Source organism: Streptomyces caniscabiei (genome assembly GCF_014930365.1).
Lineage (GTDB): Bacteria > Actinomycetota > Actinomycetes > Streptomycetales > Streptomycetaceae > Streptomyces > Streptomyces caniscabiei.
Window position 1 is genome coordinate 1 of sequence record NZ_JABXWI010000017.1, and the last position, 57671, is coordinate 57671.

The following is a 57671-nucleotide window of genomic DNA, read 5'->3' on the forward strand; positions in this document are numbered from 1 at the left end:
GCGAACGCGGGCCTACTCGGTGACCATCACAGGATCATTCGGGAAGGTACGCCTTCCGCGTTCCGCCCGGGGCTGATCCACAGGTCTTGAGCATTGCTCGTCCTACAGCGCCGAGGCCGACTGAGCAGCCTCACTGAGACGGGTATGTACGTCTGTTGGCGCAAGTCCCGAAGTCTCGAACGTGAGCAGCTGATGGCTGCATGCATTGCTCTATCACCGCAGGACAGCCACACCAAATCGCTCATTCTCCGGATGCTGATCCTGCTCGCCAGCATTTGTCCGCGCGGCTTCGCCGCGCGGTAGGCGAGAGGACGGAACGTCCGCTGCTTCTGCAGCGCTTACCCCGGAGACACGCGATGCGTAACCAGTCCAAGTCTGGCGTTGAGGCTGCGTTCCTGAATGTTCAGGACGCTGCGAAGTACATGGGCATCTCGGTGAACACCCTCTATGTCTGGCGGCACCGCCGGCAAGGGCCGCCCAGCTTCCGGATGGGGCCCGGCGGGAGGGTCATGTACCGCCGGGACCTCCTCGACGCGTGGCTCAGCGAGCAGCAGCAGGCGGACTCACGGTCGAATCCGGCTCTCAACCCGCTGAACAAAGCGCCGCAGCAGCGCGAACGACGTCCGGCTGATTGACCTGGGAGAACGGTTCCGAGGAGTTCAGTAGCACTCGGAATTTCATGCGCACGGAGATCGTCTGTGTGTCTGATCGCGACGCAAGTCGCGCCGAGGGAACCATGACCAGGCCGAGGAGAAGGCGCGAATGGCGGGTTACATCGAGGACCGGTGGCTCAAGAAGCGGCCGAACAAGGAAACGGGCAAGCGCGAGCGCACCACGCTGTGGGGCAAGTGCACGCGCTACCGCGTCAAGGGGATACCGGGGGTCCGTGACCGGTCCTTCGGTACGGTCGCGGATGCCAAGGCGTGGCTGGCCGAGACGCAGACCGACTCGCGTCGAGGGGACTTCGTCGACGCCCGCGATGGTGCGATCAGCCTTCGTGAGTACGTCGAGAAGCACTGGTGGCCATCCCAGGTGCATCCCGCCCAGACGCTGGAGAGCATGAGGCACCGGATCTGGGGGCAGGTGCTGCCGCAGCTCGGGGAGCTGGCGCTCAAGGACATCGGCGTCGCGGAGTTGCGCAAGTGGTCGGCCGATGTGCAGCGGGCGGTGGCTTCGAGCACTGCCTATGTCGCCTGGGTGTACCTCAAAGCGATCATGCAAGCCGCGGTCGAGGACAGGCGGCTGTACCGCAACCCGTGCAAGGGCAGCAGCTCGATCAAGCCGCCGAAGAAGCCGGAGCGCAAGGCTCGGGCCTGGCAACAGGATCGTGTGGACGCGGTACGGGAGGCGCTGGCCGACCGCTACCAGATCGCGCTCGACCTCGGGGTCGGGTGTGGACTCCGGCAGGGTGAGGTGTTCGGCTTCAGCCCCGGCGACATCCGCGGCGACTCCGTGCACGTAGAGCGGCAGATCCTCATGTACAAGTCGCAGCTGTACTTCGGCCCGCCCAAGGGTGGCAAGGAGCGCGACGCGCCCTTGCCGAAGGTGCTCGCGAAGCGGCTCCTCGCGCACCAGGAGCACTTCGAGCCGATCGACGTGACCCTGCCGTGGCTGGATCCCGAGGAGCCCGACCTCGCACGCGAGGACCGGCGTAAGGTGACCGTTCCGCTGCTGGTCTACACCGGGCGGCGCGGCGCGATCAACCGCACCACCTGGAACACCAAGGCGTGGAAGCCCGCGCTCGCGGGTGCGGGAGTCATCCCGCCGCTGCCCAAGCGGCAGCCGGGCGAGAAGCCGTCGCGCGTGTGGGAGCCGAGCCGCGAGCACGGCTTCCACGTCTTGCGCCATACGTACGCCTCGGTGATGCTCGAAGCCGGTGAGTCGATCGTCTCGCTCGCGAAGTGGATGGGGCACTCCGACCCAGCGTTCACGCTCCGGACGTACACGCACTTCATGCCGCAGGCCGGCGCCCGGGGACTGTCCGCCATCGAGGCGTGGTTTACGGACTCGGCCGAAAGTCCCTGAGAAGTCCCAGAGGGCTGGATCAGCCGCCGGATCCCCGCAAACATGCAGGTCAGAGCGTGATCGCTCCCTGAGTGGAACAGAACCCGGCGTACAGCCCGACTCGTCTGCCGCTCAATACGCCGCCCCGTGTGTACGTTGTCAACGTGCGCGGCTGCTTGATGGTGTGCTAGGGCCCGTGTACGGTGACCTGCATGGCAGACCACCCCGCCCCGTCAGCCGGCGGATCACTTGTCACCGGCTCCGAGATCGCCCGCCTCGCAGGCGTCACGCGGGCTGCCGTCTCCAACTGGAGGAGGCGGTACGAGGATTTCCCAGCCCCCGCGGGTGGCGGTACGAGCAGTCCCCTGTTCGACTTGACCGCAGTACAGGCATGGCTGGACAGGCAGCACAAGGGCCAAGACATCTCTGCCGAAGTGCAACTGTGGCAGGCCCTGCGAGCGGCCTACGGTGACGACATGATCGGTGGACTCACCGATGTCGCCCAACTGCTGGCCGACAGCGGAGGTCGGGCCCCCGATGCTCTGCCGACGGATGCCGTTCGGCTGGCGCTGCAGCTCAAAGACAGTGCCTCACCGGGTGACGTGGTGAGCGCGCTCACCGGACGCTTCACCGACTCCGTGCGCCGGGCCGGGTCTGACCAGGTCACGTCACCGCGCATCGTCCACGCGGTGCGGCATTTCGCCGGAGAGGTACCCGCTGCCGCGACCCTGTTCGACCCCGCGTGCGGTATCGGAACACTCCTGTTGACAGTGGGCCCGAAGAGCGGGGTGACTCGGCGCGGTCAGGAAGTCGATGCCCGCAGTGCTCGATTCACGCAGCTGAGAGCTGATCTCATGGGATTCCCAGGAGTCGACATCGGCTCCGGGGATTCTCTGCGCGACGATCACTGGCCGAACCTGAAAGCCGATCTCGTCGTCTGCGATCCCCCTGTCGGTTCCACCGACTGGGGGCGCGAGGAGCTGCTTCTCGACCCCCGGTGGGAGTTCGGCACGCCCTCGCGCGCCGAAGCAGAACTCGCCTGGCTGCAACACGCCTACGCGCACACCGCGCCAGGCGGCCGCGTCCTGATGGTCATGCCCGCCTCAGTCGCGTACCGCAAGGCCGGCCGTCGTATCCGGGCCGAGCTCGTGCGACGTGGCATCCTCACCCGCATCATCGCGCTCCCGGCCGGAAGCGCTGCCTCGCACGCGCTCCCCGTACACCTCTGGCACCTGCGTCGCCCTCGGTTCGGGGATGATGTCGGCGCCAAGGTGCGCATGGTCAACCTGACGGCGAACGATCCGGACAGCCCGCTGGAGCCGAGCCCCGATCAGATTGCGGATGTGCCTTTGGTCGACCTCCTGGACGACGCTGTGGATCTCACTCCCGGCCGTCATGTCCAGGAGTCTCGCCGCGACTACGCGACCGAGTACCGGGTCCTGCGGCAAGAACTGGCCGAGCAGTTGGAGCAGCTGGTTGCTCTTCTGCCGGCCCTGATGGCGAGCGCCGGTCCGAGTGCCTTGGACGGACCATCCGTCAGTGTCGCCGACCTCGCACGTGCCGGGCTCGTCGAATACGGCGATCCCGAGCCGATCTCGGTGAGCGATCAGCTCGACACCGACTACCTCCAGGGATTTCTGCGCAGCGCGGCGAACACCCGGCGGTCCACGAGTGCCAGCGGTACTTACCGGCTCGACGGCAAAGGTGCCCGCATCCCGCAGATGGACATCGCCGAGCAGCGCCGCTACGGGGCTGCGTTCCGTGCGCTACAGGAGTTCGAGGAACGGGTGCGACGGGTGGCTGAACTCAGTAGGGAAGCGACTGCACTTGCAAGGGACGGCCTCGGAAACGGGGCGCTCGCACCTGAAGGGTGACATCTGGGCAGCTTGCCGGACGGTGCGTCACTTCGTCTGAGGAACGAATGGACTGGCTACCCCGCTCCACGACACCGTCAACGCCTCTCGTGCCCGGGTGCAGGCCACGAACAGCAGACACCGCTCCCGGAGCAAGTCTGAGTCGTGCTGCAGTGCGTCCACCGATGCCGACGTCACTTCGCGGGCGAAGGGAAACGCGCTCGCGGATGCACCGAGCACCGCCACGCAGCGGAACTCCAGGCCTTTCATGGCGTGCATGGTGGCCAGTCGTACGCCGTCCGTGTCCGGCGCGGGATCGTCTCTGATCCGGGCTACCGGCACCCGGGCCGCGGCCAGCTTGTCGTATGCCTTGTCGAGGAGCACGTTGAAGCGAGCGCACACGCCGATCTCGGACGGTCGGATCCCTTGCGCGATCCACTCCTCGACGCGCTCGACAAGCGCCGCTGTCTCCGCCTGCTCCGAGGTGTATCCGTCCACGTGCGGTCTGCGGCCGTGCAGGAGGGATCGGTAACCGGCCAGGGTGTCGCTGCCCTCGCCGCCGAGGTCGTCGACCGACACCGGAGTGAGGATGCCGGTCGACCAGGCGAGGATCTCTTCCGTGCTGCGGTAGTTGATGCGCAGACGGTGCGTGCGCCCGACCACCGGGATGCCGAGTGAACCGAGTGAGACCTTGGTGTCGTAGATGCGCTGGTGCGGATCGCCGGTGATGAACAGGTCGTCGTTGCCGGCCGCCACCGCGCCGCGCAGGACGCGCCACTGCGCGGGGTGCAGATCCTGCGCCTCGTCGACGACGACGTGGTCGTGCGTGGGGGAGGAAGCGGCCAGCAGTTCTGCCGCTCGGGCGCACACCTTGAGGTGGGTGGTGGTCTTCTGCTCGCGCAGCATGGACTCGAACAACTCGACGGCCGGCCACAACTGCTCCCGCCTGGTGGGCGACAGTGCGCTGCCGCGACCGCGCCGTGAGGCCGCGCGGTAGTCGTTCAGGGTGCGCAGATTCTGGGCGAGGACGACATGGCGGTACTCCTGGGCCAGGAACTGCTCCGGCCACGGCAGGTCGAGCTTCTTGACGACCCGCTGCCACACCTGCCGCTCCTCCCGGTCGCTGATCGGGGAGGGCGCGCGGCCGTCGAGACGGGTCACAAGGCCGTGCGCGTAGGCGTTGACCGTCGTGACCTCGACACGGGTGAGCTGCGACTCGTCGTTCAGGAGAATGGAGAGGTTCTCCCGCAACGACGCGGCCAGGGCGTTGGTGAAGGTGGTGAGCAGGACGCGGGAGTCGGGGGAGCGCGTGAGCAGGTGCTTGACCCTGTGCAGCGCCGCGACCGTCTTGCCGGTCCCTGGGCCGCCGGTCACCTGAACCGGGCCGCCGTACGAAACCCGGTAGGCGGCTCGGCGTTGCGAGGGGTGCAGGAACACCCGCCAGGCCGCGAACGGCTTTTCCAGGATGTCGGCCAGTTCCTCAGGGCCTGTGACCAGAGTGATGCGGCTCGTGGTGTTGGCGATGACGACGGCCAGGCTCTCATCCGGGTCCGGCCCCGCGTCGACGGGCCGCCGGAGGGCGACGACGTCTCGGTACACCTCTTCGGGACTGAACCCCTCGGCCAGATACTGCAGTACCTCGCACTGGTCCTCCGGCAGCAGCGTCTCGAAGGCTCGCAGCTGCGCTTCGTCGACGATGGTCCGTACCGCCCGAAGTATCTGTTCATCGATGCCGAGTTCCCGCAGCACCGTGTCGGAGTACTTCACGAAGAGCAGCGAATCGGCGGCGGCCGCCGCCGATTCCAGTGCGGGAGTCAGTTGCTCGATCGCCGCGACGTTGCGGACCTCCAGCGCCCGCGTGGCCGAGTTCGTCGTGTACAGCCGCTTCGCGGCCCAGGTGTAGGCATCGTCGTGGGGGACGACGTTGACGAGCAGGAAGACATCACTGCCGTCATCCGGTGCGAGGACGACACCCCGCCAGAAGTCGTTGATGCGGATGGTCCGCATGCGTGGATCGCGGGCGTTCTCGACGGACTCCAGGTGCAGTCCCTTGTCCGCCTGCAGTTCGGGAACGGTGAGCTGCTGAAACTTCTGCATCGCCTTGCGTACGCCCGCTTTGACGGGCCTCTGAAGGACGTCGTAGCTCTCCCAGAAGCTGTTGGCGAACGCGAGCTGTGGCACGAGGCGCACTCCCCACCCTGAACGGACACTCCGCAGTCGATCATACGCGCGGAGTGTTCACCAGCAGTGCGGCCATCTTCTCCACGTCCGCGAGCAATCCGGAGGGTTGCTGATCGAGGTCGAGGGCGTGCTGGTGGATGACGATGCCCGCGTGCCGCACCGTGTGGGCGGCGTGTGGCGCGTTGCCCTTGGCGTACACGAGGTGGCCTTCGCGCAGGCCCAGGGCGGTGCAGTAGGCGAGCATCTGGTAGAGGTCGGCGTCCGGGAATCCGTCCCGCTTCTCGGCCTTGTACTTGGCGTCCACCACGGCACACGGGGCACCGCCGGGCTCGTACAGCACGAAATCGGGCTTCATGCGGATCGCGGCCGCCTCGTCGAGGTGATGCGGATCCTGCAGTCGCGCCGAGTGCCCGAGGGCACGGCAGGCCTCCCGAAGAGCCACCGTCACGAAGTCCTCGAACAGCTTGTTCATGTCGAACAGGAAACTGTCGACGTGCAGCCCGCCGGGCGCGTGTTCGACGGAGGCGTTCTCCAGCACCGTACGGGCGAGACGGAGGGCATGTTGGTAGCGCGAGTTGAGCCGGCTCGGCTGCCAGGCGGGCAACGGCCTGCCACGCACGATCACCGTGACATCGGCCAGGCGGGCACGCTGGTGGAGCAGCCCGCGACGCACATCGTGGGGGACGCCGGGCAGCCGCAGGAGGCGCTCGACGGCTGTACGCAGCAGGCGGTTCTCCGCGATGTCCGTGGTGAACTCGTCGTACTCCACCTCCACCGGCAGCGTCGCTCCGAACCGTCGCCGTATCTGCTCGGCCTCGCGGACGCGGCCCCGGACGACCAGGGACGTCTCCTCGGTCACCCGGTATCCCTGAAGGAGCCCCTGCCGCAGGGCCCGGTCGACCTGCCGTTCCACGGCGTGGGCGAGCGCGGGCAGCAGCTCACGGTGCCCGGTGACATCGACCTCGCCGTCCCGCCGTCCGCCCTTCGGGTCGAGGCTGTACCCGAGGAGGAAGAACAAACGGGCGATGGAAACCTTGGGAGTCACGCGTACCGTGATCGGCCCGCCGCCGTCCGGCACAGCGACCGCCACGGCACCGACCTTGCTGCCTGCTCGCAGAGACCAGTGCCCCGGTACGTACGGATCAGGAGCCGCCTCCACGATGTCCCCGGCCGCGAGTGCTCGTCCGACGGCGTCCGGCAGCGCGACACCGATAACCGATGTGTGCTCGCCGAGTTCGATGACCCGCGTCACCCCGACGACTCCCGAAGAGCCGCCAGACCGTACCGCTTCTCGATGTCCACGCCCTCCCCGTAGTGGTACTCCTCCAGCAGCGGAAGAATCTTGGTCCGCCACGTCCGTTCGAGACCGCCGTCCCGGTGGACACCCCGCTTCATCAGATACGAGGGTCCGACCCGGAAGTCGGCGTCGTCGATACGGGAGTTGAGCGCGTCGAGCAGGTCGGCCGGCTCGGTGTCGCGCCCCTCGCGCGTGAGCCAGCGGCGCAGGAGCCCGCTCGTCGGCTCGGTGCGCGGGGACAGCTCGACGAAGGCGAAGCGGCGGCGCATCGCCGCGTCGACGAGGGCGATCGACCGGTCGGCGGTGTTCATGGTGCCGATGACGAAGAGGTTGGGCGGCAGCGCGAAGTCGTCGCCGGAGTACGTCAGCCGGACGGACTTGTTGCGGTACTCCAGCAGGAAATACAGCTCTCCGAAGACCTTTGCCAGGTTCGCGCGGTTGATCTCGTCGATGATCAGGAAGTGCGGGATGTGCCGGTTGCCCTCGCGGGAGGCCAGATCGGCGAGTTCACGCAGGGGCCCCGCGGTGAGCCGGAAGGCGACCTCCCGGGTCTGCGGATCCTCCTGCGGCCGGAAACCCTCGAAGAAGTCCTCGTACGCGTACGAGGGATGGAACTGCACGAGCTTGACCTGCTCGGGCCCGCCGCCGAGAAACTCGGCGAGCTTGAGAGCGAGATAGGTCTTGCCGGTCCCGGGCGGCCCGTACAGCACCAACTGCCGTTCGTCCCAGAGCAGATCACGCACTTCGCGCAGCCAGTCGGTGTCGTGCACGAGCAGCTCGCCGGCCAACTCGTCCGTGGGCTCGGGCAGCTCCAGCTCCCGCCGTGCGGTGAGCGCGGGGATCTCCACGCTCGGGTCCCGATCGGCTGCCTCGGCCTCCTCGATCAGGTCCTCGTCGCTTATCCCCAGGCCCTCGATGAGATCCTTCACCGCGGTCAGGTCGACGACGTCATGTTGTGCGGAGAGCTTCTGCTGCAACGCCTCGGGCAGGTCCTCGTACGCGTGCCCGTCATCCGCCCAGTCCACCGGGCGGCGCAGATCCGACCTGCCGTCCTCGGAGGCGAGCTGCCCGGCATCTCCCGTGATCTTGCCGACGTACAGTCGACCGCCGGAGATGGTGCACATGGTGTCGCCTGGCCTCATCCGGGAGAGGAACATGTGCAGTTCCTCGACCAGCTGCACCTTCTGGTTGTACGTCGCGGTGGAGGCGTAGTCCTCCTCGACGGCGGTGCGCAACCGGTCCTTGCTGATGCCCTGCTCGACACCCTGGCGCAGGTGACGTGCGCGCAGGGTCACCAGCCGCTCAGGCAGCCACAGACGCGGAACGAGGTCGAGGCCGGAGACGTTGGAGCCACGCACCAGCCAGGCCCGGTTGGGCCCCCACCACACCTGGTCGAGGAAGTCGGAGAGCGGATGTCCGTCGGCGGTCTTCCATTCCAGCCATCCGTTGGCACTCCGCCCGACCAGGATCTCGGCTGCTGCCGACGGCGAATTGCACTCGACGTCCTCGACGAGCTCCATCCAGCCGGGCCATGTCTCCGACTCCACGAAGATGTCGTCCTCGATCAGCCGCTGCCTGAGCCGGTAGGACGATGGCATGCGGATGGGAAAGGACGGCACGACCTCCGGTCGTCCCGGCGACCCGGCCAGGACGACGAACTTCTGGCTGCCGTTCGTCCCCTTCTCGGTCAGCAGCCGGCCTCTCGCCTCGGGGCCGCCGCCCGGCAGCTTCAGCCGGAACTCCGGGTACGGAGTGCCGTCGTCGGTCATGGTCACCATGTCCCCCATTCCATGCACCGTGCGATTTCTCCAGAACGATAGGGGGCGCCGCTGACAACGGGCGCCCCGAGCGGGGCGTGCCGGGACGCAGTCCGTGTTATCCGGCGTCTTCCGCCGACGGGACAGAGGCCGGGTCCGGTCTGTCGCGCAGGGCGGCGAGCAGGGCGGTGACCTCCAGCAAGCGGGTGCGGATCTCCGCCGGGGCCGGGGGCAGCTCGTACGCGCGGTAGTGACATGCCGCGCTGAGCGCCGACCAAGTGGTGCGGCACCGGCGGGCGGTGTCGTGGCCCGCATACCACTCCAGGCACAGCATCCGGTGCCTGCCGATCCGTGTCATCGACGGAGTGATCCGCTGCCAGTAGGCGTCCAGAGCCTGGTCGAGCGCCATACGGAGCAGGACCGCGGCGGCACGGGCCCGCAGAGCGGGGCTCAGAGGAGTCGCAGCGCCGGGTGCGGGCAGCAGGAGGCGTCCGGCGGCGGTCACGAGGGTCTCGGGGGACACGTTCATCGGGCGCCCCCGGCGTTCTGCGCCCCGGTGCTGCTCCGGATCGCGGTCGCCAGCGCCTTGGTCCGGCGGACGAGATCCTTGCGGTCCTCGACGGTCGGCAGAGGGGTGTGGGCGCCCGAGTTGAAGACCTCGATCAGAGTCCAGCCCCCGGGACGGAGTCGCTCGACGGCCGCACGTGCGTGCTGCTGTTCGTCGCCGAGCAGCGCGAGGGACACGTACGACTTGGTGCGGTCAAGGGACTCCACACGCTTCTCGATCGCCCGCAGCCCGAGGCCCTGCTCGTCGCGGAGCCTGCGCCGCGCGGTCTCCAGACAGGCGGCTTCGACTGCCACCCTGCACATGGCGGGCAGCACGTGATCGGCCACGTCCTGCGGCAGATTGGGGTCCAGGGAGACGGCCCGCGCCTCCGCGAGAGCCTGTTCCACCGGGTCGGTGAGCGATTCCACGCCCACCACCGAGTCGGTCTGGCGGCTCACGCGAAGGACGGTCGCCTTGATGCCGAGGTGCGCGACGGCCTGCTGGAGCCGGGTGTCGTGGGTGAAGACGATCACCTGCCTGTCCCGGGCGCACGCGTCGAGGACCCGGGCCAGTCCCTCGACCTTCTCGGGATCCATGGACTGCACAGGGTCGTCGATGACGAGGAAGCCGAACGGGCTGTCGGCGTGCGTGGCGCGCGGCAGGAACAGGGAGAGCGCGAGGGAGTGCAGCTCGCCCTGGCTCATCACGCTGTAGGCGGGAGCGGACATGTCGTCCACGGAAACGTCGAGGACGACCCGGCCCCGGCCGGGTGTGCCGCCGAGGGTGACGGATCCGAGGGTGACGCTGCTGTGTTCGCACAGCCGCTGCCACACCTCCTGCGACCGCTGGGCGAAGGGCCGCAGCCGTTCGTCCCGCAGCTCGTCGATGATCGGCCGCAGCCAGGTCCGCGCCTTGCGGGCGTGCCTGCCCCGGTCGGCTGCGACCTCCTTCGCCTCCGCCGCGCCGAGCCACTCGGAGAGCCGTACGGCGAACGGCTGCCAGGCCCCGTCGTGCTCGGCGAGCTGCCGGGTGGCCTCCTCCCGCACCTGCCTGCACGCGTCGTCCAGTGCGGCAGCCGCACGCTCGACGCGGTCCGCCAGTTCCCTGGGATGGGTGATGTCCCGGCACAGGGCCCAGTCCTGCCACACGGTCGCGAGCGGGGAGGTTTCGCCCCGCAGCCACACCGGAACCGGCTGTACGAGGCCGTGTCCGGCCCTCACCGAGACCAGGACCTCCTGGCGGGCGGCCTCGGCCTCCGTGGCCGCCGCCTGGAGCTGCTCCACCTCCGCCCGCGCCTGCTCGGCCCATGTCCGGTCGAGCCGGTTCTCCGCTCCGCAGACCGGGCAGTCCGTGTTCCGGGAGCGCCGCTGGTGCTCGATCGCCGTCTCCAGCAGCCGGGCCATGCGGCGGGCCTCCTCGGCACCGCCGTGCCGGGCCTCCTCGGCACCCGCTGCGGCCTCCCGCAGCCGGGAGACAGCCCCGCCGACCTCTGCCAGATCCGGCCCGGCCAAAGTCGCGTGCCGCCGCAGTCGGGCCAGCTCGGCCTCGGCGGCCGGGGCACGGTTCGCCAGCAGGGCACGCACCCGGTCGAGGTCGGGCTTGGCCCCCGACAGCGCCTGCGTCGCCTCGCGGGCCCTGGGGTCGTCGAGCCCGCCCAGATCGTCGAGGAGCCGTGCGGTGAGCGCGTCCGCGTGATCGACCGTCTGCTTGCACGCACTGACGGCGTCCTTGACCCGGCCGTCGAGCTCTGCGAGCAGTTCGAGCCCGAGCAGCTTGAAGAAGGCGTCGTGCAGCCCGCCGAGCGTGCCGTTGATCATCGAACCGAGTTCGCTGTACGGCAGGAAGGGCCGGGCGAAGTCCAGCGCCTCGGCGTCGACGACCTCCTCCAGCTTCCGCTCCGCGCCGTCCGGTCCCTCGACCCTGGTGCGCGCGTCGTCGACCTTGAGCCCGTGCCAGGTCCGCCGCAAGGTGACGGCTTCTCCCTGCTCGCCGACGGACAGGACGACGGAGACCTCGGGGGTGACATCGGGACTGTGCAGGTTCCGCCAGCCCTTCTGCCAGTCGGTGGCCCGCTTCCCGTCCCACCGCGAGTTGCGTCCCGTCAGGGCGGTCTCGGCGGCTTCGGCGAAGCTCGACTTGCCGGAACCGTTGGGCCCCGCGACGACGACGAGGCCGGGCCCCGGCGGCAGTTCCAGGGTGGTCCGCAGCCCGATGCCGCGCCAGCCGGCCGCGGTGATGGACCGCAGCTGCACGGGTCCGGCCCGCCCTCCGCTGCTCCTGGACGACTCGTCGGGGACCAGCTCGCGCAGCAGGTCCTGTACCTGAGGTGCGAGGTCGGAGCGGTGGAGGCGGTCGAGGAGGAGGTCACGCAGGGGCGTGGCGGGCTGATCGCTCATGGTCGGATCCCGTTGTGCGGGCGCGGCGGATGGGGCCACGCGGGCTGCTGATGCACCTTGTTGGCACTATGAGCATGATGAGAGCACGTTAGCGATGTCAACAGACTTGCGGGATTTTGAGGATTCGAACATGTGTACACGAGGGGGAGGGGTAGTGCCGGGGAGCGGGACGCCAAGGTGACCGCATGCCACCCGCGCACCCGCTGATCATCGGAGACCGCGCCGCGCTGAGCTGGGTGATCACCGAGCAGCGGATGGCCTTCCCGGCGGGTCGGGCCAACGCGGCGCGCGTTGGGGGAGGGCGATGAGGTCCTCCTCTACACCACACGCGGTTGCTTCCGGAACCCGACTCGTGACTCGGGCGCGTCATCGGCCGGGCGACGATCGCCAGTGCCGTACGGGCTCTGGACGAGCCGGTCGTCTTCAACGAGCGCTCTGTCATGCGACGGGCGTCACTGACTCTGCCGTCGGCGGACGCCGAACTCGTGCGCAGGGAGTTGGACCCGCTGCTGCGTCCGTACGGCGAAACGCGCGAGGGGTACCGCTGGGAACCGGCGGCGGCCTGATCCGCAGCCCGGAGCACGGTCTTTCTCCGCGACGTGGCCCCCTCATCCGCTGGAGACCAGGCGTGTTCGGCCCATGTCCATGGGTTGATCCGGCCGTCGAGGTGGCGAGGTGCGAGGGCCTCCCAACGGCCCGGGTGCGAACACGGTGGTGCCCCCCCACCAGGAATCGAGGCAGGTGGGCTGCCTCAGTGACGCACGTGGCGGCGATGCCCAGGGCAGCGACCGCCGCGGACACACCGAAGACGATGTCCGGGCCCGGGCCCTTGCCGAAGAGGTTGATCAATGCCACCTCGGCGATGGCGACTTGGCCCAGCGCGGCGGCTCCCAGCCATCCCGCGCACGGCCCGCGGGGTATCGCGCGGAGCTCACCCAGTCCGAGGAGCGTGGCTGAGCCCACCAAGCGACCACAGAAGGATGGGCGCCACGCGCCGAGGGAGTCAGCAAGGGCCTTGTCGTCGGGTCTGCGGCCGATCTACTGCCTCGGTGCCCGCAGGTTGATCGGCGTCCGGTCGCGCAACCCGTCGAGGACCGTGTGGTCGATGGCGGGCCTGGCCCTGGGCGATGCCGCGGTGAGGGTGATCGTGCCCCGGTCGCTCAGCGCCGTCTGCCACTCACTGGGACGAGGCCGGGTTCCGCGCTCGCCCGCGGCCTGGGCGAAGAGCTTTCCCGCCGCGGCGAGCTGACGCTCGTTGAGGCAGCCGGCGACGGGCCGCAGCTGCTGGTCCGGTCTGGCGTACGGATCCTGCGCGAGGATGCGCCCCGCGGTGAGGGCGGTCTTGTAGGCGTCCGTGTCGACGCTCGCCTCGGTGGACGGGGCGAGCGGATCGTTCCAGTCGGGAGTGGCGGCCTGGGCCTGAACAGCGTCTCGCCCCACCCGGCGGAAGCCGTCACAGTCCAGGAAGTGGACGGCGGGTTCGGGTTTGAGGCACCACAGGACATTGGCCTGCGAGATGTCACCGATCACCAGACTGGCGTCGTGGAACCAGCCGATGGCCTCGACGCAGGCCAGGGCGAGAGTCCTGCGCTGGTCGGGCGTCGGCTGCGACACCTCCTGCCAGGCCACTTTCGGAGGCCTGATCAGGTACTGCAACTCCAGGAGTTTCGTCGTCCCGGTCGCGGTGCGCCACGTCATGGAGGACGGGGCCCGCCGCATGAGGAAACCGAGCGTCCGGCCCCCGTCGACCACCCGGCACAGCGGCCAAGCGGCCAGCGCGTCGAAGCGGCCCTGATCGGCCTGGCCGAGCCCCTGCCGGAACGAGACCAGGTCCGCGAGAGCATGGCCGTTGACCTTGGACGGGTCCTTGTACTCCTTGTAGAGCAGTGATCCATCACCGATGGCGTGCACCTCGCCCTGGCCACCGCTGCCGACCCGGTTCCCCAGCGTGAGCGACGAGCGGGCGACGTCGGCACCGTCCTGCGCGCTCATCCCTGCTCCTCCCACACGCAGATGACGGTCCGGTCGTCGTCGTAGGACTTGGCCCGGGTCTGCGCCTGCCACAGGAAGTCGGACATGGAGGGGACCTCGGGCCCTCCCCAGGCATCGGCGAGGCGCCGCGCGAACTCCGGGTCCTTCTGGGTGAGGGGGTTGGTGATGCCGTCGGTGCCCAGCAGAAGAACCTCGCCGGGCGCGGTACGCAGGACCGTGACCTTGACACTGCGATAGGCGTGCGGGAGAGCCTCGGTGCGGGTGTCGAGGAGATCCTCGCCTCCCTCCGGATCCCCCTGCTCCCAGCGGCCCTCACGCAGGACGAACAGGCCGCCGTCGCCCACGCTGAACAGCACACGGTCACGGATGCGCGCGTCGGTGGGGATCAGGAGGACGTGCAGCGTGGTGGCGTAGTCCTGGTCGGCATAGGGCCGGGGCTGGTGCTGGGCGGCTCGTGCCCACCCGGAGCGCAGTTCGGCGGCCGCGCCGGCGACGGCCTTGGTCGCCAGGACGCGCAGCTCTTCCCCATCGCCGGCGCACAGGGCCGCGTGGATGTTCTCGGCCTCCCGGTCCAGGTAGACGGCGGTGAGGCGCGAGAACTGGTAGGAGCCCACATGTGAGTACAGGGCGGAGCCCACCCCGTCGGCGACGGCCAGCAGGAGCAGCTCCGCCTCCGGTGGGCCGATCCGCGTCACCGCCATGGCGTCCTGGCGGCAACTGCCCTCCCAGTTGTGGGAGTCGCCCCGCACGGAGGCGGCACGCACGGTCAGCCTCCCGATCTGGGCCCCGTCCAGCAGGACTACGGGGGAGAAGGGTGCGAAAAGGTCCGAGTCCCGCACGGAGGGGCGTCCCAGTGGATGAGGCGGATAGCTGGGCGGGCGATTGCCGACGTGCGCCGGCACTCCTCGCAGGGGTTCCGTCTCGGTTTCCGTCTCCGTCTCCGTGAACGGCACGGCAACCTCATGTGCCTGGAGGGCCGTCGGTGCCGTTGGCACTGCGGCCTCGGGCACCCGGGGAAGGATCTCGGGTGCCATGACGCCGTACGGCAAGCCCGCGATGTGCGCGTCGAGGCCGTCGGAATCAGCGGTTCCGCCCGTGCGGCGGGGGTCATGACCCGGATCGCCGTACACGCCGTGGGATGCGTCGTGGTTCACCGCGCCGCTCACAGCTTGTCGAGGGAGAGGCTGGTGAAACCGGGCACCTGCTCGTCGACCTGCAGCTGGAACCCGTCCCCACCCTGTGCGGACATACTGGTCGCCGAACTCACGATGGACCGGGTGAGACTGGAGGCGAACTCCCGGAGCGCAACGGCCGGGGTGATGGACGCGTCCTGCTGGATGAACGCCTTGAAGTTGGCCACCTCCGTGATGATGGCGGCGTCGGCGGCGCTGATCCCGAAGGCAATGATCTTCGGGGCGTAGCGGAACGCCTCCAGCTCCTTGAGCGCCGTACGCCAGCCGTTGTCCGTCGGGTTGCCGTCGGACAGGAAGAAGACCACGGGCCGGTAGACGTCGTGGCCGTCCGCCTTCAGTGCCGCGACATCCTTCTCGATGGTGTCCTTGAGCAGCGTGAAGGCGGCTCCGAAGGAGGTCACGCCGCCAGCCGAGAGAGAAGGCAGCTGCGTCAGCTCGCTCAGGTCCGCGAGCGGCTGCAGCACGGAGGCCTGGGTGGAGAACCCGATCAGCGCGAAGCGGGTCTTGTCCGCGACGCTCGGATTGGTGCTGATCTCGTGGTGCAGGTCGGGAAGGGCCGAGTTGATGGCGTCGACCCCGGTTCCCGCCATGGAACCGGACTCGTCGCACACCATGTAGAAGGGCAGGATCTGCATGGACTCTCCTGAGCGTAGGCGTGGGTGACGGCGCAGCCGTCAACGGGTGGGGAACGTCAACGGGTGTAGAAGTAGATCTCCAGGTCGGCCGCGCCCGCGGTACCGCCGTTCCAGAAGTCCCGCGTCGTCGCGTCGGTGAACATGTCCGGTCGCGCCTTGCGCAGAGCCTTGTTGATCTCGCGCGCGTACGCCTGACCGTCACTGGGCTCGACGGCGTGGCCGAAGGTCATCACGAAGGCGGCGGCCCGCCCCTCGTAGCGGGCGGTGGCCGACCGGAGTTGCTTCACCATCCGTGTCCTGTCCCCGACCGCAGCCGTCACGTGGACTTTCACCGGCTTGCGCTCCACCGACCGGGGGCCCTGCGGAGTCGGACTCGGTGTGGGCGACGACTCGGCGTCGCCCGACGAGGCGGACGGAGAAGGACGGGTGGCGGCCTGTGCGGCCAGCGGATCGCCCCGGTCGCCCATGGACACGAGGGCGAGCACGAGCAGCATGTCGGCGAAGAGCCATCCGGCGAGATGCAGCGGGGTGAAGCGGAACCCTCTTCTCACCGGGCTCACCGTGCGGATCCGATTCCGGCCCGCAGCTCCCTCGCCTGCCGCAGCTCGTCCTCGGCCCGCTTCTGGGCGGCCTCGGCCCCGGCCCGCGCCGCCTCTGCCTCGCTCCGCGCCGCCTCGGTTTCGGCGCGGGCCGTCTCGGTCTCGCGCAGCGCCCGTACCAGGGCGTCGGTGACGCCGGTGAAGCGGTCAGCTGCTTCGTGAAGGGCCTGGCTGCGGGCCTCGATGCCGAGCAGGGCCTCGCGGGAGACCTCCGCGGCCTCACCGGTGCGCTCGGCCACCGCGCCGAGGTCGTTGAGCAGTCGGCCGTTGACATCCGCGACCACCTCGACGCCGGTGGTGAACCCGCGCTGCGACGCCGCCAGTACGGTCAGGGAGTCCTCGACCTGCTGCGCCGCGTCCGACAATGCCTGGTGGACGCTGCTGCCGTTGGCGCCGACCGCCGCCTCCAGCCGATCCGCGGTCCGGGCGAGGAGATCGCGCATACCGTCCCCGGCCACCCGCACTTCCTCCAGCGCCTTGTCGAGCACGCCGGTCTGTCCGCTGACGGCGTCGGCCAGTCGCCGGCCGGCCTGCGTCACCGGGTCGTCCAGGCCCTGTACGGCGGTCTGGATGGCCGTGCCGCTGTCCCGCACGGTCTCCTCCATGCGCAGCACGACCTGCTCGATCGGCCGCACATAGGACTCCGCCTGGGCGAGGCGCTGCTCCGCCTTGTCCATGGCCTCGCCCACCACCTGGGCGGCCCGGGTGAGTTCTTCCTGTGTGGCGATGGCCTTGGTCTGCATGCGCTGAAGTCGGCCCGCCGCCGAATTGAGCTCCGCGGCGAAGCGTTGCGGGGATGCGAATCGATGGGCGTTCAGTGCGAGTTGGGCCCGGGTGAGGACCGGCGCCAGGCGGGCGAGGGTCGCTCGGGTGCGTACGCGCGCTTGCTCCTCGTCGCGTTCGGCAGCGGTGCGCCGGTAGCCGTGGACGGCGGTGAGGACGAAGAGCATCGCGAGGCTCAGGCAACCGAAGACAGCGACGTGCCCGAACCGGAAGGCCTCACCCAGGTGCCCGTCGAACCCGGACTGCCACAGCTGGAGGAAGGGCCGACCGGCGGCCTTGGGATCGTCTCCCGTGAGCGCCCCGTACGCGCTGGACGCCTGCCACAGGCCGAACCAGGTGAAGAGCAGGGGCAGGAAGACCAAGGCTCCCAGGATCCAGTCCAGTGCCGAGTTGAACCGTGCGCCTCGGCTGTCGACCACCGGCTCGGCGATGCTCTCGGGCCGGGCGAAGTGTGTCATCAGGTCCAGGTCGGCCCATGCGTCGAGGGCCTGCGTGTCGGTTGAGCCGAGCGCCTGTGCCAGTGCGCGCAGTTCCTCGGCGCGCGGTGCGAGCGCAGGGTCCTGCGCCATGTCTTCGAGGTGACGTGCCGTCACCCCTTGATCCAGTTGTGTCCCCGCGAACATTCCCACCCCTGCCCGGTGCACGCCGGGACGTACTCGCCGATCAAGCGCGGCACGGTCGGGCTCGGCCCAGTGGCGCTTGCCCCCCGCAGCGCAGAACGAACTGGTGGAGACTTTTACATCTTCTTCACCAGGCGCGCCATACTAGACGACGATCGCATCAGCGGATGGGTTGTCACGAAGCGGTATCAAGCGATGTGCTGAACCTGGGGGCTTCCTTGAGTGGTGACGGTAGACGACGCGGTGTCATCCACCTGGGCGGTGGCGCGCCTCCCGCCGAGACCGAGAGGCACACACCCCGAGAGACGGCGAGGTCGCCGCGTCCGGTTGCGATGGAACTCACGCGCCGGACGCCACGTGCCGAGATCGCTGGCCGGGGAGTCCTCCAGGTGAACCTCAACTGGTCGGTCACCTCCGAGGCCGACCTCGATCTGGGCTGCCTGGTTCTCACCCGCGACGGCATCGGAGCCGCCGTGCAGCCCCTCGGGGAGACGTTCGGCGATCTGGACGCCTGGCCCTACGTCAGCATCGACCAGGACGACCGGACCGGCGAGACCTCGGACGGGGAGACGCTGCGGATCAGCCTGGAGCATCGGCGCCAGTTCACCAAGCTCCTCGTCTATGTGTACATCTACGAGGGAGCAGTCGACTTCCGGACACTGGGCGGCGTCGTCACCATCAGCGCGCCGAGCGGCACTTGGCGGATCCACCTCGACGACTCCCCGGCCGGGGCCACGTCGTGCGCCATCGCGCTGCTGACCCCAGGACGTGACACCCTCGACCTGCGGCGCGAGGTGCGCTGGTTCACGGCCGATGCCTGGTCGTCGAACCAGGAACTCATCGACCGTGCCTACGGATTCGGCTTCGAGTGGGTGCCCGGGTCCAAGCCTTCTCTGTAGCGGGCCGCCCCGGAAGGCAGTCTCTTCGGCTTCCGCTTTGCGCTGGTCCGGCTGGCGGGCAGGGGCCGTGCCGCCGTGTGCCATGCTGGGCGGTTTCCGGAAGGGGAGGGTGAGATGACCGAGAAGGCGCTGACGCACAAGCAGTCGCTCGCCGCGGTGATCCAGGCGTTGGCCGGCACCTGGGACACCGAACGCGCTGTCCTGGCCTTGCGCGTCGCCGGGTACGAACCGCCGAGCAGCGAAGCAGCTGGCAAGGAGGCCCGCCGCATCCTGCGGGAACTGGCCGATGAGGGCCTCATCGTGAGGCCGGACCCCGGCCAGGCGGTGTATCGGCCGGCGTAGTCCTCTCCGGGGTTTCGGTGTTGCCCAGTCACGGGATGACGGGCTCCTGGAAGCCGTTCGCGGTGATGTGGGCGATGGCTGACGGATGACTGGTCAGCCACTCGCCGCACACCCGCCAGCGAGGGGAGGTGCCGTCTCTGAACTCGGGGCGTACCTCCGCGACGAGCTTGTGCTGGCACTCGTCCCGCGACGCCATCGAGCAGATCACATCGCCCTGTTGCTCAACCGCGGGTACGTACGGGTGGATCGACCGGATCGGAGAGCGCATCTCCCGCGCTGCTGCATGCGACATGGCGCGGAGAGTAACAACGTGGCTGCGCCTGGGTGAACAGGCCCGTGAGCGCCCGGGGCGGCCGACGGCTGGGAAGACACGAAGACGCCACCTGGGGCGAGATGTTCGCCACGCAGGTGACCGTCATGGCGCCGAGCGAACTCGACATGTACTTACGGGCGTTCGCCTGGCTCGCAGAACTGGCCGTGTACGGGGCCGATGCGCAGGCTCTGGTCGTGAAGGCCATCGACGCCCTCAGCTGACCCCGGGCAGCACGCGGCCCGCATAGTCACGCTCTGGGTCCGCAGCGCGTGTGTAGCGGCATGGGGCCATCCGGCGACAGCCAAGAGCCCACGCTCCGCATTCCCGGTCACGCCGTGGTGAGTACATGTCTCAAATTGCCTTGATTGGCACGCGTGTTCGATGGGAGTGTGGAGTTCCCAGGGCGGCCTGAGCCCCTTGGGGCTGTCGTCATCCTTTGCTGCGCGCCAGATGAGCCTCCGTGCCGACTGTTCTGCGGGGCGTGGTGGTGTGCAGCCTCATCAGGCAAACGGGGACTATGAAGTGACGTTTCGTCGAACCTTTTCCATCACTGCGGCGACCGGTGTCCTGGTAGCTGCTTCTGCTCTGCCGGTGGCGTCACCGGCCGCGGCCACACCGCCAAGCGGAGAAATGCACACCAGTGTCCTGCCGGTAGGGACGCGACTTCCCTCGCTGTCCGATCTTCAGCGGGCGGGAGGTAAAGACCTGCTCGTCAAGGAGCGTGAAGCGTTCACCGGTTCCGTGCATGCTCCCGAGGTCGTCGGTCCGGCGTCCACATACGGGCGCGTCAGCAGCCAGCGCTCCGCGGTGGCGGACCCGCCGGTGACCTATCCCGAGCCCGCCCGCACGATGACGCCCCAGGAGTGCATCAAGGGCTTGGGCACGGACAAGAAGTTCTTCTTCAAGTCGCGCTTCGCTTCCTGCTCCGGTGCGGTGTTCTTCACCGTGTGGTCGCAGAACGGCCGGCCCGTAGGCGAGACTCAGTTCGTCTATCTATCGGTCGGCACGATAGCGAAGGACAGCCGCGACGTACGTGTGACTCAGTACTTCACCAAGATGCAGAAGACTGGTGTGTTGCCCACATCGGCCATGATGATCAAGCCGTCGGTGAAAATACCCAAGGTGTGGCCGAGCACCGCGAAGGTCACCCAGACCGGCGCGGTGCCTGGGGCGCGGAGCTTCGATGTCATCGCCGCTCAGCAGCCCGCGGGATTCACTCGTGTCCTGAAGGCCGCCGCAGGACAGGGATCCAAGCCTGCTGACGCTGTCGCCTCCGTCTTCGAAGCGTCTGCTGTGATCACTCCGCCTCCCGGCTACACGGCAAGAGGGGAGCTGAGCGGGACGCTGTTCTTCCTACCGCCGCGGTGGGACAAGGCTTCGTATCTCCCCAAGAAAGCCCAGGGCGGAGCAGTTTTCACCTATCTCGTCCCGCTGGTCTACAGCACCAAGGCAGGCTCTCCGGAGAAGGCAGTCGCCAACCACATCAAGACCGCGTTCACCAAGCCGGGCAGCACCAAGCCGGCCAACGCCGGCAAGAAGGTCCCAGGGGCGAGCCCGCAGTCGCCGCTGCGTCGGCTCTACCACGACAACGCACGCCGCAAGAAGAATCGATCCACCGCGGTGAGCGCGTGCAAGAAGGCGTTCGGCAACGACTACGCCAAGGGCGGGAAGGAGTGCGACGAGTACCCCTTCGCGACCACCTACGAGGGCTGCGCTCAGAAGACGTACGAGCCCTCCGCCCCGAAGAACAACTTCTCCGTCCTGCCGCTGGCGAAGAAGGACAACGGCAACGCCGGCAATCTTCTCGGACAGTTCATGACCCTCAATCGCATTCTCGACGGCGACGACGACGGCTTCTACGTCACCATCAAATAGCGGAGTGAATGGCAGGTAGCCCTGGGGGGCGCACGCCCCCAGGGCCCGACTCTCATGCCCGCTGGGGCCAAAACTGCACGAGGTAGCGCTCGACGCCCTCGGCGATCCCTTCCTCCTCGATGACGCGAGCCACCTCATCTCGGCCGGAGCAGTAGACCCGCACGTGCCAGTCCCGGTCGGAAGCCCCCAGTTCGATCACATCCTCGATCGGGCCGTACGCCACCGCCCACACCTCCATGGTGCCCGTCGCGGACCGCACGGTGGTGTCAGCTCTCAGGTCCCACACGCGACTGCTGTCCAAGGGCGGTTCACCGTCCCACACCTGAGCGGTCATCGTCGCCGTGTGAGTATGACCAGCACTCTCGATATCGACCCGCCCAGGGTGGGCAGTTACGAACACGCCCTCGTCCATGACGCGGCCACCTGGATACGCGACCTGAGCGGACTCCGCATCCTGTAGGCACATCCCGTAGAAATCCACCTCGGGTTCGAGTTCCTGCTCCCGTACCATCCGGGGCTCAGACATGGCACTCCTACTCCTCGATCGCCGCCTCCACGCTAACCCGGGTAAGAGCGGGCCTCGAACGGGCGTCCGTTGCGGTGCGTCGGCTTTGCCCTGCGGGCTGCTGGACCCGGGGTCGCACTCGCGGAAGGAGCCGATTGGTGGACCATCGCGTTGCCCCGGTTGGCCATGGAGTATGTCGACCGCGACCGTGACGCGCTATCAGGTGCGGGCCTGGACGATGAGCGTGCCGATGTGTCCGGCTTCCGGGGCCTCCACCACCGTCGCCTCGGCGGACGTGAAACCGGCCCGGAGCAGGTGCCGCTCCCACACCCCGGGCCGGTAGCTGTACCGGTACGTGAACATGGCCTTCCCCGCGAACCCGCCCTTGTACATGCCCTGCGGCCCGTAGGCGCCCGGGATGGCCGGCGGCTGGGAGAACACGAAGACGCCACCCGGTACGAGGTGCTCGCGGACGAGGGGGAAGAGGCGGGACGGGTCGGTGAACCACGCCGCGCCGAAGACGGAGTACACGGCGTCGTAACGGCTCTCGTCGGCGGCGAGCCAGTCGAGGATCTCCCCCCGCTCGATCCGCACTCCGAGTGGCGCCCACTTCTCGCCCGCGAGCGCCACCATGCGCGGCGACAGGTCCACCCCGGTGGCCTTGACGCCTTGTCCCGCGAGGTGGGCGAGGGCGCGGCCGGTGCCGCATCCGATCTCCAACACGGTCTGCGGGCTGCCGAGGAGTTCGGGACCCGGGCCGTGGCCGGCGTACTGGGTCCAGCAGAACGACGGTTCGGCGTCGTCCTTGAACGCGGACTCCGCGTAGGCGTCCCACAGTTCGGTCTCGGCGACGATGTCGTGCGGTACGGGCACAGCTGTTCCTCCGGTCGTCGGGATGCGGGAGCCCCCGCCCTCGGGGAGCCGTGAGGGCGGGGGCGACTGTAGCCGGGTCAGTGGCTGTCGGGGACCTTGTCGTCGCACGGTGAGCAGTCCGTGCCGTCCATGGCCCACAGCTCCTCGTCGATGGCCCAGCCCTGGGAGCGCAGGAAGTCGCCGGTACGCAGGCACAGGCCGTCGCGGCGGCGTTCGATGAACGGGGCGTGATGCTTGAACCGGCCACCGTTGTAGAGGCGGCAGATGCCCCACCAGACGGGTGTGTCGAGGATGAGCTGGTGGACGCCGATGTCGACGAGCTTGCCCACGCCCATGTGGACGCCGGGGTTCTCGATGGAGCCCATGACGTACATGACGGCGTTGCCGAGGATCCGTTCGGCCATGTCGCGGACCATGGTGTGGTCGCGCAGGAGCAGGGAGACCTCGCGGTCCCACAGGCTCATTCCGGAGTCGAACACATTGACGGTCAGCTCGGTGATGTGCGGAGCGACCGCGTTCAGGAGATCCTTCGGGTCCCGCGTGAGCGTCCTGGCGGGCGATTCGAGTGTGACGGTCATTGACCTGCCCTTCTGGGGTGTCGTCGCCGTGCTGTGTGGTGCAACCCGCCTCGGCTGCCGGACCTGTCCAGGGTTGGGGGCCGGGGCGGGAGTTCAGGCGTGTCACGAAGCTGGGAAGATCACCGGCCACCGAGGTTCTCGTAGTGGTCGCACAGGGCGACCACGGAGCGGGCCACCTTCATCGATACGGACATGCGCGCGGGGCTGCCGCCGTCGGCACCCAGCCGGAGCCGCATGCTTGCTTCACGCGCACCGGCCAGAGCGCACTCACGCGGGATGTCCCCTTTCGGGAACCCGGCGGCCAAGCCTTGGACTACGGGGACGAGTAGTTCGATCTGGCCGCGCATGGCGATCACCAGCGTCTCCAGGTCCTTGGGGCTGACGGGCTTCGCGTCGGAGGCGAGGATCCGGTCGGCGGTGGAGCGCATCGTCGCGAGGTCCGGCGGGTCGTCGCGGTCTGCCGCGGCGGGTTGGTGGGCGATGTGCTTCGGCACGTCGACTCCTTCACAGTCGGCCATGCCCGGGGGCCGTCACCAGGCCGCCGGATTCCGTCGTCTGCCTCGACCGTAGGAGTTCCTCCACGGACCAGGCCACGAAGTTGCACCGAATTACATGACAGTTCGAAGGTGCTGTTCACAAGCGACACGTGCTCTTGACCCTGCTCCACACGCGCACGATGGTGGTGTAAATCGCTGCAACCGACCAGTGCGGGAGACCAGCACCATGAACATCAGGTTCGTCGGGATCGACCCCGAGACAGACGAGGACGGATGCCCCACAGTCTGGGTGGACACCGGCACGGACGATCTGCTGATCCAGAGCTACCAGGCCGACGACGAGACGACCGCGACCTGCGACGCGTTGTCCCCGGCGAGGGCACCGATCCCGTCCGGCGAGACCGTCATCAGGATCCCGGCCCGTATGATCCCGATCATCAGGAAGGCGTGCGATGAGCTCGATCCCGGAGTTCGCTGAACTCCTCGCCGACACCATGCAGTCGGCCGCCCATCTGGAGATGAGGGACGCCTACTTCACCAATCCCCGCTTCGAAGCCTGGCAGGACGGCCGGCGGGTGGACTGGGACGACCGCGATTCCTGGTGGCGCCCCTACCACCAGAACATCGCGGACGCTGTCGCCCGCGGCGTGCGTGTACGGCGCGTCAGGATCGTGTCCGAGCCGGTCACCGACTACATCGCCTGGGAGCACTACCAGACCCGCGCCAACGTGGAAGCCGGCGAGGAGGTGCGCTGGCTCCCCCGGCACCGCGCGTGGGATCTGCTCGTCCCGGGCGCGGACCTGTGGATCTTCGACGGGCGGCTGATGCGCGTCCACCATTTCTCCGGCGACGGCGAATGGGTCGGCAAGGAACTCTGCGACGAGCACGGCACGGTCTCCCGACACGCGACCGCATACGAACGGATCTGGGAACGGGCCACCCCCCACGACCAGTACGAGGTCAAGGTCAAGTAACCGTCCATGTCCACGTTCCCCACGCCCAGCGTGCAGGAAGCACGCGCGGCTCTCGCGGCCCGGCTGCGGGAGCTGCGCCTGGACGCGGGCATCACCGGCAAGGAACTCGCCCGTCTCGCGGGCTGGTCCGTCGCCAAGTCGTCGAGGATCGAGAACGCTGTCACCGCGCCGGCCGACGCCGACATCCGCGTCTGGTGTGCGGCCTGCGGCGCGCACGACCAGGCGGACGACCTCATCGCGGCCAACCGGCAAGCCGACTCCATGTACGTGCAGTGGAAACGGCTCCAGCGGACCGGCATGAAGCAGTTGGCGGAGACCTCGGCCAAGCTGTACGAGCGCACCCGCCAGGTCCGCGTGTACGCCTCCCACGTCGTGCCCGGCTACCTGCAGACACCCGGTTACGCAACGGCGCTGATGCGCACGATCGCGGACTTCCGCGGCACCCCGGACGACGTGGCCGCCGCGGTCGAGGTCCGCATGCGCCGCGCACGCGTCATCCACGAGGGAGACCACCGCTTCGCGACGCTGGTCGAGGAGAACGTCCTCCATCACCGGATCGGCGATCAGGACGTGATGGCCGGCCAGCTCGGCAACCTGCTGGCCGCGATGTCCCTGCCGTCCATGTCCCTCGGCATCATCCCGGCCACAGCCGCGCGGGAGACGGTCATGTGGCCGCTGGAGCAGTTCACGGTGTTCGACGACTCGCGGATCCATGTGGAGTTGCTCGCCGCGAAGGTGACCGTGACGGCGCCGAGTGAACTCGACATGTACTTGCGGGCGTTCGCCCGGCTTACGGAACTGGCCGTGTACGGGGCTGATGCGCGGGCCCTGATCGTGAAGGCCATCGACGCCCTGAGCTGACCCCGGGCAGCACGCGGCCCCCAGAACCATGCTCTGGGGGCCGCGGCCGTACCGGGCGCGATCGCGCGGCGTGCCTCGCGGGTAGGCGCCGTTCACGAGTCGTCTACGGGCCGTCTCGGGTGCCGCTACCGCCCGCGTGGACCGTGGCCGGTCCGGCAGCGCGGGCAGCGGCACGGGGGCCATCCGAGGGACACCGGCGGCGGCGTGGCCGCACCGGGGGCGTACGCGGTCGGCTGCGCCATGCCGACCTGGTGCCCGTCTCCGTCGAGGCGGTAGACGCTCAGGGTCAGGCGCGAAGCGCCCGGCTCGGGGGGCGTTCCGGCGTTCACCGCTCATCCCTCGGCGTGCATGTGGGGGAGGGGCACGGGCAGCGCCGCACTTGCAGGAACCCGACCGTCCCCGGCAGGGGCGCGTCGTGGGGCCGACGGCACGCCTCGCGGACCGGTTCGTACCTCGGGGCGAGGTCGAGGGGCGGCACCCCGACCGTGTACCCGCCGCTCATCTCTCGCCCTCCCCCTCGCCACGGCCGGCCTCCGGGGCCAGCGACAGCACATCCGGCACGCGCGGGAAGCGTGAAGCGCAGTCCCGGCACGCGTACACCGTGAAACCGGGACCGGAACCCTGGTGCACCACCGATACGACGACCGGCGTATCGGTGATCGCACAGCAGCGGACACACATGCGCACCGGCACACGTGCCCCACCCGCCATGGCCCCGGGGCACTCGCCCCGTTCACCCTGCCCAGTCATCCGGCCACCGCCTCGGCGCCCACCACGTGCAGGTCGAGGTCGACACCGAAGTCCGCCGCGAGAACCATCGCGACCCGGCGCCGCCGCTGCCGCGCCCGCTCACACTCCAGCGCCCGCTCCCGCTCGGCGAGGACCACATACGGCCGGACCACCGCCGTCGCCTCACCGGGCAACGGCTCCTCCAGCCCGTACGGCGACCGCCGCAACGGAGGCCAGGGCGCAGCCGCGCCGGGCGCCTCCGAGGTACGGGGGAGGGTCTGCATGGCGGGGCGCGTGCCCGCCCTGCGCCTACCGGTACCGGGGGCGAGCACGCCCAGGGCCCAGCGCACAAGCGCGTGGATAATGCTCACTGTCATCAGCTCCAGAGGCTGGTGGCCATGCCCCCGGACGTTCGCCGCGTCGCGGGGGTGCTTACGTCATGAGGACGGTACTCGCATCTTGTATACCTCGTCTAGGACGTCTGTAACGTTGCCAATATGCGCAGCGTATGGAACATATCTAACGTCCTGGTCATGGAAATTGATCGCTTCGATCCGACGCCCATCTACAAACAGGTGGCACGAGTGATCCGCACCAAGATCGAGTCCGGCGAACTCCAACCAAGGGACCCGATCCCGTCCGAGTCCAAGATGGTCTCTGACTACGGTGTTGCCAGAGACACCGCGCGCCAGGCCGTTGCGCTACTGCGCTCCGAAGGCTGGGTGATCACCCTTCCCCAGCGAGGCACATTCGTTGCCGAGCAGCCGCCTGCCAGCACGCCTGAGAGTGGCGAATCCGCCGACTGACTTACGGTGCCCGGCCCGATGTGCCATGGCGCTCGGCACTCGCTATATGACGAACACCGCGAGGTCGGGGCACGGGAAGAATTGAGGAGGGGCACAGGCATGGCACGTGAGGGACGGCATGCACCATCAGCGACGCCGGAACTCGCCTGGTTCAAGGCCAGCTGCAGCGGCAGCCAGGATGACAGTTGCGTCGAGGTCGCCCTCGCCGAACAGGCCCTCTGCGTGAGGGATTCCAAGGACGTGACGCGTCCGCACTTCACGGTCGGGCGTGCGGAGTGGTCGCGGTTCGTGGGGTTCGTGGCGGAGGTCTGAGGGGAGCCGCGTGCGCGATGGCGCTCAGAAGATCTTGCAGAGCGTCATCGCGCGCATATCGACGTCGCCCGGTGACCCGAGGACGGAGTTGCGGCCCACGTAGATGGTGTCCCACCGCGAGGTTCCCACCGGGCACGCGCCGGAGCTGATGAGCAGGCCGCCGGAGAGATCGGGGCCCGTTGTACCGGTGTCAGGTATGCCAAGGGCGGCTGGTTCAGCGGACGCGCCGGGCTCTCCCTCGTCTCCCTTGGCCCCGCGTTCACCTTGTAGCCCCTGCACGCCCTTAGGTCCCTGCGGTCCGCGTGCTCCTTCAGGTCCCGCCGGGCCCCGGGCGCCGGTCGGGCCGGTCGCGACGAAATAGGCGCCAACTGCTGCTCCCGCCGCGCCGGACAGGGCGATGACGGCTGAGGTGGCGGCTATGCCGATCGCGACGCGACGACGGTTCGTTCTCATGTTCTTTCCTTCGGGCCATTGGAGGTGTCGGCGGCAGCACTGTATGCCGCGAACGCTCGGGCCTGTTCCGTCTTGCGGAGCTGGCCCAGTTCGATGGGGCGCAGGCCGTGGGGTCGTCCAAGGCGCTTGAGGATGGCGTCGAAATACGGGACAGGCGTGTGCTCGGAGGCGACCACGAGGGAGGAGAGCAACACCCCGTAGGTGGGTGGACTGTCGACCGATACGAGGATCGCTTCCCGCGCCCGGTCGGTAAGGTCCGTCGGCTTGAGCCCGGCAGCAGCGGCGAGCGTGTGCCAGCCCACGCAGACCTGACGCCGGGCGGCGTCGATCAGTGCTCGCCGAACGGCTACGACCACGGCTCCCTTGGTGGTCCCGAGCTTGGACCAGCGCACGCGGTCCTCCTCAGCGGGAGCAGTTCGGGCCACGGGTACAGCTTGTGTACCCCTCGCGTAGGCATGGTCCACGGCGGTCCGCCATGCCGCCTCTACGGTTGGGGTGGCGGCGTTGGGCTGCCACCCCAACGCCGCCAGCAGGTCGCCGAAGAACGGGGCCGGGCCTGGGGTCTGTCCGTCTGCCTTCACCAAAGCGGACAACATCCGACGCCCGGGAACGTAGGACCTGTCGACTGCGGCCAACAGCCGAATGCGGTCCTCATCGGACAACGTGGAAGGTGAGATGTGCTGCTTCTTGAGCAGGGTCGACCACTTGATGATGCCGCGGCCTTTGGCGACGACTTCCAGATGCTCTCGGAGCCGGGCCACGAGCCGCGCCTCGGTCAGCACGTGGTCGGTCCCGGCCTTCGCTTCTGACCGTCCAGCCGAGGGCTGCTGCTGTGCGGGGGACGATTCGGCGAGAGCGTAGGCGGTTCTTCGCTCGCGCTCCCAGATTTCCCGCACCTTCGCCTCGCTCAGGTCGGCTCTCCAGCCGAGGCCGGCGAGGACCTCAGCGAGGTACGGGGCGGGCGCGGCCGGGACGAGGGCGGGGTTGACGAGCGCCGAGAGGACGGGCTTGCCGTCGGCTCGCGGGTGGTCCACGGCGACGAGGAGGCGCACGCGTTCCTCCGGGGTGATGTCGCCGGGTGCCGCTCCCGCGTGACTGATGAGCGTCTCCCAGTTGATGAGGCCCCGGGTGCGGGCGACGTCGCCGAGCCTTGAGCGGAAGACGCGGATCGTCTCGGCTTCGCCCAGGGGGAGCGGGTGGGGTGCTGGGACGGCTGGTTCGGTCGTCGTGGGCGCTGGCGGGGGCGGCTCGTACGGCGGAGACGCGGGGCGCAGGTCCGGCCAGCGGGAGTCGGTCTGCTGGGGTAGGGGCGAGGCTCCGTCTGCGTGTATGAGCCAGGCGGTATCGGAGGGGGCCGCTTCGGTGAGCGGAAGCAGGCGGGCTGACGAGTAGATGACGTGCAGTTGGTGAGGAGGAGGGGCGGGGTGGTCGTCCGGCAGGGCGATCCTGGCCCGGACGACGGCCGAGCCGAGCGGTTGGAGGTCGGCTTCGTAGAGGCGTACGGCGGGACCGTCCAGCTCGGTTTGCGACGCAGGGAGTTCGATGGCTGCGGTGAAGGCGATGGTGCCTGGAGCCAGTGGGAAAGCGACGGGCATCGGGGTGGGATCGGGCGTGCTGCTCGCGGGCGCTTCGGCGTCGAGGCGGGGCGTGATGATCCCCGCGTCCGATAGGCGACACTCGGTGAGGGTGGACCACGCGAGGCTGTTGTCCGGGTACTGCGTGCCGACGTACACCTCGCGGGTCTCGCCCTCGGTACGGCAGGAGATACGGATGGCATGCCCGGCGGCGTCCACCTCGTTGTGCGAGAGTCCGCAGTAGGGCCCGTACGCCCAGTGAACGTGAGTGTGTCGGCCGGAGAGGCGTTCGCGGGTCTCCTGCCACTCTCGGAGGGAGAGGCGGGCCATCTGGACCCGGATGACTCTGGACCTGCCCTGACCGAACTGGACCTCCACGGCTCCACCATGGACCGCCCCAGGGTCCAGGTACGTCACCTCGGCGTCCTGGTATCCATGGCGTACTAGCCAGCGCCGTAGTGCCTGCCCGATGTACAAGTGGTCGGCACTGGCCTCACCCGTCTCCGTGCGGCGGCAGTGTACGGGCGGGCGGTGCGCGAAATGGCACTTCTTCTCCGTGTACCGCTTCGGAGTCAGCTTCTTGCCGCAGCCGCCGAGTAGGACGCCGCAGTAGAAGTCGTCGCGGGTCCGCCCGCGCATGAACCGGTCGAAGTCGTCGTGGTCATACGGCAGGAACACCGGCCAGTCCGACTCGGCCTGACCGATGACTGCCGTCTGAACCTTGCGGGTGTCTTCTTCGGATGTGGGCGAGACCATCCTGGCTCCTGGCTCGGGCAGCGGGGCGGTGGGGTCAGGCGGCGTGGCGGGGGCTGTGGCCTTGGGGGCCGGGTGAGGGCGAGGGTCAAGCCTCCAGGCCGTCTTCAGGACTGTCTTTGCTCTCCGCCATTACCCTGCCGCCGACAAAGGCCACGCCCAAGGCGAGTGCGGCGCCACCGAGCACCGCAACTTTCTTGAGCGCCCCATCCAAGAAGCGTTTGTTCTCGCTGTCCTTCAGGGACTGCTCCCTTACCGCTTCCTGCATTTTCTCGATGAGTCGTATCCTTTGTTCCCCTGTCAAATCACCCTTGTCGAGTTCATTCTTGATGGTATCTCTGAGATCCTGGAAGGCTCGATGTACGTATTCTTGGCTCTGCTGATTAGCCGAGAGCGTGGACTCATGCGAGCTCTTTATTGCATCTATAACCTTCGAGGCGAAATCCTTGAACGTAGGAAACTGCTCAACGATTTTCAGGGCCACCTCGGTGCTCATGTCGGGCATCATGGCCACGAACCTGATCATCTTGTCCTTGGAGAGGTGTCTCCAGGAGTCGATTCCAAGTGCCTGCTTGATCGAGTCTTCGTCTTTGTATTTCATGCGGTGCGTCCGTCCGGAGTTTTTGCCGGGTGGCGGGGGCCGTGGCCCGGGGGCGGGGTGAGGGTGGAGGTGTAGTTCCCGCCTTCGACGAGTGGGTTCTCCAGGGTGAGGCCGGCAGCGGCCATGCGGTCGTACTCGGCGAGGATCAGTTCCTTGGTGCGGTACGTGCCGTACTTGGCCTCGTCCTTGCGGCGGACGATTGGGAAGGTGTCGAGGATGTAGTCGACGTCTTCACGGGACACTCCGTAGAGATGAAAGAAAAGGGCGTCGAGCTCAATTCGGATGACCTCACGGCGCGCTTCGTCCCACAGGAAGGGCGTGCTTGAGTCCCCCAATTCATGAGCAAGCGACGCCATGTCGTCAGCCGTGTAGCAAAGCTCCAGGAATCGCTGCTTAATGAAGGAGCCATGGCACGCTAGCGACTGAGGTGGAAGCACCGGGAGTTGATTGCAAATAAAGAAATTTAGATGCAGCCCGCCCACCTTCAATCGCGCCGCGAAATCTAGAACGAAGGAGCTCAGGCAGGAAATGAAGGAACCTGCCTGACGGGCGTGCTCCTCTGACAATAGAGATACGGGTAGGCTATTTGCCGCCGCAGCCATTGGGATCGCACTGACAATTACTGTCCTCTCATTGGTTGGGCTGGTCACATCTCTCCAGCCGATAAACCAGTCCTTTTTCCAGGATCGAGATTCGACCTTCCGTGCGACGTCACGGCTGGATACCCAATTGCTGGGCATGACTACGCGCGACCTTACCTGCAGGTCCTCTGAGGTCAGGTAGCGCGGTTGATTCTGCCGCTGCTTGGCTGTGCCACTTTGCACTACATCTGCAGCTCGATGGTTGAAGAAATCGACCATCTTAGCCTCATACAGAGGAAGCATGATCGACGATTCCTGTGTAAACGCGTTACCGCGGCCAGTCCATCCGTCGCTCTCAAGTTCTGTTCGACTACGAAAGAGCGCGGATTCGTGCGACATGTCAAACATGCGCAAGAATGACAGGCCCCACGGGTTTCCCTTCGGTGCGCCCTCCTTGATGAGAACTGGGACGCGGCGATAAATCCGGATCGCAATATTGGCATCGCGACGAGACCTGAACACTGGAAGTGTCCCGGTGTTAGGGTTTAGAAGTTCGATCTCTTCCGGCGTCAGCGGGAATACCTTATCCGTGTCGTCCAGTTCGGCAGGGTCCTGCAAGAAGAACGCAAATCGAGCCGCCGGTACGTGAAGGGAACGGCCGACCAGCGACAGGATGCTGAACTTGAACGAACGGTGCACGCCGGGGAAGAGGGGCAATGCGTTCTCGAAGTCGTACAGCGCCGCAATCGCCCCACGCCGCACCAGATCCCCGGAGAAATGCTGCGTCCGCGCGTCCGTGGCGATACCAGTCGGGACGATCACCCCGGCCCGCCCCTTCGGTCCGAGCAGTATCCGGTCCGTCTCCGTGAAAACGGCATACGTGTTGAGGTTCCCCTGCCCCGTGAGCGGCACTCGGCCCGACCGCCGCAGGAAGTGACTCTCGGCGTAAACCTTCCGCTTACCTGCCTCGAACTCCTCGTACAGCGACTCTGTATCCGGTGAGTCCTTGAGTGCCTCGATCATCTTCTTGCGTACAGCCGTACGGGATGCTTCCGCGATCTCTGGTACACGCTGCGCAAAGAACTCCTGCTCCTTGAACTCCACGCTGTCCCACGGCGGATTGCCCACGACACAGTCGAAGCCCCCCGCCCAACCGGTGTCCGGCGATACACCCCGCCCGTCCTCCGGCACGGAGAACACCTCAGGGAACTCCAAGTGCCAGTGGAAGAAGGAGAACTGCTTACGCAGCCGAATGATCTCGGTCTTGGTCTCCTCAGCCACCCCCTGGCCACTCGGATCCTCCAGCGCCTTGAACACCGCGTACGTCACCGGCCGTGGCGCCTCCGGCGTCTTGAGCCACACGAACGCCGCGCACCAGGCGTCAGCCACGCGCAGCGCACGCTGGTAGTCCGACGAGCCCGTCCACTTCTCGTACGCGTCCTCCTGCCGGCGTACGTCGGTCAGTTCTTCCGCCTGGGTCAGCGTGATGGAGCGCAACCCGCTGGCGAACGCGGTGTTGGCGACGTTCACCGCCTCCCCGCCCAGGTCGAACAGGCTTCCCTGGCCCACCCGCTCCTGCTGGTTGATCTTCTCCAGGGCCTTCGCGTGCTTCTTGTCGTCGCCCTCGGTCGCGATGAACGCCTCGTCGGGGATGCCGTCGCGGAGCAGTTTGGGCGTGGCGCCGATCAGGCCGTTGCCGTGCTTGACGTGCGCGTCGAGGAAGCTCAGCGGCTTGCCCGGCTCAAGGGCCTCCAGCCACAGGGACACCTTGGCCAGGTCCACCGCCATGGGGTTGAGGTCGACGCCGTAGATGCAGCGGGCGACGACCTCGTGCAGGGCGTGGCGTACCGCGTCCAGTGTGGGCTCCGGGTTGCGTTCCCGGACAGCCGCGACCTGCTTGGCGATGCGGCGGGCCGCCGCGACCAGGAAGTGTCCGGAGCCGCAGGCCGGGTCGCAGACCGTCAAGGAGAGCAGCTCATTGACGATCGCATCCGCCGGATCGGCCGCGCCCGTTCGCGCCGCCTCCTCCTCACCACGTTGGACGGCATCCTTTATCACCGGGTCCAGCGTGGAGTTCAGCAGGCATTCGATCAGCGACGACGGCGTGTAGTAACTACCCGTCGTCTTACGGGTGTTGCCCGCCACCTCGACAAGCGCGAACGTGCGGTCGGCCGCGCTGTACTTCGGCTCCAGCTCCAGCAGGGACTCGTAGACCGAGCCCAGTTCCTCCGCGTCCAGATGCCGGTAGTCCACCGCCCGCCAGCGGCCCGAGCTGCCGTCCCGGACTTGCGACAGATGCCGTACGGCCGTCAGCAGAGCCTCGTTCGAGAGCTTCAGGTCGCGCAGCGGGGCGTCCGCCTCCGTGTCGTTGAACAGGCCACCGAGGCCGGGCAGGCCCAGTTCGGGGCGGCCCTTCTCGTCGCCGAGTGCCGTCAGGACGATGCGCAGCGCCTCGTACAGGTCGCTGTGGGCCGTGCCCCGGCGCTTCCTCGCATGCGCCCGCAGCCTCGCCGACGAGAAGTACGTCTCGTAGCGCTCGCGCGCGATGCCGTCCGCGCCCGGCGACAGCAGTGCGTCGCGGTCCTCGGCGACGAAGACGAAGAGCAGGCGGTACACCATGCGCAGCAGCGCGGCCTGGAGGGCCTTCGGGCGGACGTCCTCCCGCAGTGCCCCGTTCTCCGGGTGCCGCAGGAAGCCCGTGCCCAGCGCGGTGATCGCCGCCTGCACGCCCTTGCGGAGCTGGTCCAGGGCGCGCGTGCCCGACGCGATGGCCTCGGTGCGCCACTTCTCCAGCCAGCAGCCCGAGGGCGCCCCGCCCTCCGCCACCTCGAAGCGCGACGCGTGCAGCAGCCGGTACAGCAGCACGAACTCGCTGAACAGTTCGCCGTCGAAGATCGCTTCGAGGTCGAACTCCACGTACGACGCTGTGGCGAGAGCGCTGGAGTCGCGGAGGAGGCGGACCTGACGGCCGTTGGTCAGGACGCCCCACAGGTGGGACTCCGTGCGGTTCAGGCACTCCTGGAGCATCGACTGCGGCGGGACCGTGCCTGCCCCGCCGGGGCGGCGGTCCAGCTCGGCGTTCCATGCCGTCTGGTGGATGAGGGCGTGGTGCCAGCGGTGGGAGACGGGGAACTTCTTCTCCGCGTCGGAGTCGGCGGTGATGCCCGCCGCGCCGATGTGCGTCAGGCGGCCGAAGCCCAGTTCCCGCCAGAGGGGGGTCAGCCAGTCGTTCTCCGCGAGCCCGGTGGGGTCGCTCGCCGGTACACCCGTGTCCCGGTCTTCCGGCAGGCGCTTGCGCAGCTCACGCCACAGCGGCTTGAGGTACTCCCAACTTCGCTCGGCCTCGTCGCGCACCGAACGGGACGACGGCAGGCCGTAGTCGGCGGGCTTGGAACCGGGGACGTCCTTGCCCTCGGAGATCCGTACCAGCATGTCGGCCGGCAGCAGCCCTCCGACCGTGTGGACGGCGGTGAACACCTGGTTGCGGGTGGTGGCGGACATCAGGCGGACACTCCAACCGAGACAGAGGCGGCAGTCGTAGCGGCAGTAGCTGCGGTGGTTGCGGGCAGGTAGACGTACGCGCCGAGGATGTCCGCCGGCTTCTGGGCCGTGACCGACAGGCCTCGGACGATCTCGCCCGAAGCGGCCCGCACGCGGCGGTGGGCCGCGTCCAGTTCGGCAGCCAGCTCGTCGCCGTACGACTCCAAGTACCCGTTCACGTCGGACAGTTGGCCGAGGATGCGGGTCATCGTGCGCTCGCCGAAGTGTGGGTCGGTGTTCTCCGACGCCGTCGCGTCCAGGAGGGCCGTCGCCTGGTCCGGTGTCAGCCACGCACCGTTCTTCGGGGCGCCCTCGAAGGCCAGCAGTCGCGCGTCCTCTGCCACCAGTTGGCGTTCGCCACTGCGCGACGGCAGCGTCAGGTGGAAGCGGTAGCGGACCAGCAGCAGTGTCGTCCTCGTGCTGACCGCGTCCGTGGTGATCACCCCACAGCGGCGGGCCGGGCGGGCGCCCTCCGCCTGGGTGTCCAAGGCGGCGTTGAGGACGTGGGACGCGAGGGCGCCGACCACCGGGTCCGTGCGGACCAAGGCCGCCTCGCCGCGTGCCACCGCCGGGTCGCCGCGGAAGGGGATCTCGCGGTCCTTCTCCACGACCTCCGCGCCCACCACCGGCGCGAGCGCGTCCCGCAGGCCCGCCGGGGTACCGCCTACCTGGGCGGTGAAGTCCCCGGACCCGGACCCGGACTCGCGGCCACCGCCGTCGGCGCCCCGCAGCACCGCACCCAGCGCGCCCAACGCCTCCCGTGCGAACGTACGGATCTCGCCCGCCCCGCCCAGCGCCTCCCGGATCGAGGCGACCTCGCGGGCCACCTCCTCCGGGTGGATGGACCGCTGGGCGAACCGGGAGCGGGACTGCCGTTCGCGTTCCGCCGCCGAGTTCCAGTCGCTGTCGAGCTTCGCCGTGCTCACCTTGAACGCGTCCGCGCTGAACAAGGCGTCCTCGTTCTCCCGGCCGCGCATCAGCAGCCACTCCACGATCGCGTCCGTCACGCCCGTCGACAGCTCGTCGGGGACGGAGACCGAGATGCCGAGGTCCTTCTTGATCTGGCGGTGCTTCTTGATGAGCACCTCCAGGACCTTGCCGTCGATGCCGTTGTCGTCGCCGTAGAGAGTGATGACGCGGACCTCGTCGCGGCGCTGGCCGTAGCGGTCGACGCGGCCCTCACGCTGGTCGTGGCGGGTGGGGTTCCAGGCCAGGTCGTAGTGGACGACGGCGTCGAAGTAGTGCTGGAGGTTCACGCCCTCCGACAAACAGTCCGTCGCGATCAGCACCCTGCGGGCTGCCGCGTCCTCGCCGGCCTCCGCCGCCAGCGCCTCGATCCGCTCGATGCGCTGTTGTGGCGACAGCTCGCCGGTGACCGCCTTGACGACCGTCTTCGCACCCAGCGGGCCGCGCTTCTTGGTCTCCGGGTCGTTCGCGAGCTGCTCCGCCAGGTATTTGGCCGTCGGGATGTAGCGGCAGAAGACGATCGGGTTGTAGCCGTCGGCCAGCAACGCCTTGAGGTGCTTGATGAGCGCCTTCAGCTTGAGGTCCTTCTCCGGGCCCTTCAACTGCGCTGCCAGCTCGGCCAGTTCAGCCAGCTGCGACTTCACGGGGCCCCCGGCCGTCCCCGAGCCCGGCCCCTCGTCCGTCTCCGCGCCGGGCGCCACGTCCATGCCCTCCAGCGCGTCGCTGTCCGCCGCGTCGCTGTTCAGCGGGGCGCCCAGCTTGTCGGCCTCCTCCGCCGACGCCGCGATCGCCGCCGCCGAACGGGTCGTGAGGGTCTGCGCGGCGGCCGCCGGGGAGGACACCAGCGAGCGCAGCAGCGCGATCGCGGACCACCAGGCGATACGGGCCTCGCGCTTGCCCTGCCCGCCGGCCGCTTCGACCCGCTCGCTCGCGTAGTCGATCGCGTCGTCCAGCAGGGCCCGGTACTCGGGGGACAGCTTGTACGTCTCGTCCTTGAAGTAGCGGTCCGAGGGGAAGGCGGTGCGTTCGGCGAGGGAGTCGTCCGCGAGGCCGTCCTCCTTGGTGAGGTACTGGCGTACGTCCGCGCGCTTGCGGGCCACGAAATGCTGGGCGAGCAGCTTCCGGCCCGCCTCCGACTCCAGGTTCACGTGCGCCAGCTCCGGCTTGACCAGGCCGAGCAGGTTCCGGAACGCCGACTCCTTGCCGCTGTGCGGGGTCGCCGTCACGAGCAGCAGATGCCGCTCGGCGTCCTCCGCCACCCGGCGCAGCAGCTCGTAGCGGAGCTGGCTCTGGGCGCTCGCGGAAGTGTCGTCGGCCGCCACGCACGTGTGTGCCTCGTCGACGATCACCAGGTCGGGGCAGTGGCGTACGAAGTCGTCGCGGTGGCGGGTGGACTTGATGAAGTCCGTCGACACGATCACGTTCGGGTAGCGGTCGAAGAGGGACTGGCCCAGGTCCAGGCCCCGCTCCAGGCGCGACACCGTCGAGGACAGGACCAGCTCCGCGTCGATGCCGAACTTGCTCCGCAGCTCCTGCTGCCACTGCTCGGCCAGAGCGGGGGAGCAGAGCACCGCCAGGCCGCTCGCCTCGCCCTGCGCCAGCATCTCGCTCGCGATCAGGCCCGCCTCGATCGTCTTGCCGATACCGACGTCGTCGGAGATCAGCATGCGGACCGTCTTCTGGCGCAGCGCCATCAGCAGCGGCACCAACTGGTACGCGCGCGGCTCCACCGCGATGCCCGCCAGCGAGCGGAACGGGCCCGCGCCCGAGCGGAAGCCCACCCGCAGGGCCGTACGCAGCAGTCCCGCCGCCCGCTGGTCGCCGAGGTCGGACGGCTCCGGCGGGGCGAAGCGGGCCTCCTCGACGGGCTCGAAGGGGAACACCGCCGCGATGTCATCGTCCGAACCGCCGAGCGGGCGCAGGACGAGAAGGTCGGGCTCGCTCTCGGGGAGTACCACCCACTCGCGGCCACGGGCCTTCACCAGAGATCCGGCTGAGAACGTGAATGCCATAACGATCGTCAAGTCCTTCTTGCCAGAGGCTAGTTGGCGGCCGGTGAGCCGAAGTAGCGGGGGTGGGCGGCGGCGATGACGTCCCAGTCACCGCCGTGCGGAAAGCGGACCACGTCCCAGGTGGCGTCGAACAGCCGCTCCTCGGCGTCGGCGTCGCGCAGCGCGGTCGTCTCGGTGTCGGGGCCGTCCACGAACACCGCGACGCTGGCGCCCGGCAGCCGGTACACGAAGTCCGGTGCCGCGTTCGCCTCCGTCAGGAACACGTCCTTCTCGTCCGGCAGGCGCAGACCGCGCGCCTTGGCCCAGCCCAGGAAGTCGCCCTGTGCCGCCAGTTCGGCGGCCGCCGCCTCGACGGCCGTGGGAGCGGCCGGGGACCGGTCGGGGGATGGGGCCGGGGATTCGGCCAGCAGCCGCCGGTACTGCTCCGACCGGGACTCGCCGCGCGACTCCCGCCGCGCCGTCGCCGAAGCGAACCGCACCAGCAGCGCGGCCACGGTGTGCCGGTTGATCTGGGCGTGGTCGAGCTGGTTGCCGTAGGTGAGGAGGCACTCGTAGCAGCCGAGCGCGCAGGCCCGTCCCGGGCGGTGCTCCTCGTCGCCCTCGTCCTTGCCGTCCGCCGAGAAGTGGCAGATCTCCAGGGCGCGGCGGGCCGCCTTGGCGAGGGCGTCGTCCTCGGCCTGGAGGCGGCGCAGTACGCCGGCGCCGCCCTCCGCCGCCTCCATGAAGAGAATGCGGCGCCTCGGGCCGTCGTCCGGCGGCAGCAGCTCGCTGGACAGCTCGGCGTCCTCCAGTTCGAACGCGGCCTCGATGCCCCGCTCCAGGGCGTACATCAGGGTGAGCGCGATCGGTTCGGGCAGCGCCTCGTCGAGGGTGACGACGACAATGTTGCGGCGGTCCTCGACGAACGGGATGACCCGCTTCTTGCGGCGCCGCTCGTTGCCGTCGGCGTCCACCAGCGGCAGCTCGCTGGAGTCGCCGGACGCCTCGGAGGCGTCCTTGTCGTTCATCCAGCGGCCGTCGGCCAGGTCCAGCCAGTAGCCCGGCGGCTCGTCCGTGCGGGCGCGTACCCGGCCGGTGTTGGTGATGCGGACCGTCGCGGAGTCGCCGTAGGTGATCCGCGCCAGCTGCCCGTCCGGGTCGGCGATCGTCGCGTTGAGGCGGCCCTTGCGGATGCCGTGGTCGTGGAAGCGGTACGAGGTCTCCAGCCGGAAGCCGGCCCGGCGCCGCTCCTCCTCGTCCGAGGAGATCCGCTCGCGGCGGGTGGTGTACACGGTGTGCAGGTGCAGCAGGCCGTACGTCGCCGCGCCCAGTGTCTCGTCACAGAAGCCGCAGCGGTCCTCGCGTTCCTTGGGCTCGTGGTGATAGCCGCAGTGCGCGCAGCGGCGGGCCTCGCCCGTGGTCAGCTCGCCGGAGGAGTCCGGGGGCAGCTGGATGCGGGTGACCTGGTAGCGGGCGCCCTCGTGGTAGATGAGCGCGCCGGGCCCGAACTCGCGGATGGCGAGGAAGCGGGGGCGCTGGAGGTAGTCGCCGTCGCCGCGGCGGCGGCCGATCGTCGGGATGTACGCGGCGAGCGGCAGGCGCGGGAAGCTGTAGCCGGGCAGGAAGCCCTCGGAGGCCAGGTAGCGGTAGGGGTTGAAGTCGGAGAGGACCGACTTGCTGTCGACGCTCTCGTTCATCAGCAGGTTCAGCTGGGTCTCGGCCTCGCGGCGGCGGGCGTTGGCGCGGTTGCGGTCGCCCTCGGTGAGGCTGTAGTCGAGGCGGCGCCGGTTCTGGACGTACTGGTCGTCCAGGGCGGCCCGGAACAGGCTGCGCCAGCGGTCGAAGGCCCGGTCGAAGCGCTCGGCGACCGTCCGCACCTTGTCGTCGATCCAGTCGTCGTGCCACCACGTGGTGTCCGCGAAGTCCCTGAACAGGGGGCCGAGGACGCGCAGCGCCGCGTTCACCGTGCGTCGTTGTGCGCCGTCGTCGAGCGCCGCGTCGCGGATGTCCGGCAGGAGGTGGAGGGCCGGGTCCGGGCGGTCGCCGGAGTCCGGGTACGACACGTCGAGCACCTCGGGGATGGAGCGGCCGAGGCGCAGGCCGGCCTCGGCGATCCAGATGCCCTGGAGGTGGGAGAGGACCAGGTCCTCGTTGGCGAGGTCCAGGCGGGGCGGGGCCACCGCGCCCGCCACCATGCGCCAGGGCTGGCGGAAGTAGTACTGGTCGTGGCTGTTGCCCGTCGCGCAGTACGTCGTGACCAGCGCGGGCTGGCCGCTGCGGCCCGCGCGGCCGGAACGCTGGGCGTAGTTGGCCGGGGTGGGCGGCACGTTGCGCATCATCACCGCGTTGAGCTCGGAGATGTCGACGCCCAGCTCCATCGTCGGGGAGCAGTACAGGAGCTTCAACTCCGCCTTGCGGAAGGCCTCTTCGCGTGCCTCACGGTCCTCCGGCGACACCTGGGCGGTGTGCTCGCGGGCGTACAGGCCGGACAGGGCGTCGGCGGTCTCCCGGTACAGCTTGAGGAAGAAGGTGTTGATGCGCGGGCCGTCACCGCTCTGGTAGGTGCGGGTCAGCGGGTCGTGCGCGCCCGACTCGCCCTTGCCGGCGTGCCACACCAGCGACTGGGCGGCCACGCGGTAGCCGGTCGTGGTCGTCGACGACGCCCTGCGGAAGCGGCCGACGCGCTGCGGGGCGGCCTCCACCTCCTTCACCAGGCCCGCCTTGGTGAGGACCTTCAACAGATCAGTGATGATCAGCTGCAGGTCGTCCTGGTCCAGATCGCGGAAGGTACGGTCCGTGCGCCGCAGGTACTTGCCGAACTTGCCGCGTGCCGACAGGAAGAGGCTCGAACGGTCCGTGCCGGGCCGGGACGGGTGCGGGAAGGCGGTGCCGACCCGCGGCTTGTCGGCGGCGGACAGCACCCACGGGTCGACCAGCCGCTCCTCGCTCGCGCGCTGGAGGGAGTCGAAGGCGTCGTCACGGAAGTACGACACGTCGATGGCGAGGGAGCGGCGCATCTCGTCCAGGAGCGCCTTCATGATCTCGGCACGCAGCGCCGGGTCGGCGTCCCGCAGCGCCTGGTGCGTGCCCTCCCAGCGGTCCTGCCTGGCGGCGACCCAGTCCCTGTCCTCGTAGTCGATCTCCAGCAGGCCCGTCTGCTCCAGGTTGGGCATGGTGATGCGCCAGCCACGCTCCAGGTCGAGATAGAGCCGGAAGGCGACCACGTCCCGCAGCGTGCGGGCCGCGTTGCGGGCCAGCGACGGCGGCAGGTCGCTCTCGCCGGTGTAGTCGGCGGGGGAGATGGCCAGAGCGTTGGTCACCGCCGAGGCCAGCTCCTCGTGGTGGAGGCCGTCGTCTCCGGCGTCCAGGGCCGCCCGGTACAGCGCCCCGCGCAGCTGGGTGATCTGCACGAAGTCGTTGAAGTGGCCGGCCTGGAGGGAGGCGTCCTGCCTGTTGTCGACGAACGTGAGGAGTTTGCGAGCCTTCTTGTCGAGGGCCTCCGCGGGCACCGACTTCAGCGAGCGGACGATCGACGCCGAGACCAGCGAGGTCGCGGAGGAGCGCCCCTCCTGGTCCAGCGTCGCCAGCTTGGCGAAGTCCCGGCCGCGCGTCTGCTCGTACGCCACACCGCAGTGCAGGCAGAACAGGAAGGGCGAGGGGATGAACGCGGCCTTCAGCTCGCCCCGGCCCTCGCGGCCGCACGCGTCTACGGTGACGGACTTCGGCACCCGGTCGCGGTAGGCGCGCTTGACTACCTCCTGGCCCTTGTCGTCCAACTCCAGCCAGGACTCGGGCAGTCGGCGGTCGTCCACCGCGTACTGCGTGTTGGACGGCCACTCGCGCTCGTGATCGACGTAGAGGTAGCCGTCGCCCTGCCGGCCGCCGGTCGCCGAGGTGTCGCGGCGGGCCTCGTAGCGGACTTCGCCGTCCTTCTCCGTACGCCACACCGTCAGGTACTCCTGGCCGCACTCCCGGCAGAACGCCAGCGGGATCAGCGACTTGCCGCCGCTGCCAGGCTGTTCGAGCTGGTAGGAGCGGGTCAGGTGGCGGGAGGACTTCTTCTCCAGGGTGACGTAGACGGTATCGCCCTTGGAGAGGAACTGGTGCAGGCGGAACGCGAACAGCGGCCGCTCGTTGCGGGGGTTGAGTGCCTGGGAGCCAGCCTCCAGGGTGGCGCGGATCGCTTCCGCGCAACTCTCCTCGTCGACGCCCGACGTCTCGTGCAACTCCCGTGCCGCGACCTCGATCTGGGTCGGCGGCCGACGTACGAGGCGGCCCGTGGTCTCGTCCTCGACGAGGCCGAAGCGGTCCTCGATCCAGCGGGCCAACGGGTCGCGCGCCAGGTCGTCGTAGGCGCGCGGGGCGGCAGAGGTGAGGCGTTCGGCCGGTACGGTGGCGGGTGCCTCGCCGGTCGCGCGGACCAGGGTCTCGCCGATGACGTGCTCGGGGCGGACCCTAGTGCCGAACAGTGTGCTCGCCACACCGGCGACCACCTGCCGCTGGTCCGCCAGCGTGCCCTCCGTCGACATGGTGGCCGACGTGCCGATGCACTGCAGGTTCTCCGCCTGGCAGGCCTCGCGGACCCGGCGGATCAGCAGGGCGACGTCGGCGCCCTGGCGGCCGCGGTAGGTGTGCAGTTCGTCGAAGACGAGGAACTCAAGGCCCCGCGCCATGGTGATGAGGCTCGCCCGGTCGGCCGGACGGGTCAGCATCAGCTCCAGCATCACGTAGTTGGTGAGCAGGATGTCCGGCGGGTTGTCCCGGATCTCCTTGCGCTTGGCGTCGTCCTCCTGGCCCGTGTAGCGGGCGAAGGTGACCGGCTCGCGGCCCGCGCCGTAGCCGTCGCGCAGGAACTTCTCCAGCTCCCGCAGCTGGCTGTTGGCGAGCGCGTTCATCGGATACACGATGATCGCCCGCACGCGCTTCGGAGTGTTCGGGCCCTCCTCGTCGCGCTCGCGCAGCACCTTGTCGACGATCGGGACGATGTAGGAGAGCGACTTGCCGGAGCCGGTGCCGGTCGTCAGGACGTACGAGGCCCCGGAGGCGGCGGCGTCGATGGCGTCGCGCTGATGCCGGTGCAGGAGCAGCGGCCGGCCGTCGCAGACGGTGCCGCCCTCGGTCTTCTTCGCCTGGAAGACGCGGGCGCACTCGGGGTGCAGCACCTTCTGCTGGGCGAGTTCGACCACGGTGCCGCCGCCCTGGAAGAACGGGTTGAGCGACAGCCAGGGGTTCGGCCACTGGGACTTGTCGTCCAGGTCCTTCTCGACGTACGCCTTGATGCGCTCGTCGCGGATGACGGTGCCGCCCTCGGTGAAGGAGCGATAGTCGCGGATCAGGGCCTGGTGGACCCCGAAGACGTCCATGCCGGCGCCGGAGCCGGTCACCGGGACGGGCTGCTGCGGTGGGGCGGTCACGGGGGCCGGGGCGGCCTCGCGCAGGGGGAGGGTCGGATCCCGCTCGCTCCACGAGGGGACCAGGCTGGTGTCGTCGGGCGCTATGGCAAGGGGGAGCAGGGCGTCCCGTACGGTCACCGCGTCCGCAGGGCGGTTCGCCGGGTCCTTGGCCAGCAGGCGGTCGAGGAGACGGGCGAGTTCCGCGGGGACCTCGCCGCGGATCGCACGGACGGGGCTGGGCTCCTGGTGGACATGCCGCTCGGCGAGCTCGTACGCGGACTCGCTCGTGAACGGCGGAACGCCGACCAGCATCTCGTACAGCACGCAGCCCAGCGCGTAGAGATCGGCGGCCTGGGTCACCTGCTTGGCCTGGCACTGCTCCGGGGCCATGTAGCGGGCCGTGCCCACACTGACACCCGTGCTCGTCAGACGGGTCTGGTCCGGGTCGTCGACGATGCTGCCCATGCCGAAGTCGAGCACCTTGACGGTGCCGCCCCGCGTGAGCATGACGTTGGCGGGCTTCAGGTCCCGGTGAACCACGCCCTGCGCGTGCGCGGCGGCGAGTCCCGCCGCGATCTGGGCGCCGATGGCGGCGACCCAGGCGACCGGGAGCTGCGGCTCCTCCTCGATGAGGTCGCGCAGCGACTCACCCTGCAGGAACTCCATCGCCAGGTAGGGCAGATCGTCACAGTCCGCGGCGATTCCGCCTGCGACGAGGCGGGTGAGATTGGGGTGATCCCGCAGCGTCTGCATGATGCCCACCTCGCGGGCGAAGCGCTCCACGGCCTTGGTGTCACTGCCGGTGTCGATCCGGCCTCCGGTGCGGCGACGCAGGATCGTCTTCACGGCGACGGTGCGCTCGGACGAACCTTCGGGAGCCAGCAGGTCCTCGGCCAGGTGGACCTCCCCCATGTTGCCTCTGCCGATGACCCGGCTGATGCGGAATCTGCCGTCGACGAGCTGGTGGCTCACTGCCCGCTCCTCTGCCTACTGCTCACGTTCTCGCGCTTCCGAACCGGAACGCGCCCCCTGACTCTTGCGCCGCACGGCCCATGGTGTCAGAACGGACAGTGAGGTATTCGTCACCGTACACGATGTGATCCGATTGCAATAGGTGTACGCTCGTTGACATCGTCAACGCAGTTCTACTGGGGTCGTCGTGAAGTGGTAGACCGCTTTGCGGTTGCGGTGGCCACCGACGACACCTGGCCGTTGCGGTGCGGTTCGTCGCCAATTATGACGTGCCCATTACCACTTCATCATTGCAATGCGGTGTCTTGTGTGCGCTCTGCGGACATGTCCATAAAGCCTCTGACTCTTGATCATTGATGTGGGGGCCCGTGCGTCCGAGCGCGCCGTCGCGGCAGCCGGCCGTTCAGGGAACGCCTCCACGGGATGTGCCCCCGACCAGAAGTGGGGCAGCGCGGCGGGGCGCGGTCACAAGGCCTCCGCCGAAGCCACGGACGCGGCTGCGTCCGCCAAGGGTGGCAACGACGGGCCGCTCAAGGGCCGCGGTGAGCTTCCGGCCGAGAGCCGGGCCAGGAACCACCGATCTGGGCGCCACGCCGCAGCCACCGGAGCCGGGACCGGCGAAGGAGGTGGCGGCGCCCGACGCGCCCACCGCCGACGGCTTCGACGACGAGCGCAGCAAGGAGATCAGGGGGCAAGCGCAAGGAGCGGGAACGCACGTTCGTCAATGCGGACGGCACCCACACCACGCGCTTTTACAGCGATCCCGTCAACTTCCGTTCGAAGGACGGGAGCTGGAAGGGCATCGACACCACGCTCGTGCCCCAGGAGGAGTGCGGCCCCACCGGATTCCTCTGCGGCCACTTCTATCGCGAGTTCGACGACTGTCCACTGAGTGATGCGACCTTGTGGGGGAACCTGACACCAAGGTTCATCAGCGGTGGACACGAGCAACGACTCCGGGACGAAGGGCTGGACCTGTGGACCGGGGAGCCCGACCCCTACGCGAACCTGTCGTTCGACGACTGCTGGAGTGGTGTATCGACTGCCACTCGGTGATCTCGTTTTGAGGCTATGCGGTGAGTTCGGTCGGCAGGGTGGTCTCGTCGGTTTCCGACTCGATCGGGTGGAGGCGGGCCTTGGCCAGCAACTCGCGGCCCGTGTGGCGGCGAGCCTCGGTCCACTCGTCGTTCTGCTCGGCCAGGACCGCGCCGACGAGCCGGATCACGGCGGTGCGGTCGGGGAGGATATCGACGACGTCGGTGCGGCGGCGGATCTAACGTGGCTCGTTCAAAGGGTCGGAGAAGGGGTCTTTCTCATCGTTCCATCTGAATTCGTAATCCCCGGACGATGGGTTGAATTTCGCGTCGACGTTGTTGAAGGGAATTTCGAACTCTTCGCGCAACCACAGATTTATTGCCAGCGCTGCAACTTCGGAGCGGTAGTCGCTCAACGGCGCTTCGATCGAGGTGACTTGGATAGTGATTCCCTGAGGAAACCTCCTGGTCAATTCCGGTGCATTGAGAGCGACGCCGAAGGATAGCCATGCGAGATCTTTCCAGTGCAGTCCGCCGGGTGGCAGAGCAAGGCGTACGTTGCCGTGGATCTGCACGTCCGGTGGATCTGATTTGGTGGAAGGTCGTGCATGTGCGGTGAGGTTGGCAGCCAGTCCGCCACTGGGGCTGCGCAGGCAATACTTGACCGTTCTGGTCATGTCCCTTCTTCCGTTCCAGAACTTTATTCCAATCATTGGCTAGCTGGTCATTCTTTCGGGATCGGGACCTGCTCCAAGCGCTGGAGGATGAGGTCAAGATCCGATAGTGCCCTGGAACAAAATTCGTGGTCCTGAGTGTTTACGGAGTGGACAACGTTGGCGAATGCTGGGCTATCGAGCCCATTCGCTTCGCGCAGAATTCGCGTCGGAACCAGGAGCCAATTTTTTCTTGTCCTGTCAAGTGTCCATTCGACTTTTGTTGGAAGTGCTCCTACGGCATCTTCGATGAGGCGTGCGACGTATTCTTGAGTAGATTTGTAGCGCCACCCCATGTACGGTACCTGCGGGTAACCGTACACGGGATGTTTCTCCGAAGGCAGGGAAAACCAGGCAAGTTCTCCAAACCTGCTGAGTACTTGCATCGCACGCACGCTGCGGGTCGACATAAGAAATCCATTCAAATCATTACCAGAGAGGGCCTGAGTACCCTCCGTCTTGGGTGATGAGCTTCTTTCCTGGGTTCAGCAATCGGATGGCTCGTTCGTAGTCGCCGTACGGGATCGGATCCGAACGCATTGCTGGGTCGTATACATATCGCCCGTCTGTGTAAACATCATGATAGCGATATTCGGTCACCATTTGTCCCCCATCTTCGGGGATGTTGATAATAGGATCGTTGCGTGAGGTGAAATTGATAATTTTCCCCTCTCCTCCAGTTTCTCGGAGGATGTATGCGGCAATCTCGGAACAGTCGATGTTCCCGCCGATCGGTGCAGATCGCATGGCCGCGGTCGCTGCTTCGCTGGCGGGGAAATTCGGATTCGCCTCTCTGAAATCAAATATATCTCGACCCGCTTCGCCTGCAGGGTAATCCGGTGCAAGACCGAGGGAATCAGAACGCGTATGAGGGTTGTAGACGTAGGAGGCAGGGTTGGGTGCGGGCGAGAGCCCAAGAGGGTCGGGGGTCAGGTAGCGAGCAGTCTCGGGATCGTAGTGGCGGAAGTAGTTGTAATGCAGGCCCGTTTCCGGGTCGTGGTACTGGCCCGGGAAGCGTAGGGGCGTGTAGGTGGTGCTGTCCGCTGCCCAGGCGGTCGTCCCCCACAGGGTGCTTCGCGTCCGCCAGGCGATCTCGCCCTGTTCGTCGACGAGTTCGGTGGGCGTGCCGACCAGGTCGGTGATGATGGCGAAGAAGCGGGAGTCGATCTCTTCTTGTGGGGCGTCCGCCGCCGCTATTCGTTCGATCTGGGTGAGGGGGCGCAGGCCCTGGTGGTCCCAGGTGAGGGTGACCGGGTTGGGCAGGGTCGGAGATGTGGCGGTCTGTTCGCAGAGGGTGGTGTCGTCCCAGGTGAAGACGGCGTGCTCGACCACTGTTTCGCCGTCGTCCGACAGGCGGAGTTTCGCCGTACGGCGGCCCAGCGGGTCGTACGTGTACCGCCAGCGCGTGCCGTCCGGGGTCGTCACCGACGTCAGGCGGTCCTCGGCATCCCACTCGTACCGCCACGTGTCCGGTTTGCGGGACAGGCGGGTCTTCTGGCGGAGGGTGATGCGGCCCAACGCGTCGTGTTCGTAGCGGACGCCTCCCGCGCGCGTGATGCGGGTGCCCGTGTAGGCGCGGGGGCCGGTGGCCTCCTGGCCGGGGTGGTTGGACGGCCAGGACGCCGTGGTCTGGTTTCCCGCCTCGTCGTAGGCGTATGTCTCCGTCCAGTCGGCCGCGTGGACCGCCGTTACACGGCCTGCCGCGTCGAGGTCGAAGCGGCGCGTGCCGGAGAGCCGGTCGGCGATGCCGGTCAGGTTGCCGTCGGCGCGGTAGGTGTATGCGCGGTGCTGGACTGAGCGGTCGTCCGCTGCCCTGACGTCCTGGGTCGTCAGGCGGCCCATGGGGTCGAACGTGTGCGCAAGGGCGACAGTCTCGCCGATGTGGCGGGTCAGTTCGCGGCCGGCCTCGTCGTAGGTGAAGTCGATGGTGCGGCCCGAGGCTGTCATCCCGGTGCGGCGGCCCGCTGCGTCGTACGCCCAGGTCGTTGTCACGCCGGTCGGGGTCGTGCGTCCTGTTCGACGGCCCAGATCGTCGTACCGGTGTGTCAGTTCGCGGCCGTCCACGGTTTCCGAGCGCACCAGGCCGAACCGGTCGCGCAGGATCGTCAGGGTCGTACCGTCGGGGCCCGTCGCCTGGGCGAGCTGGTCCGTCATGTCGTACGCGTATGTCGTGACGTCGCCCGCCGCGTCCTTGCGGAGCACCTGGCCCAGGGCGTCGCGCTCGAACGACACCACCTGGCCGAGCGTGTTCGTGCGGGAGAGCAGACGGCCCGCCGCGTCGTGTTCGTAGGAGAGGGTGCGGCCGTCGAAGTCGGTCTCGGCGATCAGAGAGCCTGCCGGGTCGTACTCGTAACTCCAGCTCAAGCCCTGGGGGTTGGTGACCTTCGTCAGCCGCAGCTCCCGGTCGTGCTCGAATTCGTGGCGTACGCCGTCCGGGCCTGTGCGGGCTGTCAGAAGGTCGAAGTGGGTGTATTCGAAGCGGGAGACGCCGCCGATCGGGTCGGTGTGGGTGGTGCAGTTGCCCTCGCCGTCGTACGTCCACGACTCCGTGGTGCCGTCGGCGGACGTGCGCCGGGCGAGGTGGCCTTCCACCGTCCACTCCAGCCGGGTCACCGCGCCCGTCGGGTCCGTGATGGTGACGGGTCTGCCGAAGGGGTCACGTTCGTAGCGGGTGACCGCGCCGAGGGGGTCCGTGATGTCCAAGGGGAGACCGGCGGGGTCGCAGCGGATCGAAGTCGTGTGGCCGCGACCGTCGGTGACGGCGGTGAGCCGGCCCGCGTCGTCGTGGATGAAGTGGGTGGTGAGCCCTGTGGGGGCGGTCACCGATGTGCGGTTGCCGCGTTCGTCGTACGTCTGGCGGTTCACCGTGCCGTCCGGGTTGACCACCCGTGTCGGCAGGCCGAGGTCGTTGTACTCGGCTCTTGCCTCGCGGCCGTCAGGGCGTGTGACGGCGGTGGGATTGCCTGCCTCGTCGTAGCGGAAGGTGGTCGTGTGGCCCAGGGGGTCCGTCCGGGACAGCAGGCGGTTGTAGCGGTCCCGTTCGTAGCGGGTGACCGCGCCCAAGGGGTTGATGTCGGCGACCACCTGCCACGCCTCGTTGACGACGAAGCGGCGGGTGTGGCCCTCGCCGGTCGTGGTGGTCGTGACGCGCAGGCCCGTGTCGGGGTCTGCGGCGCCGTACGAGACGCGCAGGGTCATGTGGCCGTCCGTGCCGCCCTCTGCGACACAGCGGTCCTGGTCGTCGTACTCGTACGAGTAGGCGCAGTCGTTGGTGTCGGTCCAGGACGTGACGCGGCCGGCGTCGTCGTAGGTGAAGCGGAGGGGGCGGCCGGAGGAGTTGACGACCTCGGTGAGGTTGCCGTCCGTGTAGCCGTAGCGCTTCAGTTCCTGGTCACCCGCGGTGAGGCGGAGTGCCGTGACCCTGCCCGCCTCGGTGGTGATCCGCACGTCGTATCCGGCGCTGGAGACGATGCCGAGCGGCGTGCCTTCAGCGTCGTACTCGAAGGTGAGCCAGTTGCCGTTGCGGTCGTCGATCTGTTCGAGGACGGCCAGATCGTCCCGGCGGTCGGTGAAGTGCCAGGTGCGGCGGGTACCGGGGTCGGTGACCGTGTAGCCGCCGTCCTCACGTTCCAGGGGCCAGCGGGGGCCGTGGCTCGGGAGGGTCGGGGCGCCCGGCGCGGGGTGGGGATAGGCGAGGAGCAGGCCGTCCTCGGTGAGGAAGATGACGCCCTCGGAGTCGATCTCCAGGCGTTGGTCGACGGTGGAGGACCAGGACGGACCGAACCACTTGCCCAGGTGGTAGCCCGACTCGACGCGGCGTCTGAACACCAGCGGAAGGGCGCCCGGCAGCGTCACGTCTGTTTGCGGGAGGTACATCCGGCCGGTGGCGAAGTCGATCGGGTCGGAGCCCCGCGATTCCACCGCGTCGGGCTGGCGCGAGTCCCGGCCGGGGCCGTCGCTGACGCTTTCTCGCGCCGACACGTCCGGTTTCCTTCCCGACTCGAGCACGTCCTCGACGGTGTGTCTGAGCGTGCCCTTGATCCCGCCCGTCACCGCCCCGCGCGCGGCCCCCGCCCCCTTGGTGCCGAGGAGGTCGAGGATGGCGCGGCCGGTGAACTCGGACGGGTCCTTCTTGGCGGACTGCCAGGCGTCCTTGAGAGCCCGGTCCGGATGGGCCACCGTCGACGTGAGCCCCGCGAGCGTCATGTTGACGTTCTGGTAGTACTCGGCCGGGTGGGCGATGTTGTACGGGTCGAGGGCGTTCATGCTGCGGCCGAACGTGATGATGCCCGCACCGCCCTTGACGACGCCGCCGGCGACATGGAGCAGCTCGGTGCTCTGCGCTGCCCCGTAGTCGGTGATGTCGGCGGCCAGCTTGAGGGCGGGCGGTAGTTCGGCGGGGGCGTGCTCCAGGGCGGCCCTGACCGAGGTGGTGGCGGTGCGGGCGGCCTCGTTGCGCTGTCGGCGGGCCTCCTTGAGGAGCTCGTGGGCGCGGGCGATGTCCGCCTTGCCGGGGTCGCTGAACTCCGGTGGCTTGGGGCCGGGTTCCTCACCGGCCTTCACCTTGGCGTTGTAGGCGTCGACCTTGGTGTTGTACGCGTCCACCGCCGTCCTGGACGCCTTCATGCCCGCCTTGTAGGCGTCGATGGCGTCCTGGGCCTGGCCCTGCGCCCACTTGACCGTGTCCGCGTACGCGTCCAGCGCCTTGGCGGCCTTGTCGCAGGCGTCCGCCGCGCGCATCCACTTCTTGGGGTGCATGGCGAACTTCTCGCGGAAGGTGTCTGCGGCCTGGCCCTTCCAGTGGGAGGAGTCCAGCTTGCGCATGCCGTCGCCGACCTTGTCGAAGGCCGTGTGGAAGTCCTTGAGGTGCTTGGCGCTCTCCTGGATGCGGGCGGCATGGCCGTGGATCAGTTCGTTCGCCTGCTCGGTCTCGCCGAGCTGCTGTTCTCCGGGGGTGGCGCCCAGGGCGGACGCGGCGCCGTCGCCCCAGTCCTCCACCTTGTCCGCGACGCCCTTGAGGCCCATGTCCTCAAGGCGTTCGCCTGCGTAGTCGGTGCCCTTGTCGATGCCTTCGCCGACGAGCTTCTTGCCGTCGTCGTAGACCTCTTCGGCCTTGCCGACGACCGTGTTGGCGGCGCCCGCGAGCTTGTCGCCCACGCCGTCCGGGATCCAGCCGCCCATCAGCCCGCGCCCCCGCCTCCGCCTCGCTGGTTCTCGTCCGCCCCGGCCTGGGCCGCCTGTTCACGCTCTTCGCGCGAGGGGCCGTACTGCTGGTCCAGCCATGCCTCGTACTGCTGGTCGGTCATGCCCATCGATGCCTGCGGGTCGACCGGTCCGTTCTGGAGGACGGGGGAGGTCATCACGTCACGCTGGGTGTCGTTCCAGGCCTGGTCGACGTTCCCCTGTGCCCGCTCCCAGGACTCCGCGCTCCAGTCGGAGGTGGCGAACATGTGGTTGTCGCCGATCTCGCTCCAGGACATCTGGGTGACCTGGTCCTCGCCGAGGTGCGGGTTGCCCATCACCGAGTTCGCCGCGATCTTGAAGGTGCCGTCGATGTACTGCTCGGTCTCGTGGAACGTTCCCGCCGCAAGACCCACCGCATCCGCGAAGGCGCTTCCCTCCAGAATCAGGGCGCGCACGCCCCACTCCCAGCGCTCACAGAAGGTGTCGAGCGCCGACGTCAGCCCCCCGTGTCCCAACTCCAGACCGGACAGGGCCAGATCGGAGAAACCGCGGCCCACGCTCGCCTCGCCGACCATGCCGAGTTCACGGAGTTCCGACATGGCCAGGTTGATGCCCTCGGTGATCAGGGCAAGGCCTTCCACCTGAAGGTCCTTGCCCTCACCTCCGCCACCTCCGCCGCCCCCGCCGTCGTTCATCGAGCCAACTTCCCGTTCGGGGCGATCTTGTTCAAGTGATTCGCGGCTGCGGCTGCGGCTGCGTCAGCGCTTGCGTCCACGTCCAGTGCTGCCGAGTCCGGCACGATTCCCATGACCGGCGGGAACAGCGCGCCCTGACCCTCGCTGCCTACGTCCAGCGCCACTCCGTACGGCACCGGCATCGCCGGGATCGCCACGTCCAGCAGCCGGGCGCCCAACACACCGTCGTACGTCCACTCCCGTGCGTCTTCGCCCCTTGCGATGGCGAATCGGGCCAGTGCGGGCTCGTCCGAGAAGGTGTAGATCCAGCGGATACCGCCGAACTCCCCGGTGAGCGGAGCACCGTCCGTCGACAGGGGCACCAGGACCGCCGTACGCCGGAACTCACCAAGCAGTGCGGCGGCTTCGCGCCGATGACGGCGGTAGTCGATGGCGGTCCGGTCCGTGGCAGGCTGCGCGAAAGCGGTGTCCGGAGCGGGTTCAAGCGGGGGCGGGGGAGTAGCCTCGGCCGGCTCCGCCGGGGCGGTCGGCTCCAGGTAGTCGTAGATCCTGGACCGGCGCGTACCCTCCGCCGCTCCACCGTCTCCCCCGTGATCGGACATGTGCGCGATCATCGCATCGACGCTCTGCGAGCTGCAACGCCAAAGCCTTTGCCGCAGAGATGTGTCACTGGCAACCGGCGTCGTCGGCGCGGTCGGTGGGGGCCCGTGCGTCCGGCACGTCCGCTTGTTGTCTTGTCGTCTCCGTCGCTCGCCGCATGGCTGTGCCGGCGGGAACGGAGCACGCTGTCATGGCAGCTGACCCTTCAGGGAACGCCTCCACGGGAATCGCCCCCGACCAGAAGTGGGGGAGCGCGGCGGGGCGCAGCCACAAGGCCTCCGCCGAAGCCACGGACGCAGCGCCAAGGGTGGCAACGACGGGTCGCTCAAGGGCCGCGGTGAGCTTCCGGCCGAGAGCGGGGCCGGGACGACCGAGTTGGGCAGTGTGCCGAAGCCGCCCGAGGGCCGGGGCCGGCGAAGCATGTGGCGGCGCCCGACGCGCCCACCGCCCACAGCTTCGATGACGCGCACAGCGAGGAGATCAAGGACAAGCGCAAGGAAGCGGGAACGCACGTTCTTCAACGAGGACGGCACCTACACCAGCGCCTTTACAGCGAGCCCGTCAACTTCCGGTCGAGGGATGGGAGATGGAAGGACATCGACACCACACTCGTGCCCCAGGAGGAGCCCGGCTCCAGGACGATGAGCGTCGAAGGCGACGGTCTGTCCATCGGGTACGCCGTCGAGGGTGCGAGCCCTCCGTGGAAGACCTACGCCTGGTACGCGTACGACGGTGACGAGACCTCGACCCGACCGGGCGCGGCCCTGATCAGCACCGCCTACCGCTACCACTCCGACGGCGACTTGGCCGAGGTGACTTTCCCCTCCGGGCTCGTGTTCACGGCGCTCATGCCCGAGTTGGCGTCCGAGCATCGCACGTAGTCCAACTCGACGTGTCGTGCGGGCCCGGTAGCGGGAGCGGCGGAGAAGAGGGAGGCGACGGGCCGACAAGGGGTTTCCTCCGCCTGGCTGGTGCTCGACCGCGCAGAGCAACCGGTGGCGAGAAGCAACGTGACCATCGCGACGATGGACGACCTGATTCTCTGCGAGCCTTAGTGGGAATCAGCGATGCGTGCGAGTCCGTCCTCGGCTTCCCGGATCATCCACTCGTTGTGGGGGGTTCGGTGGCCGATCTCCAAGGCGTGGGCATAGTGCTCGCCCGCTGGTAGGAGATCACCGCATTTCTCTGCGTATCTGGCGACGTGAATCAAACTCCAACCCATCAGACCGTTGTCATTGGTGGCCAGGCCGACGCGGAGAGCGGCTGCGTAGTGTTCTCGCTCCTGGAGGGTGTCCCCCTCATGCCGTGCCAGCTCGGCCAGTTGGTGGTGAGTCCAGCCTGTGGCCGCGGGGCAACGATGGGCTTCCGACACCTCCAGGGAGCGTTCCAAGTAGTCCTTTGCCACCGTCAGTTCACCGCGGTTGCGCCGGTACACGCCGAGGTTGTACAGGCTCCAGGCCTTCAGATGTGCGTCGCCGGTCTCGTCGGCGAGACGATCGGCCCGGGTGAAGTACTTCAGCGCCATCTCGGGGTCACCGTCTCGCCAGCGGCAGGAGCCGAGCCCGTCCCACGCCCAGCCTTCCTTCTGCCTGGCGCGGTGCTCTATGGCGAGGTCGAGAGCCGACCGGTAGTGGTCCTCGGCCTGTTCGAGGGCGCCTTCCTCACGACTCTTGGTTGCCTTTTCGAGCAGACTGTCAATGTCGGCCAGCGTTGGACCGGCCGTTGGGAGGCATTCGACGATCTCCCTCATCGAGGCTGCCGCGACGGCTGCCGCAGGGCGCTCAGCCGGTTCGAACCGCATGAGGTGACCGATCAGGGACTGCAGGGCGCCGGTGGTGCGCATGGGCTCCGGAACACCGCGGCTGACGGCCAGGATCAGTTGCGGGTCGGAGTCACCGGTGAACGGGGCACGCCCCTCCACTGCGCGGTACAGCGTGGCTCCGAGCGACCACATGTCCGAAGCCGAAGAGGCCGGCCCGCCCAGTATCCGCTCCGGGGACATGTACTGCGGCGTCCCGATCACTGTTCCCGTGGGCGTGAGAGTGATCTCGCCTGCCATGGTGGCGATCCCGAAGTCGGCGATCACCGCCCGGCCGTCCTCGAGGAGGATGTTCGCCGGCTTGATGTCGCGATGGACTACTCCGGCCGCGTGCGCGGCGGCCAGAGCCGTCGCGATCTGTTCGCCGATGCGCGCCGCCTCCGTGACATGGAGTGGCCCCTTGTCGAGGACTTCCCGCAGAGACCGGCCGTCCACGTGCTCCATCACGATCCAGGGCAGGCCGAAGCGGTCGGAGAACTGATCGTGCACGGTGACGATGCCCGGATGCTTGAGCTTTCCGGCCGCGCGGGCCTCACGCTCGGCACGCGCTATGAGGCGCTGACGCTCCTCGGCTGACACTCCTTCAGGAATCGTGCACAGTTTGAGTACCACCCTGCGGCGCAGGCGCACGTCGTACGCCAGCCAAGCTTCTCCCTGGCCGCCCGCCCCCAGGCGTCGTTCCAGCCGATACCTGGTGTCAACGACCGGAACTGTCCCCTCGTGCTCCATGACTGCACATAACCACACCGGTGATGGCGGGCACATAGCTACTTACCGATTGCCCTCGGTGGCGGTGTCGCTGACCGCCGGATGCCCCGTGCTGCTCAGGGGCCCGCGCCTTCAGCTCAGCACCAGCGGGAGCGACAGCCGCCCCAGCCGCCTCCACCGGACGAGCCGCTCGACGATCCGCCTGAGCCGCCCGAGTCATCCGAGCCACCTGAGCTTCCGGGCAGGCCGTCCGGGAAGGTGCTGTTGCGGTTCCGGTCGCCGGGGAACGGGTCGTGGTAGTCAGGGTCCCCGTCGTCGTCGCGGTCGGGAAGCTGGGCGGATCCGTTGAACTCCCCTGCCTGAGTGGGGCAGTCGTTCTCCGGCGCGGACAACCACAGCCTCACCCACGGGCTGTCGGTGATCGGTTCCCCTCGGCCCGGATCGTGCGCGCACACCTTCCACTTGTCGTACTCGCCCTCGTCGGGGAGAGTGTCGTTCCCGTAGATCGTGTCCGCGTACGTGCGGTCGGCCGGGACGTCGAGAGCGGCGAGCTTCTTCTGAGCCTCCGTCCACGTCGCGCCGGTCAGATCCGGCATCTTCGGCCAGGGGATGGGGCCGCCGTCCCGCACGGGACAGGGACTCCCGGTGCGCACCGCTCCGAAGTCGATCGTCCTCGCCCCGCCCGGCGATGTGTCGGCCTGTTGGAAGCAGACGGTCCAGTTGGAGCGCATCCAGATGCCGTCGCCCTGGTCGGACGCGTCATGGTCGCCGATGGTGAACCCGTCCGCCTGCGCCCTCTCCTTCGCCTTGTCGAGCCGCAGGCCTCGGTAGTCCGGGATCTCCGGGTCGGTTGTCGGGCCAGTTCCCTGCCCGTTCGCCGCCGTGTTCCTCGGGGACGGGGAGGTGACAGGGTCTCCGGTGTCGCGGGCCTTCGACTCCGCCCCCGCCACGGTGTCCGATGCCCTGTCCTGCGGCGCCGGTGGCAGGACCACCGCGAACAGGAATACGGCCGTGACCGTCGCGGTCACCTTCCACCGCTTCGGCCAGGCGTTGCCCCACCACAGGAGGAAGAGCGTGGCAACCAGCATGAGAAACCCGAGGAACGCGTTCAGGAGACCAAGCACCGGCACGGCCAGGACGAAGCCGACGCGTGCCCGCCCGGTTCGCCACCAGGGTGTGCGCGTCGGGCCGAAGGGCGGCGGTGGCGGAGGGGTTGGGACGGGTGGGAGGGGCGAGGGGCGGGGCATGGCCAGAGGGCCTTTCGGAGAGCGGCAGTTGATCCCCACGGCAGCCATCCGTACGACGGGCGGGACCGCTGGCGGGTCGGTGGATCGTAGTGAGCCGTGAGGTCTGTCCCGCGCGGAGTGAAGAGGCCGAGAGAGCCGCAGAGGGACCTGGGCCGCTTGCCGGTGGCGGGTCGGGAGGGGTGCGGTTTCGCGCGATCCAGGGACGGCCGAGACGCTGTCCAACGGCCCGGTGACCGAGTATTCGCCCAGCTCGGTACCGGGGCGCGGGACCCCGCGACCCGGCCGTGCGCGATGTCCTTGAAAGCCTTTGGAGAAATTACCGACCCCACCAAACCCAGCCCGTTCGTGCGCGAGTTGGGGCGCCACTCGTTCGAGTGATGGGAGCGTCAGCGGGTCGGGCGGGTGGGGTACGGTCGCCGCACACAACCGCAAACAGAGAACGGCCCCCGGCAGGACGGCAATCCCGGCGAGGGCCTGACCAACCAGGAAGAATAGAGCTTCCCGATGGCTGACCCGCAGTCTAACGCGGCCCTGCCCGCGTACCCGTCGCCCGAGCACTCGCCGCCCGCGCCTCCGGAACTCCCGCCGGACGCGCCCCGCGCAGGCGTCCTCCACGTACGACACCGCCACACCGAGCGCTACACCGTCGTCGGCAACCACCTCGCCCAGCACCCCAGCCTCTCCGCCACGGCAATCGGCATCGGCGTCCACATCCAGTCCCTCCCCGATGGCGCCTCGGTCACCGTCAAGGCGTTGACCCTGCGCTTCCGGGAGGGCGAGGTGACGATCGGCAGGGCGTTGCGGGAGCTGGAAGCCGCCGGGTATCTCGTCCGCCGCCGGGTGCCGCTCGGGGGCGGGCGTATCGCCACGCGCACGTTCTTCCTCGATCATCCGGGCGTGGTCGTACGAGCTTCGGGGCGGGGCAGCGGTCTGGAGGCTGCCGTCCCTGTCGCGTCCTCTGCCGCAGGGGATGAGCCCGAGCGTCGCCCTGCTGTGGGACCGGTGGCTGTTCTGGGCGAGGCTGAGGGCTCGCGGCCTGACTCGTCGCAGGCTTCCGTGCGTACGAGGCGTGCTGTCCCCGAACCCGTCGCCGTGCCCACCGGACCGGCGGCCGACCTGCTCGCGCGTCTACGCCTCGCCGACGCCCGGCTGTTGCTGTCCGAACGGGACGTTCAGCGGCTCGCGCCCGCTGTCGAGACCTGGCTCGCCCGTGCCGCGACGCCGGACCAGATCACGCGCACGCTCACCGCGGGCCTCCCGTCCGGATCCATCCCCATCCGCCACCCGGCGAGCCTCCTCGAATACCGCCTGACCACTCTTCTCCCACCACCGTTGCCGACGCGACCCGCTCGTACGGCGACGGTGGCGCCCTCGTCGCGGCCGCTGGAGATGATCAACTGCGACGGCTGCGACCGCGGCTTCCGCT

The 57671-nt window shown here is 68.5% G+C and carries 44 protein-coding genes and 1 pseudogene (1 of these 45 running past the window's edge); 16 read left to right on the forward strand and 29 right to left on the reverse strand.

Going from position 1 to position 57671, the window contains the following annotated elements; translation table 11 throughout:
- Nucleotides 1-356 precede the first annotated feature (356 nt).
- The 3 genes from HW837_RS37155 (at nt 357) to HW837_RS37165 (ending at nt 3878) form a co-directional block, all read left to right on the forward strand.
- Complete coding sequence (locus tag HW837_RS37155; RefSeq protein ID WP_193382665.1) at nt 357-635, forward strand: helix-turn-helix domain-containing protein; 279 nt, start codon at nt 357-359, stop codon at nt 633-635.
- 127 nt (nt 636-762) lie between these two features.
- Nucleotides 763-2025 carry a tyrosine-type recombinase/integrase gene (locus HW837_RS37160; RefSeq protein ID WP_193382664.1) on the forward strand — a complete coding sequence of 421 codons (1263 nt, stop codon included), beginning with the start codon at nt 763-765 and terminating at the stop codon, nt 2023-2025.
- Nucleotides 2026-2216: 191 nt separating this feature from the next.
- Nucleotides 2217-3878, forward strand: a complete 1662-nt coding sequence (locus HW837_RS37165; protein WP_193380000.1) for an N-6 DNA methylase — start codon at nt 2217-2219, stop codon at nt 3876-3878.
- A 27-nt stretch (nt 3879-3905) separates the two neighbouring features.
- Here the strand turns inward: HW837_RS37165 and HW837_RS37170 are convergent, their stop codons facing one another.
- From HW837_RS37170 to HW837_RS37190, 5 genes are all read right to left on the reverse strand, one after another.
- Nucleotides 3906-6038 carry a UvrD-helicase domain-containing protein gene (locus HW837_RS37170; protein ID WP_045558070.1) on the reverse strand — a complete coding sequence of 711 codons (2133 nt, stop codon included), beginning with the start codon at nt 6036-6038 and terminating at the stop codon, nt 3906-3908.
- A gap of 40 nt (nt 6039-6078) precedes the next feature.
- Nucleotides 6079-7290 (reverse strand): McrC family protein, encoded by a 1212-nt coding sequence (locus tag HW837_RS37175; protein ID WP_045558009.1) that lies wholly within the window; start codon nt 7288-7290, stop codon nt 6079-6081.
- Nucleotides 7287-9113, reverse strand: coding sequence for a DUF4357 domain-containing protein (locus HW837_RS37180; RefSeq protein WP_390623614.1), 1827 nt, complete (start codon nt 9111-9113; stop codon nt 7287-7289). Before HW837_RS37180 ends, HW837_RS37175 begins: the two co-directional genes overlap by 4 nt.
- Nucleotides 9114-9210: 97 nt before the next feature.
- Complete coding sequence (locus HW837_RS37185; protein WP_045558010.1) at nt 9211-9621, reverse strand: hypothetical protein; 411 nt, start codon at nt 9619-9621, stop codon at nt 9211-9213.
- Nucleotides 9618-12035 (reverse strand): AAA family ATPase, encoded by a 2418-nt coding sequence (locus tag HW837_RS37190; RefSeq protein WP_193379999.1) that lies wholly within the window; start codon nt 12033-12035, stop codon nt 9618-9620. Before HW837_RS37190 ends, HW837_RS37185 begins: the two co-directional genes overlap by 4 nt.
- Before the next feature lie 185 nt (nt 12036-12220).
- Here HW837_RS37190 and HW837_RS49745 point away from each other — a divergent pair, with 185 nt between their 5' ends.
- Nucleotides 12221-12343: a hypothetical protein gene (locus HW837_RS49745; protein ID WP_267887673.1), complete on the forward strand. Its 123-nt coding sequence runs from the start codon at nt 12221-12223 to the stop codon at nt 12341-12343.
- A 132-nt stretch (nt 12344-12475) separates the two neighbouring features.
- On the forward strand, nt 12476-12601 hold the full coding sequence (locus HW837_RS49750) for a hypothetical protein (RefSeq protein ID WP_267887674.1): 126 nt from the start codon (nt 12476-12478) through the stop codon (nt 12599-12601).
- Nucleotides 12602-13073: 472 nt separating this feature from the next.
- Here the strand turns inward: HW837_RS49750 and HW837_RS37200 are convergent, their stop codons facing one another.
- The 5 genes from HW837_RS37200 to HW837_RS37220 all read right to left on the reverse strand — a co-directional run bounded on the left by HW837_RS37200 (nt 13074) and on the right by HW837_RS37220 (nt 17806).
- Nucleotides 13074-14027 carry a hypothetical protein gene (locus tag HW837_RS37200; RefSeq protein ID WP_193379998.1) on the reverse strand — a complete coding sequence of 318 codons (954 nt, stop codon included), beginning with the start codon at nt 14025-14027 and terminating at the stop codon, nt 13074-13076.
- A complete protein-coding gene (locus HW837_RS49110; RefSeq protein ID WP_234442535.1) occupies nt 14024-14791 on the reverse strand; it encodes a protein phosphatase 2C domain-containing protein in 768 nt (255 codons plus the stop codon). The genes HW837_RS37200 and HW837_RS49110 overlap by 4 nt, the downstream gene beginning before the upstream one ends.
- Nucleotides 14792-15189: 398 nt before the next feature.
- Nucleotides 15190-15855 carry a vWA domain-containing protein gene (locus HW837_RS37210; RefSeq protein ID WP_045558015.1) on the reverse strand — a complete coding sequence of 222 codons (666 nt, stop codon included), beginning with the start codon at nt 15853-15855 and terminating at the stop codon, nt 15190-15192.
- A 56-nt stretch (nt 15856-15911) separates the two neighbouring features.
- Complete coding sequence (locus HW837_RS37215) at nt 15912-16415, reverse strand: hypothetical protein (RefSeq protein WP_045558016.1); 504 nt, start codon at nt 16413-16415, stop codon at nt 15912-15914.
- Entirely contained in the window at nt 16412-17806 is a 1395-nt protein-coding gene (locus tag HW837_RS37220; protein WP_052682875.1) for a hypothetical protein, read from the reverse strand. The genes HW837_RS37215 and HW837_RS37220 overlap by 4 nt, the downstream gene beginning before the upstream one ends.
- A 440-nt stretch (nt 17807-18246) precedes the next feature.
- Between HW837_RS37220 and HW837_RS37225 the strand changes: the two genes are divergently transcribed.
- Both HW837_RS37225 and HW837_RS37230 read left to right on the forward strand, forming a co-directional pair.
- Complete coding sequence (locus HW837_RS37225; RefSeq protein WP_078853453.1) at nt 18247-18756, forward strand: tellurium resistance protein; 510 nt, start codon at nt 18247-18249, stop codon at nt 18754-18756.
- A gap of 114 nt (nt 18757-18870) precedes the next feature.
- Complete coding sequence (locus tag HW837_RS37230) at nt 18871-19098, forward strand: hypothetical protein (RefSeq protein WP_045558018.1); 228 nt, start codon at nt 18871-18873, stop codon at nt 19096-19098.
- A 28-nt stretch (nt 19099-19126) separates the two neighbouring features.
- Here the strand turns inward: HW837_RS37230 and HW837_RS37235 are convergent, their stop codons facing one another.
- Complete coding sequence (locus tag HW837_RS37235; RefSeq protein WP_159040887.1) at nt 19127-19390, reverse strand: hypothetical protein; 264 nt, start codon at nt 19388-19390, stop codon at nt 19127-19129.
- A 44-nt stretch (nt 19391-19434) separates the two neighbouring features.
- Here HW837_RS37235 and HW837_RS37240 point away from each other — a divergent pair, with 44 nt between their 5' ends.
- Nucleotides 19435-19632: a hypothetical protein gene (locus tag HW837_RS37240; protein ID WP_193379997.1), complete on the forward strand. Its 198-nt coding sequence runs from the start codon at nt 19435-19437 to the stop codon at nt 19630-19632.
- Nucleotides 19633-20041: 409 nt separating this feature from the next.
- Nucleotides 20042-21286 (forward strand): NucA/NucB deoxyribonuclease domain-containing protein, encoded by a 1245-nt coding sequence (locus HW837_RS49115; protein ID WP_234442537.1) that lies wholly within the window; start codon nt 20042-20044, stop codon nt 21284-21286.
- A 52-nt stretch (nt 21287-21338) separates the two neighbouring features.
- Here the strand turns inward: HW837_RS49115 and HW837_RS37250 are convergent, their stop codons facing one another.
- From HW837_RS37250 to HW837_RS37265, 4 genes are all read right to left on the reverse strand, one after another.
- Nucleotides 21339-21620, reverse strand: coding sequence for a hypothetical protein (locus HW837_RS37250; protein WP_193379996.1), 282 nt, complete (start codon nt 21618-21620; stop codon nt 21339-21341).
- Between the two features lie 390 nt (nt 21621-22010).
- Complete coding sequence (locus tag HW837_RS37255) at nt 22011-22664, reverse strand: class I SAM-dependent methyltransferase (protein ID WP_045558021.1); 654 nt, start codon at nt 22662-22664, stop codon at nt 22011-22013.
- 77 nt (nt 22665-22741) lie between these two features.
- A complete protein-coding gene (locus tag HW837_RS37260; protein WP_193379995.1) occupies nt 22742-23242 on the reverse strand; it encodes a glycine-rich domain-containing protein in 501 nt (166 codons plus the stop codon).
- Nucleotides 23243-23361: 119 nt separating this feature from the next.
- Nucleotides 23362-23736, reverse strand: coding sequence for a DUF6415 family natural product biosynthesis protein (locus HW837_RS37265; protein ID WP_045558075.1), 375 nt, complete (start codon nt 23734-23736; stop codon nt 23362-23364).
- Between the two features lie 229 nt (nt 23737-23965).
- On the opposite strand from HW837_RS37265, the gene HW837_RS37270 reads away from it, so the two are divergent.
- The 3 genes from HW837_RS37270 to HW837_RS37280 are packed head-to-tail and all read left to right on the forward strand — an operon-like array spanning nt 23966 to nt 25574.
- Nucleotides 23966-24217, forward strand: a complete 252-nt coding sequence (locus HW837_RS37270) for a hypothetical protein (protein WP_193379994.1) — start codon at nt 23966-23968, stop codon at nt 24215-24217.
- Complete coding sequence (locus tag HW837_RS37275; RefSeq protein WP_193379993.1) at nt 24192-24713, forward strand: DUF6879 family protein; 522 nt, start codon at nt 24192-24194, stop codon at nt 24711-24713. The genes HW837_RS37270 and HW837_RS37275 overlap by 26 nt, the downstream gene beginning before the upstream one ends.
- Nucleotides 24714-24719: 6 nt before the next feature.
- On the forward strand, nt 24720-25574 hold the full coding sequence (locus tag HW837_RS37280; RefSeq protein WP_193379992.1) for a DUF5753 domain-containing protein: 855 nt from the start codon (nt 24720-24722) through the stop codon (nt 25572-25574).
- Between the two features lie 746 nt (nt 25575-26320).
- Here HW837_RS37280 and HW837_RS37285 read toward each other — a convergent pair.
- Nucleotides 26321-26680: a hypothetical protein gene (locus HW837_RS37285; protein WP_193379991.1), complete on the reverse strand. Its 360-nt coding sequence runs from the start codon at nt 26678-26680 to the stop codon at nt 26321-26323.
- 156 nt (nt 26681-26836) lie between these two features.
- On the opposite strand from HW837_RS37285, the gene HW837_RS37290 reads away from it, so the two are divergent.
- Nucleotides 26837-27109 carry a GntR family transcriptional regulator gene (locus HW837_RS37290; protein WP_045558026.1) on the forward strand — a complete coding sequence of 91 codons (273 nt, stop codon included), beginning with the start codon at nt 26837-26839 and terminating at the stop codon, nt 27107-27109.
- Nucleotides 27110-27208: 99 nt separating this feature from the next.
- The gene (locus HW837_RS37295) at nt 27209-27421 is read left to right on the forward strand and encodes a DUF397 domain-containing protein (RefSeq protein WP_045558027.1); all 213 of its coding nucleotides are present in this window, start codon (nt 27209-27211) and stop codon (nt 27419-27421) included.
- A gap of 24 nt (nt 27422-27445) precedes the next feature.
- On the opposite strand, the gene HW837_RS49755 is transcribed toward HW837_RS37295, so the two are convergent.
- From HW837_RS49755 to HW837_RS37345, 11 genes and pseudogenes are all read right to left on the reverse strand, one after another.
- On the reverse strand, nt 27446-27874 hold the full coding sequence (locus tag HW837_RS49755) for a collagen-like protein (RefSeq protein ID WP_193379990.1): 429 nt from the start codon (nt 27872-27874) through the stop codon (nt 27446-27448).
- On the reverse strand, nt 27871-30204 hold the full coding sequence (locus tag HW837_RS37305) for a competence protein CoiA family protein (protein WP_193379989.1): 2334 nt from the start codon (nt 30202-30204) through the stop codon (nt 27871-27873). The genes HW837_RS49755 and HW837_RS37305 overlap by 4 nt, the downstream gene beginning before the upstream one ends.
- An 85-nt stretch (nt 30205-30289) precedes the next feature.
- Nucleotides 30290-30802 (reverse strand): hypothetical protein, encoded by a 513-nt coding sequence (locus HW837_RS37310; RefSeq protein WP_045558029.1) that lies wholly within the window; start codon nt 30800-30802, stop codon nt 30290-30292.
- Nucleotides 30799-34884 (reverse strand): Eco57I restriction-modification methylase domain-containing protein, encoded by a 4086-nt coding sequence (locus tag HW837_RS37315; RefSeq protein ID WP_193379988.1) that lies wholly within the window; start codon nt 34882-34884, stop codon nt 30799-30801. The genes HW837_RS37310 and HW837_RS37315 overlap by 4 nt, the downstream gene beginning before the upstream one ends.
- Nucleotides 34884-37901 (reverse strand): helicase-related protein, encoded by a 3018-nt coding sequence (locus tag HW837_RS37320; RefSeq protein ID WP_193379987.1) that lies wholly within the window; start codon nt 37899-37901, stop codon nt 34884-34886. The genes HW837_RS37315 and HW837_RS37320 overlap by 1 nt, the downstream gene beginning before the upstream one ends.
- Nucleotides 37902-37930: 29 nt before the next feature.
- Nucleotides 37931-44245 (reverse strand): protein kinase domain-containing protein, encoded by a 6315-nt coding sequence (locus tag HW837_RS37325; protein ID WP_193379986.1) that lies wholly within the window; start codon nt 44243-44245, stop codon nt 37931-37933.
- A gap of 1069 nt (nt 44246-45314) precedes the next feature.
- Nucleotides 45315-45518 (reverse strand): annotated as a pseudogene (locus HW837_RS37330) (transposase); the annotation flags it as partial.
- A complete protein-coding gene (locus tag HW837_RS49125) occupies nt 45519-45956 on the reverse strand; it encodes a hypothetical protein (protein WP_199819165.1) in 438 nt (145 codons plus the stop codon).
- 465 nt (nt 45957-46421) lie between these two features.
- Nucleotides 46422-51173 carry a putative T7SS-secreted protein gene (locus HW837_RS37335; RefSeq protein ID WP_193379985.1) on the reverse strand — a complete coding sequence of 1584 codons (4752 nt, stop codon included), beginning with the start codon at nt 51171-51173 and terminating at the stop codon, nt 46422-46424.
- Nucleotides 51173-51871: a hypothetical protein gene (locus HW837_RS37340; protein WP_093789298.1), complete on the reverse strand. Its 699-nt coding sequence runs from the start codon at nt 51869-51871 to the stop codon at nt 51173-51175. Before HW837_RS37340 ends, HW837_RS37335 begins: the two co-directional genes overlap by 1 nt.
- Nucleotides 51868-52473 (reverse strand): hypothetical protein, encoded by a 606-nt coding sequence (locus HW837_RS37345; protein ID WP_237270553.1) that lies wholly within the window; start codon nt 52471-52473, stop codon nt 51868-51870. The genes HW837_RS37340 and HW837_RS37345 overlap by 4 nt, the downstream gene beginning before the upstream one ends.
- A 609-nt stretch (nt 52474-53082) precedes the next feature.
- On the opposite strand from HW837_RS37345, the gene HW837_RS37350 reads away from it, so the two are divergent.
- On the forward strand, nt 53083-53352 hold the full coding sequence (locus tag HW837_RS37350; protein ID WP_193379984.1) for a hypothetical protein: 270 nt from the start codon (nt 53083-53085) through the stop codon (nt 53350-53352).
- A gap of 170 nt (nt 53353-53522) precedes the next feature.
- On the opposite strand, the gene HW837_RS37355 is transcribed toward HW837_RS37350, so the two are convergent.
- Both HW837_RS37355 and HW837_RS37360 read right to left on the reverse strand, forming a co-directional pair.
- The gene (locus tag HW837_RS37355; RefSeq protein WP_193379983.1) at nt 53523-55019 is read right to left on the reverse strand and encodes a protein kinase domain-containing protein; all 1497 of its coding nucleotides are present in this window, start codon (nt 55017-55019) and stop codon (nt 53523-53525) included.
- 116 nt (nt 55020-55135) lie between these two features.
- Nucleotides 55136-56086 (reverse strand): PASTA domain-containing protein, encoded by a 951-nt coding sequence (locus HW837_RS37360; protein ID WP_193379982.1) that lies wholly within the window; start codon nt 56084-56086, stop codon nt 55136-55138.
- A gap of 663 nt (nt 56087-56749) precedes the next feature.
- Here HW837_RS37360 and HW837_RS37365 point away from each other — a divergent pair.
- Nucleotides 56750-57671: the 5' portion of a hypothetical protein gene (locus HW837_RS37365; RefSeq protein ID WP_193379981.1), read on the forward strand. Its footprint extends 83 nt past the window's final position; 922 of the gene's 1005 nt are visible here — the first part of the coding sequence; its start codon is at nt 56750-56752; its stop codon lies beyond the right edge, outside the window.

Excerpts from the sequence above, each read along its gene's own strand:
- HW837_RS37270 (WP_193379994.1), top strand. The coding sequence starts at position 23,966 with ATGAACATCAGGTTCGTCGGGATCGACCCCGAGACAGACGAGGACGGA.
- HW837_RS37275 (WP_193379993.1), top strand. The coding sequence starts at position 24,192 with ATGAGCTCGATCCCGGAGTTCGCTGAACTCCTCGCCGACACCATGCAG.
- HW837_RS37290 (WP_045558026.1), top strand. The coding sequence starts at position 26,837 with ATGGAAATTGATCGCTTCGATCCGACGCCCATCTACAAACAGGTGGCA.
- HW837_RS49745 (WP_267887673.1), top strand. The coding sequence starts at position 12,221 with ATGCCACCCGCGCACCCGCTGATCATCGGAGACCGCGCCGCGCTGAGC.
- HW837_RS49115 (WP_234442537.1), top strand. The coding sequence starts at position 20,042 with ATGCACACCAGTGTCCTGCCGGTAGGGACGCGACTTCCCTCGCTGTCC.
- HW837_RS49755 (WP_193379990.1), bottom strand. The coding sequence starts at position 27,874 with ATGAGAACGAACCGTCGTCGCGTCGCGATCGGCATAGCCGCCACCTCA.
- HW837_RS37285 (WP_193379991.1), bottom strand. The coding sequence starts at position 26,680 with ATGACAGTGAGCATTATCCACGCGCTTGTGCGCTGGGCCCTGGGCGTG.
- HW837_RS37180 (WP_390623614.1), bottom strand. The coding sequence starts at position 9,113 with ATGGTGACCATGACCGACGACGGCACTCCGTACCCGGAGTTCCGGCTG.
- HW837_RS37310 (WP_045558029.1), bottom strand. The coding sequence starts at position 30,802 with ATGAAATACAAAGACGAAGACTCGATCAAGCAGGCACTTGGAATCGAC.
- HW837_RS37235 (WP_159040887.1), bottom strand. The coding sequence starts at position 19,390 with ATGTCGCATGCAGCAGCGCGGGAGATGCGCTCTCCGATCCGGTCGATC.
- HW837_RS37160 (WP_193382664.1), top strand. The coding sequence starts at position 763 with ATGGCGGGTTACATCGAGGACCGGTGGCTCAAGAAGCGGCCGAACAAG.
- HW837_RS37200 (WP_193379998.1), bottom strand. The coding sequence starts at position 14,027 with ATGAGCGCGCAGGACGGTGCCGACGTCGCCCGCTCGTCGCTCACGCTG.
- HW837_RS37315 (WP_193379988.1), bottom strand. The coding sequence starts at position 34,884 with ATGTCCGCCACCACCCGCAACCAGGTGTTCACCGCCGTCCACACGGTC.
- HW837_RS37165 (WP_193380000.1), top strand. The coding sequence starts at position 2,217 with ATGGCAGACCACCCCGCCCCGTCAGCCGGCGGATCACTTGTCACCGGC.
- HW837_RS37250 (WP_193379996.1), bottom strand. The coding sequence starts at position 21,620 with ATGACCGCTCAGGTGTGGGACGGTGAACCGCCCTTGGACAGCAGTCGC.
- HW837_RS37340 (WP_093789298.1), bottom strand. The coding sequence starts at position 51,871 with ATGAACGACGGCGGGGGCGGCGGAGGTGGCGGAGGTGAGGGCAAGGAC.
- HW837_RS37210 (WP_045558015.1), bottom strand. The coding sequence starts at position 15,855 with ATGCAGATCCTGCCCTTCTACATGGTGTGCGACGAGTCCGGTTCCATG.
- HW837_RS37335 (WP_193379985.1), bottom strand. The coding sequence starts at position 51,173 with ATGGGCGGCTGGATCCCGGACGGCGTGGGCGACAAGCTCGCGGGCGCC.
- HW837_RS37355 (WP_193379983.1), bottom strand. The coding sequence starts at position 55,019 with ATGGAGCACGAGGGGACAGTTCCGGTCGTTGACACCAGGTATCGGCTG.
- HW837_RS37345 (WP_237270553.1), bottom strand. The coding sequence starts at position 52,473 with ATGTCCGATCACGGGGGAGACGGTGGAGCGGCGGAGGGTACGCGCCGG.
- HW837_RS37305 (WP_193379989.1), bottom strand. The coding sequence starts at position 30,204 with ATGGTCTCGCCCACATCCGAAGAAGACACCCGCAAGGTTCAGACGGCA.
- HW837_RS49125 (WP_199819165.1), bottom strand. The coding sequence starts at position 45,956 with ATGACCAGAACGGTCAAGTATTGCCTGCGCAGCCCCAGTGGCGGACTG.
- HW837_RS37185 (WP_045558010.1), bottom strand. The coding sequence starts at position 9,621 with ATGAACGTGTCCCCCGAGACCCTCGTGACCGCCGCCGGACGCCTCCTG.
- HW837_RS37260 (WP_193379995.1), bottom strand. The coding sequence starts at position 23,242 with ATGACCGTCACACTCGAATCGCCCGCCAGGACGCTCACGCGGGACCCG.
- HW837_RS37220 (WP_052682875.1), bottom strand. The coding sequence starts at position 17,806 with ATGGCGCAGGACCCTGCGCTCGCACCGCGCGCCGAGGAACTGCGCGCA.
- HW837_RS37280 (WP_193379992.1), top strand. The coding sequence starts at position 24,720 with ATGTCCACGTTCCCCACGCCCAGCGTGCAGGAAGCACGCGCGGCTCTC.
- HW837_RS37295 (WP_045558027.1), top strand. The coding sequence starts at position 27,209 with ATGGCACGTGAGGGACGGCATGCACCATCAGCGACGCCGGAACTCGCC.
- HW837_RS37320 (WP_193379987.1), bottom strand. The coding sequence starts at position 37,901 with ATGGCATTCACGTTCTCAGCCGGATCTCTGGTGAAGGCCCGTGGCCGC.
- HW837_RS37190 (WP_193379999.1), bottom strand. The coding sequence starts at position 12,035 with ATGAGCGATCAGCCCGCCACGCCCCTGCGTGACCTCCTCCTCGACCGC.
- HW837_RS49750 (WP_267887674.1), top strand. The coding sequence starts at position 12,476 with ATGCGACGGGCGTCACTGACTCTGCCGTCGGCGGACGCCGAACTCGTG.
- HW837_RS37230 (WP_045558018.1), top strand. The coding sequence starts at position 18,871 with ATGACCGAGAAGGCGCTGACGCACAAGCAGTCGCTCGCCGCGGTGATC.
- HW837_RS37155 (WP_193382665.1), top strand. The coding sequence starts at position 357 with ATGCGTAACCAGTCCAAGTCTGGCGTTGAGGCTGCGTTCCTGAATGTT.
- HW837_RS37360 (WP_193379982.1), bottom strand. The coding sequence starts at position 56,086 with ATGCTGGTTGCCACGCTCTTCCTCCTGTGGTGGGGCAACGCCTGGCCG.